This is a genomic window from Noviherbaspirillum cavernae, from assembly GCF_003590875.1.
Taxonomy (GTDB): Bacteria; Pseudomonadota; Gammaproteobacteria; order Burkholderiales; family Burkholderiaceae_D; genus Noviherbaspirillum; species Noviherbaspirillum cavernae.
Genome location: NZ_QYUN01000002.1, coordinates 684768 through 741215 on the forward strand (window position 1 = coordinate 684768; position 56448 = coordinate 741215).

Annotated in this window: 58 protein-coding genes (2 of these 58 running past the window's edge); 30 read left to right on the forward strand and 28 right to left on the reverse strand. The window is 59.6% G+C overall.

What is annotated here, in order from left to right:
- Window positions 1–30 carry the 5' portion of a 4-hydroxy-tetrahydrodipicolinate reductase gene (gene dapB, locus D3870_RS03315; RefSeq protein ID WP_119736646.1) on the reverse strand. The gene continues 777 nt to the left of window position 1, outside the view, so 30 of the gene's 807 nt are visible here — the first part of the coding sequence; the start codon lies at window positions 28–30; its stop codon lies off the left edge, out of view.
- A 21-nt stretch (window positions 31–51) separates the two neighbouring features.
- The gene (locus D3870_RS03320) at window positions 52–618 is read right to left on the reverse strand and encodes an outer membrane protein assembly factor BamE (RefSeq protein WP_242489847.1); all 567 of its coding nucleotides are present in this window, start codon (window positions 616–618) and stop codon (window positions 52–54) included.
- A gap of 125 nt (window positions 619–743) precedes the next feature.
- On the opposite strand from D3870_RS03320, the gene fur reads away from it, so the two are divergent.
- Window positions 744–1175 carry a ferric iron uptake transcriptional regulator gene (fur, locus tag D3870_RS03325; RefSeq protein WP_119736649.1) on the forward strand — a complete coding sequence of 144 codons (432 nt, stop codon included), beginning with the start codon at window positions 744–746 and terminating at the stop codon, window positions 1173–1175.
- Between the two features lie 46 nt (window positions 1176–1221).
- Here the strand turns inward: fur and hrcA are convergent, their stop codons facing one another.
- Both hrcA and D3870_RS03335 read right to left on the reverse strand, forming a co-directional pair.
- Window positions 1222–2241: a heat-inducible transcriptional repressor HrcA gene (hrcA, locus tag D3870_RS03330; protein ID WP_119736651.1), complete on the reverse strand. Its 1020-nt coding sequence runs from the start codon at window positions 2239–2241 to the stop codon at window positions 1222–1224.
- A 37-nt stretch (window positions 2242–2278) separates the two neighbouring features.
- Complete coding sequence (locus tag D3870_RS03335; protein ID WP_119736653.1) at window positions 2279–2983, reverse strand: HAD family hydrolase; 705 nt, start codon at window positions 2981–2983, stop codon at window positions 2279–2281.
- Between the two features lie 71 nt (window positions 2984–3054).
- On the opposite strand from D3870_RS03335, the gene D3870_RS03340 reads away from it, so the two are divergent.
- Genes D3870_RS03340 through hemH form a run of 3 tightly spaced genes read left to right on the forward strand, consistent with a single transcriptional unit; the run spans window position 3055 to window position 6819 of the window.
- On the forward strand, window positions 3055–3972 hold the full coding sequence (locus D3870_RS03340) for an NAD kinase (RefSeq protein ID WP_119736654.1): 918 nt from the start codon (window positions 3055–3057) through the stop codon (window positions 3970–3972).
- Between the two features lie 36 nt (window positions 3973–4008).
- The gene (gene recN / locus D3870_RS03345) at window positions 4009–5655 is read left to right on the forward strand and encodes a DNA repair protein RecN (RefSeq protein ID WP_119736656.1); all 1647 of its coding nucleotides are present in this window, start codon (window positions 4009–4011) and stop codon (window positions 5653–5655) included.
- A 57-nt stretch (window positions 5656–5712) separates the two neighbouring features.
- Window positions 5713–6819, forward strand: coding sequence for a ferrochelatase (gene hemH / locus D3870_RS03350; protein ID WP_119736658.1), 1107 nt, complete (start codon window positions 5713–5715; stop codon window positions 6817–6819).
- Between the two features lie 37 nt (window positions 6820–6856).
- On the opposite strand, the gene D3870_RS03355 is transcribed toward hemH, so the two are convergent.
- Window positions 6857–7687: an alpha/beta hydrolase gene (locus tag D3870_RS03355; protein ID WP_119736660.1), complete on the reverse strand. Its 831-nt coding sequence runs from the start codon at window positions 7685–7687 to the stop codon at window positions 6857–6859.
- A 285-nt stretch (window positions 7688–7972) separates the two neighbouring features.
- On the opposite strand from D3870_RS03355, the gene D3870_RS03360 reads away from it, so the two are divergent.
- The 3 genes from D3870_RS03360 (at window position 7973) to D3870_RS03370 (ending at window position 11742) form a co-directional block, all read left to right on the forward strand.
- On the forward strand, window positions 7973–10084 hold the full coding sequence (locus D3870_RS03360) for an autotransporter family protein (RefSeq protein ID WP_158590366.1): 2112 nt from the start codon (window positions 7973–7975) through the stop codon (window positions 10082–10084).
- A 203-nt stretch (window positions 10085–10287) separates the two neighbouring features.
- Window positions 10288–10755, forward strand: coding sequence for an FAD synthase family protein (locus tag D3870_RS03365; RefSeq protein WP_119741616.1), 468 nt, complete (start codon window positions 10288–10290; stop codon window positions 10753–10755).
- Between the two features lie 6 nt (window positions 10756–10761).
- Window positions 10762–11742 (forward strand): hypothetical protein, encoded by a 981-nt coding sequence (locus tag D3870_RS03370; RefSeq protein WP_119736664.1) that lies wholly within the window; start codon window positions 10762–10764, stop codon window positions 11740–11742.
- Window positions 11743–11764: 22 nt separating this feature from the next.
- On the opposite strand, the gene D3870_RS03375 is transcribed toward D3870_RS03370, so the two are convergent.
- The gene (locus D3870_RS03375) at window positions 11765–12853 is read right to left on the reverse strand and encodes a LicD family protein (RefSeq protein ID WP_119736666.1); all 1089 of its coding nucleotides are present in this window, start codon (window positions 12851–12853) and stop codon (window positions 11765–11767) included.
- Between the two features lie 332 nt (window positions 12854–13185).
- Between D3870_RS03375 and grpE the strand changes: the two genes are divergently transcribed.
- From grpE to can, 5 genes are all read left to right on the forward strand, one after another.
- Window positions 13186–13734, forward strand: coding sequence for a nucleotide exchange factor GrpE (grpE, locus tag D3870_RS03380; protein ID WP_119736668.1), 549 nt, complete (start codon window positions 13186–13188; stop codon window positions 13732–13734).
- A gap of 109 nt (window positions 13735–13843) precedes the next feature.
- A complete protein-coding gene (gene dnaK, locus D3870_RS03385; RefSeq protein WP_119736670.1) occupies window positions 13844–15796 on the forward strand; it encodes a molecular chaperone DnaK in 1953 nt (650 codons plus the stop codon).
- Between the two features lie 102 nt (window positions 15797–15898).
- Window positions 15899–17035, forward strand: a complete 1137-nt coding sequence (gene dnaJ / locus D3870_RS03390) for a molecular chaperone DnaJ (protein WP_119736671.1) — start codon at window positions 15899–15901, stop codon at window positions 17033–17035.
- Window positions 17036–17226: 191 nt separating this feature from the next.
- Window positions 17227–17856 (forward strand): chalcone isomerase family protein, encoded by a 630-nt coding sequence (locus tag D3870_RS03395; protein WP_119736673.1) that lies wholly within the window; start codon window positions 17227–17229, stop codon window positions 17854–17856.
- Between the two features lie 294 nt (window positions 17857–18150).
- Window positions 18151–18822 (forward strand): carbonate dehydratase, encoded by a 672-nt coding sequence (gene can, locus D3870_RS03400; protein ID WP_119736675.1) that lies wholly within the window; start codon window positions 18151–18153, stop codon window positions 18820–18822.
- Window positions 18823–18885: 63 nt separating this feature from the next.
- On the opposite strand, the gene panB is transcribed toward can, so the two are convergent.
- From panB to hda, 7 genes are read right to left on the reverse strand one after another with little or no spacing between them, the layout of a single operon-like run.
- Entirely contained in the window at window positions 18886–19716 is an 831-nt protein-coding gene (gene panB / locus D3870_RS03405) for a 3-methyl-2-oxobutanoate hydroxymethyltransferase (protein ID WP_119736677.1), read from the reverse strand.
- A gap of 2 nt (window positions 19717–19718) precedes the next feature.
- Entirely contained in the window at window positions 19719–20360 is a 642-nt protein-coding gene (locus D3870_RS03410) for a deoxynucleoside kinase (RefSeq protein ID WP_119736679.1), read from the reverse strand.
- A gap of 7 nt (window positions 20361–20367) precedes the next feature.
- Window positions 20368–20715 carry a DMT family protein gene (locus D3870_RS03415; RefSeq protein ID WP_119736680.1) on the reverse strand — a complete coding sequence of 116 codons (348 nt, stop codon included), beginning with the start codon at window positions 20713–20715 and terminating at the stop codon, window positions 20368–20370.
- 8 nt (window positions 20716–20723) lie between these two features.
- Window positions 20724–21209 (reverse strand): 2-amino-4-hydroxy-6-hydroxymethyldihydropteridine diphosphokinase, encoded by a 486-nt coding sequence (gene folK / locus D3870_RS03420; protein ID WP_119736682.1) that lies wholly within the window; start codon window positions 21207–21209, stop codon window positions 20724–20726.
- Window positions 21206–22567 (reverse strand): polynucleotide adenylyltransferase PcnB, encoded by a 1362-nt coding sequence (pcnB, locus tag D3870_RS03425; protein WP_119736684.1) that lies wholly within the window; start codon window positions 22565–22567, stop codon window positions 21206–21208. Before pcnB ends, folK begins: the two co-directional genes overlap by 4 nt.
- On the reverse strand, window positions 22560–23231 hold the full coding sequence (locus D3870_RS03430) for a histidinol-phosphatase (RefSeq protein WP_119736686.1): 672 nt from the start codon (window positions 23229–23231) through the stop codon (window positions 22560–22562). The genes pcnB and D3870_RS03430 overlap by 8 nt, the downstream gene beginning before the upstream one ends.
- Window positions 23228–23914, reverse strand: a complete 687-nt coding sequence (hda, locus tag D3870_RS03435) for a DnaA regulatory inactivator Hda (RefSeq protein ID WP_119741617.1) — start codon at window positions 23912–23914, stop codon at window positions 23228–23230. The genes D3870_RS03430 and hda overlap by 4 nt, the downstream gene beginning before the upstream one ends.
- A 177-nt stretch (window positions 23915–24091) precedes the next feature.
- On the opposite strand from hda, the gene purM reads away from it, so the two are divergent.
- Window positions 24092–25135, forward strand: a complete 1044-nt coding sequence (purM, locus tag D3870_RS03440; RefSeq protein ID WP_119736688.1) for a phosphoribosylformylglycinamidine cyclo-ligase — start codon at window positions 24092–24094, stop codon at window positions 25133–25135.
- Window positions 25136–25206: 71 nt separating this feature from the next.
- Here the strand turns inward: purM and D3870_RS03445 are convergent, their stop codons facing one another.
- The 8 genes from D3870_RS03445 to D3870_RS03480 form a co-directional block, all read right to left on the reverse strand.
- The gene (locus tag D3870_RS03445; protein ID WP_119736690.1) at window positions 25207–26085 is read right to left on the reverse strand and encodes a proteasome-type protease; all 879 of its coding nucleotides are present in this window, start codon (window positions 26083–26085) and stop codon (window positions 25207–25209) included.
- Between the two features lie 105 nt (window positions 26086–26190).
- Window positions 26191–27003: a transglutaminase family protein gene (locus D3870_RS03450; RefSeq protein WP_119741619.1), complete on the reverse strand. Its 813-nt coding sequence runs from the start codon at window positions 27001–27003 to the stop codon at window positions 26191–26193.
- A gap of 5 nt (window positions 27004–27008) precedes the next feature.
- Window positions 27009–27959 (reverse strand): alpha-E domain-containing protein, encoded by a 951-nt coding sequence (locus tag D3870_RS03455; protein ID WP_119736692.1) that lies wholly within the window; start codon window positions 27957–27959, stop codon window positions 27009–27011.
- A 1-nt stretch (window position 27960) separates the two neighbouring features.
- Window positions 27961–29376: a circularly permuted type 2 ATP-grasp protein gene (locus tag D3870_RS03460; protein ID WP_119741621.1), complete on the reverse strand. Its 1416-nt coding sequence runs from the start codon at window positions 29374–29376 to the stop codon at window positions 27961–27963.
- A gap of 116 nt (window positions 29377–29492) precedes the next feature.
- Window positions 29493–31529, reverse strand: coding sequence for a sodium:solute symporter family protein (locus D3870_RS03465; RefSeq protein ID WP_119736694.1), 2037 nt, complete (start codon window positions 31527–31529; stop codon window positions 29493–29495).
- Window positions 31519–31803 carry a DUF4212 domain-containing protein gene (locus D3870_RS03470; protein ID WP_119736696.1) on the reverse strand — a complete coding sequence of 95 codons (285 nt, stop codon included), beginning with the start codon at window positions 31801–31803 and terminating at the stop codon, window positions 31519–31521. The genes D3870_RS03465 and D3870_RS03470 overlap by 11 nt, the downstream gene beginning before the upstream one ends.
- A gap of 1 nt (window position 31804) precedes the next feature.
- On the reverse strand, window positions 31805–33370 hold the full coding sequence (locus D3870_RS03475; RefSeq protein WP_119736698.1) for a sensor histidine kinase: 1566 nt from the start codon (window positions 33368–33370) through the stop codon (window positions 31805–31807).
- Between the two features lie 8 nt (window positions 33371–33378).
- The gene (locus D3870_RS03480) at window positions 33379–34080 is read right to left on the reverse strand and encodes a response regulator (protein WP_119736700.1); all 702 of its coding nucleotides are present in this window, start codon (window positions 34078–34080) and stop codon (window positions 33379–33381) included.
- A 232-nt stretch (window positions 34081–34312) separates the two neighbouring features.
- On the opposite strand from D3870_RS03480, the gene recA reads away from it, so the two are divergent.
- From recA to D3870_RS03515, 7 genes are all read left to right on the forward strand, one after another.
- Window positions 34313–35356, forward strand: coding sequence for a recombinase RecA (gene recA / locus D3870_RS03485; RefSeq protein WP_119736702.1), 1044 nt, complete (start codon window positions 34313–34315; stop codon window positions 35354–35356).
- 90 nt (window positions 35357–35446) lie between these two features.
- Entirely contained in the window at window positions 35447–35902 is a 456-nt protein-coding gene (recX, locus tag D3870_RS03490; RefSeq protein ID WP_119736704.1) for a recombination regulator RecX, read from the forward strand.
- 311 nt (window positions 35903–36213) lie between these two features.
- Window positions 36214–36795: a DUF2889 domain-containing protein gene (locus tag D3870_RS03495; protein WP_119736706.1), complete on the forward strand. Its 582-nt coding sequence runs from the start codon at window positions 36214–36216 to the stop codon at window positions 36793–36795.
- 43 nt (window positions 36796–36838) lie between these two features.
- Complete coding sequence (gene sucC / locus D3870_RS03500; protein WP_119736708.1) at window positions 36839–38005, forward strand: ADP-forming succinate--CoA ligase subunit beta; 1167 nt, start codon at window positions 36839–36841, stop codon at window positions 38003–38005.
- A 17-nt stretch (window positions 38006–38022) separates the two neighbouring features.
- Window positions 38023–38904 (forward strand): succinate--CoA ligase subunit alpha, encoded by an 882-nt coding sequence (sucD, locus tag D3870_RS03505; RefSeq protein WP_119736710.1) that lies wholly within the window; start codon window positions 38023–38025, stop codon window positions 38902–38904.
- Window positions 38905–39007: 103 nt separating this feature from the next.
- Window positions 39008–39733 (forward strand): TerC family protein, encoded by a 726-nt coding sequence (locus D3870_RS03510; protein ID WP_119736711.1) that lies wholly within the window; start codon window positions 39008–39010, stop codon window positions 39731–39733.
- 534 nt (window positions 39734–40267) lie between these two features.
- Window positions 40268–40729, forward strand: coding sequence for a pilin (locus D3870_RS03515; RefSeq protein WP_422879662.1), 462 nt, complete (start codon window positions 40268–40270; stop codon window positions 40727–40729).
- A gap of 114 nt (window positions 40730–40843) precedes the next feature.
- Here D3870_RS03515 and D3870_RS03520 read toward each other — a convergent pair whose 3' ends face one another.
- A complete protein-coding gene (locus D3870_RS03520; RefSeq protein WP_158590367.1) occupies window positions 40844–42529 on the reverse strand; it encodes a tetratricopeptide repeat protein in 1686 nt (561 codons plus the stop codon).
- Between the two features lie 120 nt (window positions 42530–42649).
- Window positions 42650–43177: a cyclic pyranopterin monophosphate synthase MoaC gene (moaC, locus tag D3870_RS03525; protein ID WP_119736715.1), complete on the reverse strand. Its 528-nt coding sequence runs from the start codon at window positions 43175–43177 to the stop codon at window positions 42650–42652.
- A gap of 41 nt (window positions 43178–43218) precedes the next feature.
- Between moaC and D3870_RS03530 the strand changes: the two genes are divergently transcribed.
- Window positions 43219–44787 (forward strand): M48 family metalloprotease, encoded by a 1569-nt coding sequence (locus D3870_RS03530; protein ID WP_119736717.1) that lies wholly within the window; start codon window positions 43219–43221, stop codon window positions 44785–44787.
- A 179-nt stretch (window positions 44788–44966) separates the two neighbouring features.
- Here the strand turns inward: D3870_RS03530 and D3870_RS03535 are convergent, their stop codons facing one another.
- The 5 genes from D3870_RS03535 to D3870_RS03555 form a co-directional block, all read right to left on the reverse strand.
- Complete coding sequence (locus tag D3870_RS03535; protein WP_119736719.1) at window positions 44967–45569, reverse strand: DUF2946 family protein; 603 nt, start codon at window positions 45567–45569, stop codon at window positions 44967–44969.
- Window positions 45562–46536 (reverse strand): YheT family hydrolase, encoded by a 975-nt coding sequence (locus D3870_RS03540; RefSeq protein WP_119736720.1) that lies wholly within the window; start codon window positions 46534–46536, stop codon window positions 45562–45564. The genes D3870_RS03535 and D3870_RS03540 overlap by 8 nt, the downstream gene beginning before the upstream one ends.
- 60 nt (window positions 46537–46596) lie before the next feature.
- Window positions 46597–47028: a YybH family protein gene (locus D3870_RS03545; protein WP_119736722.1), complete on the reverse strand. Its 432-nt coding sequence runs from the start codon at window positions 47026–47028 to the stop codon at window positions 46597–46599.
- A 232-nt stretch (window positions 47029–47260) separates the two neighbouring features.
- Window positions 47261–47473, reverse strand: coding sequence for a zinc-finger domain-containing protein (locus D3870_RS03550; RefSeq protein ID WP_119736724.1), 213 nt, complete (start codon window positions 47471–47473; stop codon window positions 47261–47263).
- A gap of 18 nt (window positions 47474–47491) precedes the next feature.
- Window positions 47492–48412 carry a branched-chain amino acid transaminase gene (locus D3870_RS03555; RefSeq protein ID WP_119736726.1) on the reverse strand — a complete coding sequence of 307 codons (921 nt, stop codon included), beginning with the start codon at window positions 48410–48412 and terminating at the stop codon, window positions 47492–47494.
- 242 nt (window positions 48413–48654) lie between these two features.
- Here D3870_RS03555 and D3870_RS03560 point away from each other — a divergent pair, with 242 nt between their 5' ends.
- The 9 genes from D3870_RS03560 to D3870_RS03600 all read left to right on the forward strand — a co-directional run.
- Window positions 48655–49404: an AzlC family ABC transporter permease gene (locus D3870_RS03560; protein WP_119736728.1), complete on the forward strand. Its 750-nt coding sequence runs from the start codon at window positions 48655–48657 to the stop codon at window positions 49402–49404.
- Window positions 49401–49724: an AzlD domain-containing protein gene (locus D3870_RS03565; protein ID WP_119736730.1), complete on the forward strand. Its 324-nt coding sequence runs from the start codon at window positions 49401–49403 to the stop codon at window positions 49722–49724. Before D3870_RS03560 ends, D3870_RS03565 begins: the two co-directional genes overlap by 4 nt.
- Before the next feature lie 88 nt (window positions 49725–49812).
- The gene (locus D3870_RS03570; RefSeq protein ID WP_119736731.1) at window positions 49813–51003 is read left to right on the forward strand and encodes a phosphoglycerate kinase; all 1191 of its coding nucleotides are present in this window, start codon (window positions 49813–49815) and stop codon (window positions 51001–51003) included.
- 73 nt (window positions 51004–51076) lie between these two features.
- Window positions 51077–52510, forward strand: coding sequence for a pyruvate kinase (gene pyk, locus D3870_RS03575; protein ID WP_119741625.1), 1434 nt, complete (start codon window positions 51077–51079; stop codon window positions 52508–52510).
- A 23-nt stretch (window positions 52511–52533) separates the two neighbouring features.
- A complete protein-coding gene (gene fba, locus D3870_RS03580) occupies window positions 52534–53598 on the forward strand; it encodes a class II fructose-bisphosphate aldolase (protein WP_119736733.1) in 1065 nt (354 codons plus the stop codon).
- A gap of 80 nt (window positions 53599–53678) precedes the next feature.
- Window positions 53679–54575 (forward strand): phosphoribosylaminoimidazolesuccinocarboxamide synthase, encoded by an 897-nt coding sequence (locus D3870_RS03585; RefSeq protein WP_119736734.1) that lies wholly within the window; start codon window positions 53679–53681, stop codon window positions 54573–54575.
- A gap of 1 nt (window position 54576) precedes the next feature.
- The gene (purE, locus tag D3870_RS03590) at window positions 54577–55080 is read left to right on the forward strand and encodes a 5-(carboxyamino)imidazole ribonucleotide mutase (RefSeq protein WP_119736736.1); all 504 of its coding nucleotides are present in this window, start codon (window positions 54577–54579) and stop codon (window positions 55078–55080) included.
- Window positions 55077–56270, forward strand: coding sequence for a 5-(carboxyamino)imidazole ribonucleotide synthase (locus tag D3870_RS03595; protein WP_119736738.1), 1194 nt, complete (start codon window positions 55077–55079; stop codon window positions 56268–56270). Before purE ends, D3870_RS03595 begins: the two co-directional genes overlap by 4 nt.
- 17 nt (window positions 56271–56287) lie before the next feature.
- Window positions 56288–56448, forward strand: partial view of an L-threonylcarbamoyladenylate synthase gene (locus D3870_RS03600; RefSeq protein WP_119736740.1) — the 5' portion only. The gene runs 868 nt beyond the window's last position; 161 of the gene's 1029 nt are visible here — the first part of the coding sequence; the start codon lies at window positions 56288–56290; its stop codon lies beyond the right edge, outside the window.

A 56448-nucleotide genomic window follows, 5' to 3' on the forward strand; every position in this document is an offset into this window, starting at 1 on the left:
GCCTGCGATGGCGATTTTCATGGAATTCATGCGATGCTTTTTCGTGGATGCTTACTTCTTGGTGTTGGCCGTAGACGGTGCGCCGGGCGCAGAGCCTGCGATGTGCGCCAGGTATTCCTGTTCGGTAGGCAGATTGCCACCGTCAATGCGCGTCAGGCGATTGTTCTGAAAGAATGCCGTGACATGGCTGGAAATTACTTCGCCACTTTTCTTTTGCAGACGGAATACGTAATCCCAGCGGTCGGCGTGGAACACATCCGTCAATAATGGCGTGCCCAGCACGAAACGGACTTGTTCGCGCGTCACGCCTTCCGGACGTTGCATGCCTTCGCGCAATTGATCAACCATTTCGCGCGACACGAAATTGCCTTGCTGCACATCAACCCGGTATGGCGCAAATATGCCGAGGAAGCGCCGATAGCCGGTCGGGCCGGTCGTGTGTGTATCGCTTCCCGGCGCAGCCGCGGCAGTGGTTTTTGTCTCTGCGGTCGGTGCTGCTGCAGTCGCCACGCTTGCCGGTTTGGACGCGCTTGCGCCGGCAGCAGCCGGGGCATCGTCCATCAACGGATTTTTCGACGCGCAACCAGCCAGACATGCCACCAGTGCGAGGCAAAGCATGCCAGCCTTCGCTGGTGTGCGATCACTATTGGAGAACGACATTCGCATAGGGAGGTCTCAATTCGTTGAGCAAGTGTGCTAAAACACTATATGATAAAGCAGATAATCCGAATCCGACCATCAACATGCCGAACAATCCTTCCGAGCTGAAAGCCAGCGGCCTGAAAGCGACGCTGCCAAGGCTCAAAATTCTCGAAATTTTTCAGAACAGCCCGGTCCGTCATCTGAGCGCCGAGGATGTGTACAAGATCCTGCTTAACGAAAATCTCGATGTCGGGTTGGCAACCGTGTATCGCGTCTTGACTCAGTTTGAGCAGGCGGGTTTGTTGCATCGCAATCATTTCGAAACAGGCAAGGCGGTGTTCGAGCTGAACGCAGGCTCACATCACGACCATCTGGTGTGTCTCGATTGCGGACGCGTCGAAGAGTTTTTTGATGAGGAAATCGAGAAGCGTCAGCAGAAAATCGCCATGGAACGCGGCTTCGAGATTGCCGAACACGCCTTGGCGCTGTATGGGCATTGCAACAAGGGCAATTGTCCGCATCGCAATCGTTGATGCCCCCTCTCACTCTTGGCGGAATGGTGCAACACCATGCCGTCTGTCAATGACTCAAGGCATTTGATAACAGCTTCGCTGTGATATCAACGATCGGGATCACACGCTCGTAGGCCATGCGGGTGGGGCCGATCACACCCAGCGTGCCGACAATCCTGCCGTTGACTTCGTAGGGGGCGGTGACCACGCTCATGTCATCCATCGGCACCAGCTGCGATTCGCCACCGATGAAGATCTGCACGCCCGTTGCCTTGCTGGAAACGTCAAGCAATTGCATCAGGCTGGTCTTTTGCTCGAACATCTCGAACAGCTTGCGCAAGGACGTCATGTTCGACGACAGATCGCTCACGCTCAACAGATTGCGCTCGCCGGAGATCACGACATCGTCATTGTTCTCCGCCATCACATCGCTGCCCACTTCGACCGCGGCCTGCATCAGCCGCGTCATGTCGTCGCGCAATTGACGCAACTCGTTCTGCAGTCGCATGCGCACTTCGTCAAATGCCATGCCGCCGTAGTGCTGATTGATGTAATTGGCGGCCTGCACCAATTGCGCCGGCGTGTAATCGACGTCGGTCAGCAGCAGGCGATTCTGCACGTCGCCATTGGGCGCGACGATCACCAGCAGAATGCGTTTTTCGGACAGGCGCAGGAATTCGATCTGATGAAACACCGACTCGTGCTTCGGCGTCATCACGACGCCGGCGAACTGCGACAGCGATGACAGCACTTGCGCGGCATTGGAGATGATTTTTTGCGGCGATCCTTTTTGCAGTCGCAACTGTACTTTCGATTCGACCGTTGTTTCATCAATGGTCTGCACGGTGAGCAGCGTATCGACAAACACGCGATAGCCGCGCGGCGTCGGTACCCGTCCCGCCGAGGTGTGCGGACTGGCGACGAAACCCATATCTTCGAGGTCGGCCATGATATTGCGGATCGTGGCCGGCGACAGTTCGAGGCCCGAAATTCTGGAGAGCGCACGCGAGCCTATCGGCTGTCCTTCGGCAATGTACCGTTCGACAAGAGCTTTCAGCAGGGTTTGTGCGCGAATATCGAGTTGCATATCGTTATTCTATGCGAGCTGTCTCGGTCGGTGCCAATCAAATGATGCGTTTGCGTAACCATTCGTCCAATTCGTGGAAGCTCGTGCATACGACGTCCGGCTGTATGTTGTCAGGCAGTTCACGAACTGGTCGCAATGCATAACGATTCATCCATACGGCCTGCAAGCCTGCCTTTTGCGCGCCCTCCACATCGAGCACGGGATCGTCGCCGACATGGACGGCTTCACATGGCAGGATATTCAATGCATCACATGCTGCATGGAAAATTTCTGGAGCCGGTTTCGCGATACCCACATTGCAGGCAGCAACCGACGCCTGAAAATAATGTGCCAGTCCGATCACTTCCAGATCCGCCACCCCGTTCGAAATCGAGCCGAACATGACGCGTCCTCGCAAGCCATCCAGCATCGGCAGCACATCGTCAAACAGCGTCACCGCATTGCGCGCCTCGGAGAAAATCGCCATTGCCCGATCGACCTTTGCCACGTCCTCGTCCACATGGAGGAATGCCTCGGTCAATCCTGCATGCCGCAGCAGGCGCAGGTCGAGATGGAACTGCGGATTCTCCTGCAGCAGCACGCGCCGCCGCTCGCGCAGGCTGTCGATTGTGAAGCGATCCGCGACGCCTGGCGCATGTTGCGTCAGCCAGTCGAACATAACGACTTCCGCACGCTCGATGACCGGAACGATGGGCCATAGCGTGTCATCCAGATCGAAGAAGACTGCCTTGATGCGATGCATGTTTATAAACAGATAATGGGGGTGAATTCCGAACCTGCAAGAGCCAGTCAAATTATGGTCTAATCTGCAGCATGTTGCCTTCCCAGCCAGTCACTGCTTTCCCCGCATTCAATACGGTTGCCATTGTCGGCAAGTATATGGCTGCCGGCATTGCGCAGTCGCTATCCGAAATCGGCGACTTCCTTGCCAAGGCAGGATACCGCGTGGTGTTCGAAGCCGAAACGGCACACAACGTCGGCCTGACCGGCGTGGTGCCGATGACGCCTGCCGAAATCGGCCGTCATGCCGATGTGGCCATCGTCGTCGGGGGCGACGGCACCATGCTCGGCATTGCACGCCAGCTCGCTCCCTATGGCATACCCTTGATCGGCATCAACCAGGGACGGCTCGGTTTCATGACCGACATCTCGCAGGAAGCCGTGATCCCGGTGCTGGAAGAGATGTTGAGCGGCAAGCTCGAATCGGAACAGCGCAGCCTGCTCGAAAGTTCGGTCATCCGCGACGGCGACACCATCTTCCAGGCGCTGGCATTCAACGATGTTGTCGTGTCGCGCGGTTCCACTTCCGGCATGGCGGAACTGCAGGTTGAAGTCGATGGGCGCTTCATGTACAACCAGCGTTCGGACGGTCTGATCGTGGCGACGCCGACGGGTTCCACCGCGTACGCATTGTCCGCCGGCGGCCCCTTGTTGCATCCGAGTCTGTCCGGCATGGTGCTGGTCCCGATTGCGCCGCATGCCTTGTCCAACCGTCCGATCGTCGTGCCTGATTCCAGCGAGATCGTGATCGAGATCATGGGCGGGCGCGATATCAGCGCGAACTTCGACATGCAGTCGCTGGCCAGCCTGCAGCATCACGACCGCATCGTCATCAAGCGTTCGGCGCACGCCATCACCTTTCTGCATCCGCAAGGCTGGAGCTATTACGACACGCTGCGCGAGAAGCTGCACTGGCACGAATATCCGTCCGCGGAAGGACGTTTGAAATAAAATTCACGCACACTGCGTCCAACAAGAAACTCCAACATGCTCCGCACACTTTCCATTCGGGATTTCGTCATCGTCGATGCGATCGAACTTGAATTCGCGCCCGGCTTCACTGTCTTCACCGGCGAAACCGGCGCGGGGAAATCGATCCTGATCGATGCATTGGCGCTCGCACTCGGCGGGCGCGGCGATGCCAGCGTGGTGCGCGAAGGCGCGGGCAAGACGGATATCACTGCCGAGTTTTCCGGCAGCGACGAAGTCGACGCGTGGCTTGAGGTCAATGAATTCAGCAACGAGGAAGGCGGCGTCCTGCTGCGCCGCGTGATCGACAATGCGGGACGTTCCAGGGCATTCGTCAACGGCATCGCGGCGACTGCCGCGCAACTGCGCGAGCTGGGTGAGATGCTGGTCGATATCCACGGCCAGCATGCGCACCAGTCGCTGCTGAAAACCGATGCACAGCGCGTGCTGCTCGACAGCCAGGCCGGTCTGCTGGACGAGGCGAGGGCGGTGGCGGCGGCGTACAAGACCTGGCGCGCGCTGGCGAAGCAGCGCGAGGAATTCGAGATCAATGCAAGGAACGTCTTGCTGGAGCGCGAACGCTTGGAGTGGCAAGTCGGCGAACTGGAGAAACTCGCGGTCAAGCCCGGCGAATGGAGCGAGATCAGCAACGAGCACAGCCGCCTGTCGCATGCCGCGAGCCTGCTCGAAGGCGCGCAGGAAGCCTTGTCCGCCATTTCCGAATCGGACAATCCGATGCTGTCGCAGCTGGCGGCTCTGACGCAGAAGCTCGGCAAGCTGGCCGATATCGACGGCGCGTTGAAGCCGGTGGTGGAAGCGCTGGAGCCGGCCGCCATTCAATTGCAGGAAGCGGTCTATGCGCTCAATGATTATCTGAGCCGGGTCGAGCTCGATCCGGACCGCCTGCATGAAGTCGAGGCAAGGCTGGACGCGATTCACTCGACCGCGCGCAAGTTCCGGGTCGCGCCCGACGATCTGCCGCAGGAATTCGCGACGCTGTCTGCGCAGCTGAAGCAGCTCGCCGATGCCAGCGACCTCGACGCCTTGCGCGCGCAGGAAGACAAGCTGAAGGCTGCTTACATGGGCGCTGCGCAGAAGCTGTCGAAAGCGCGCGCCAAGGCAGCCAAGGCGTTGGGCGATGCGGTTACGGCTGCGATGCAGGACCTGAGCATGGCTGGCGGCCGTTTTGAAATCGCGTTGAATGCGTGCGAACCGGCTGCCTACGGACTGGAGCAGGTGGAGTTCATGGTCGCCGCGCATCCCGGCACCGCGCCGCGGCTGCTGGCGAAAGTGGCGTCGGGTGGTGAACTGGCGCGTATTTCGCTGGCGATTTCCGTGATCGCGTCGAGCGCGACGGCAACGCCGACCCTGATCTTCGACGAAGTGGACAGCGGCATCGGCGGCGGCGTCGCCGAGGTGGTCGGCCGCCTGCTGAAGCGGCTGGGGCAGGATCGCCAGGTGCTGTGCGTGACGCACCTGCCGCAAGTCGCCAGCCAGGCCAATCAGCATTACCAGGTCAGCAAGTCGAGTACCGCAGGCCGGACCGTCTCGTGCATCGAACCGCTCGACGCCAAGGCCCGCGTCGAGGAAGTCGCGCGCATGCTGGGCGGGCTGGAAATCACGGCCACCACCCGCAAGCACGCGCGCGAGTTGCTGGCATCCTGACGCGCCGCTGTCAAGGCGGCCGTCACGACACACAACAAACAATCAGACTGTATTCCCATGCGTTTTCAACCAGAGCCTTCCCACGCCCACGGCAGCATTGCAAAAACAGCCGTGGTGCTGGTCAATCTCGGCACGCCCGATGCGCCAACCGCCCCTGCGGTGCGGCGCTATCTGAAGGAGTTCCTGTCCGATCCACGCGTGGTGGAGATTCCGAAGGCGGCATGGTGGTTCATCCTGAACGGCCTCATCCTGCCGCTGCGTTCGCGCAAGTCGGCTGAAAAATACGCGGCGATCTGGAGCCGGGACGGTTCGCCGCTCAAGGTGCATACGGAAAAGCAGGCGATTCTGCTGCGCGGTTACCTTGGCGAGCGCGGGCACGAAGTCCAGGTGGTGTATGCCATGCGTTATGGCAACCCTTCGCTGCCGCAGGTGCTGGACAAGCTGAAGGCGGATGGCTGCGATCGCATCCTGATTCTGCCGGCCTATCCGCAGTATTCCGGCACGACCACTGCCTCTGTCTATGACGAGGTGTTCAAGCATTACGCCAGGGTGCGCAATGTGCCCGAACTGCGCCTGGTGAAGCATTATCACGACCAGGAAAGCTACATCGACGCCCTGAAAAAGTCAGTGCTTGCTTACTGGGACATGCATGGCCGTCCCGACAAGCTGGTGATGAGTTTTCACGGCGTGCCGAAGCGCACGCTGACCCTGGGCGATCCCTACCATTGCGAGTGCCACAAGACGGCGCGGCTGCTGGCGGCGGCGCTTCAATTGAGTCCCGAGCAGTACGTGGTGACCTTCCAGAGCCGTTTCGGCAAGGCAGAGTGGCTGCAGCCCTACACGGCCCCGACACTGGTGAAGCTGGCGAAGGAGGGCGTGGCAAGGGTGGACGTGCTATGCCCCGGATTTCCCGCCGATTGCCTGGAGACGCTGGAAGAAATCGCGCTGGAAGCCAAGCGCGACTTTCTGACCGCGGGCGGGAAGGAGTTCCACTACATTCCCTGCCTGAATGAATCCCCCTCGTGGATCGCCGCGCTGGCGGAAATCGCCGAGCAGCACATGATCGGCTGGCCGACGATGATGACGCCGCTTGGGCGGGAAGAGGCGAAAAAAGACGCGGAAATCTCCCGCGCGCACGCGGCATCGCTGGGCGCGGCGAACTGATTTCGTCTCAACGCCGCCCGCGCTGGACTGACGGCATTCAGGGAAATGCCTGCGACGACAGCGCCGGCCATTGTCCGGCCCAGCAGCACACGTGTGAAAAATCTTCCACGACACGCATCTCGGGCCGTCGCGCGACCGGGAAGCGGGAAAGATAGGACGCCGTCATGCCGGGCGGGATAGTGGCATCCTTGCCGCCGACGAAGTGAAGCTGCGGGATGTCCTGCAATGATTGCCACGCATCGGCAGCATTGAGCGAGCCCTCCAGCGGCAGTACGCGGTGGAGCCTGGTCCAGGCGGCGTGATCGAGATTGCCCGCCACCGTCACCAGTCGCACCACATCAGAGCGCCTCGCTGCGACCAGCGCCGCCACCGCGCCGCCTCCCGAATAACCTGCCAGAACCAGTTGCTGCGCGTCGAAACGCCGCTTGAGCGCATCGATGGCTTCGTTGCTGGCGTCGATGACTTCCGGTGCGAAACGACGCGCGGTCCAGTAGGGCTCATCGCAACCGCGCCGATCCGCCCCTGCGACGTACTGGCAGGGGCGTGCCAGATACGCAGCATTGCCGCGCGTGTGGCGCAGGGCCAGTTCCAGCGATACCGGTTGCCGCGGCGTAGGATCGTCCGAGGGTTGCGATCGGGTCAGCCACGCCATGCCGTCGCCTTCAATGTAGACGGTCAGGATCTTGTCGCTCCGGATGGCGGCGGGCGCGTAAGCGGCCAGCACAAAATGCTGCGTGGGCAGCGTCAGTCTTTGCCAGCCCTCGGCGGACGCCAGCGTATCGGCATGATGCCGACGCGTTTCGGGAGAAATGGTCGCGCAGGAGGTGAGGCCAAGCGCCAGCAGCAGAGGCAGGATTGATTTCCACATGGCAAGATTGTACGCGGGTCGATTCATTAAACAAGGGCGATTTTCCTTGTCTGTTGGCGATCATGGAATAGAGGGGAAATGAGTAAGATTCAGTGGCAATCTTTCTGCAAAGAAACATCAAGAACTCATTGATGTACCGTTCCATACTGCTTCAGGAATCACATGAATCGCGCTACTCGCACCATCAATCACAACGCCCACTCAGCCTCACTCATCCTCACAGGAAAACAAGCAACAGAGCACGTATCGCCTTCGCCTCTGAAGGCAACTACCGCAGCCGTTCTCATGGCAGTCGGTGCCATGGCGTTCATGTCGGGGACGGCGAGCGCTGCCGGTTGTAGTAATACCGGCCCCAACGTCATTAACGGCTCAATGCCAACCACGTGCGTGCTGGGTTCCGGCAGCAGCCTCGATGTTCCGGTGCCTGGCGGTCTCATCGATGGGGGCGAGGGCGCTGGCGTGCTTGTCCAGCCTCTTAGTTCCATTCCTGCAGTGAGTTTCATCACCAATAGCGGGACGATCACCGGTTCCACCGGCATCCAGATCAATGCCAATGGCGTCGTCGGCACCATCACCAACAACGCCACAGGCATCATCCGGGGTTCGTCCTTCGCCATCAACAATCTCGGCACCGTCACCTCCAGCATCCTTAACCATGGCTTGATTGATGGCGCGGTTGCGCTGAACGGAGCCGAGCTTCAGCTGCATGGCGGCAGTGCGCGCGTCACCGGCCCTGTGACCGGCAATGCGCAATCGGAGGTGTTTGTCGCCGTCGGTGCCAACTTCAGCACCGAGAATACGTTCAACGTCGGCACCGTTATCGTCAACCATGATGCGAAGCTGAACATGGCGCACGACATCACCGCCGCGAATGCCTTTGTCAACGCGGGTACGGTGTCGGTTGCCGCCGGCAACACCGTGACGGTTAACGGAAATTACTCGCATGCGCCTGATGGCGTGTTTGAAACCGGCCTCTCCGGCGCCAGCACGTATGGCAAGCTGGTTGTCACCGGCTCCGCCAATCTCGTTGCAAGCAGCAAGATCAATGTCAACGTGGTGGGTGCGCCTGCGCTGGTCGCCGGCACCAGCGTGCAGCCGGGCGTGATTACCGCCGGCACGCTGCTCACCGAGCCGGCGATTGCCGTCACCGACAACAGCGCGCTGTTCGACTTCATCGCCACCAGGAACGGCAATGCGATCGACTTGTGCGTTGCGGCGGCGGGTAGCGCCACCTGTGTCGCATCAAACCCCGGCCCTGGCCAAACACCCAGCACCACCGTCGTCAGCAGCGTGACCGGCGCGCAAAATACGCCGGGACTGGGTGCCGCCCGTGTGTTCGACAGCCTGATCGCGCAGGGCACAGGCGCGCCGGCAGCGATGGTCCCGGTCATCACCGCGCTCGGCACGCTGCCGACCGAGCAGGCCGTGTCGGACGCGGTCAGCCAGACCCTGCCGCTGATGACAGCCGGCATGGCGCAGGTCAATTCGTCGTCGATGCAGTCCACCAACCGCGTGATCCAGGCGCGCCAGGAAGCCAACAAGGGTCTGTCGTCCGGCGACGAGTTCATCGGCGACCGCCAGATGTGGTTCAAGCCGGTCGGCTCGTGGGCGCGGCAAGACGATCGCAACAACGTCAGCGGCTACAAGGCCGACACCTATGGCATGGTGTTCGGCGTGGATCACGTCGTCTCCAATCAGGTGCGCGTCGGCGGTGCGTTCTCCTACATGAACAGCAAGGTCGACGACAACAGCGGCCTGCAGAACGCCAAGGTCGACGGCTACCGCCTGATCGGCTACGGCAGCTACAGTCTCGATGCGCGCACCGACCTCAGCTTCCAGGCCGATGTCGGCACCAACCGCAACAAGGGGACCCGCACGATCAGCTTCGGCGGCCTGAATGAAGTCGCGCACTCGAACTACAGCAGCTGGAATGCGCACGTGGGCGCGGGCGTGGGCCGCACGCTGGATGTCGGCGCCAAAACCGCGTTCACGCCGTCGGCGCGGATCGACTACACCTACATGCGTGACGGGGCGTATACCGAGACCGGCGCCAACGCGCTGAACCTGGATGTGGCGAAGAACTCGAGCAAGGAGCTGCTGCTGTCGGTGGACGGCAAGCTGAGTCACGCCTTGAGCTCCACCACCACGCTCAGCGCCAACCTTGGCACCGCCTACGACGCCCTGTCGAATGGCTCGGCGATCACGGCAGCCTACGTTGGCGGCGGCGGCCAGTTCACCACGCGGGGACTGGATCTGCCGCGCTGGCTGGTGCGCGGCGGGCTGGGCATGACGGTCATGGGCGGCAAGGCGATGGAAATCACCGCGCGCTATGACGTCGAGGCGCGCGAAAGCTTTGCCAACCACACGGCCTCGGTCAAGCTGCGCATGCCGTTCTGATCCGCACGTTTCCTTGTTGCAGGAAAGGGCGCATACTTGCGCCCTTTTTTTCTGTCGAATCAGGAACTGTTGGAAGCACAATCTGTCTGCTTTGCGGCAGAAATCGGAAGTGGTGGAAGCATCCGCATGGATGCGTATCAAGTCATGTTAAAGAGTTGTCATTGTTTGAGCGCGCGGCGCCTGACCGAGTGGAGTGTCCCGGAATGCTGAATGATCGCGGCGAGTCGCCGTCATTGCCGGCGCGCGGGCTGGCGGTGGGCGTGTTCGACCTGTTCCACGTCGGCCATCTGCGCTATCTGCAGTTTATTCGCGCGCGTTGCCGCACCCTTGTGGTTGCCGTGACAAGCGATGCCATCGTGCTCGAGAAAAAGCAGCGGCCGACCGCCGTGTCTGAAGCGCATCGCATCGAGATCGTGCGCGGCCTGGGCTGGGTGGACGAGGTGCTGCCGCAACCCGCAAGCCTGGACGATGCCGATGCGGCCGAGCGCTGGCTGACGGCGTTGTCGATTGACCATGTATTCATCGGCGATGACTGGCGCGGCAGTGCGCGCTGGCGGACGCTGGAGCCGCGTCTGAGCGCATTGGGGATCGGACTGAGCTGGACGCCGCGCACGATGGAAGTGTCGACGACCGCGTTGCGCCAGCATATTCAGCATGGATGCAAGGAGTAGGGTGCGATGGTCTCTGCGGGACTGAACGGACTGGGCCGCTTCGGCCTGCATCTGTTGCGGCGCTGGCTGGACAAGCCGGATTCGCCGGTGCGCATTGTCGCCATCAACGATGCCTACCGTTCGCTGGAGGCGGCGGTCGAACTGCTGACCGGCGATCCCAAGGTGTCGTTCGCAGACTGCGAAGTGGCGGCGGACGGCGGGATGCTGGTCATTGCGCGGCGCGGGCAGGCGGACGTGCGGATCGCGTATGCGCACGGTCCGGCGGCGCAGGCCGGGTGGCGCGGTCAGCCGGAATGGTGGCTGGAGTGCTCCGGCCGCCATCCGGCGGCACATGAGTGCCGTCAGTTCGTGCAGGGCCGGACCCGGCGCGTGATCGTTTCGGCAACCTGCCGGGATGCCGATCAAACACTCGTCTTCGGCTACAACCAGGACAGTCTGGACCGTGCCGCGCAGGTCGTTTCCTACGGCTCCTGCACGGTCAATGCCTTTGTGCCGCTGGCGGACTGGATGCATCGGCATTGCGGCGTTGTCGATGCCGAGGTCGGCGTGATCCATAACGTCCCCCGCCACCGGCTGGCGGACCACCCGCATCCGGAGCGCCGCGCATGCACGCTGGAGGACATGGGCCCGCGCCTGCTGCCCTTCCTCGCGGCCGACCGGTTTCGCGTGGACTATGTGCTGATTCCCTATGCGGGCGTGTCGCTGATCGACTTCCGCTTCCGGCTGGCCCATCCGCCGTCGGAGTCCGCCTTGCTCGACATGCTTGCCGGCGCCTGTGGTTCCGGCGAGCTCGCGGGGCTCTATCACATGGCCGACGAGGACCGTGGTCCGCAGTACTGGAACATGAGTCCGGAATCCGCCATTCTGCTGCGGCCGCGCGCAAGACTCGTCGGCGACCGGCTGTTTCTGCCGGCGGTCTTCGATAATGAAAATTCCGCCACGCGTTATCTGGACCTGCTCGAGTTTCTCTCCCTGCGCGACTTCTGACCTGTCCCCCGCAATTCCGGCTTCACGCGGAACGGGAGTCGGGGCCGAGACTGGCCAAATGCGATTCAAGCGTGTGCGCCGCTTGCAACATGAGCGCATCGTCCGGCGTGTGGCGCTCCAGCACCAGCCGCGTCAGGCGCAGCGCCTTTTCCCAATAGCCATTCAGCCACGCATTGGTGATGCGCGAATAGGCATACCACTGCGTGAGCGAAGAGAATCCCGTGAGATTGCAGGCGCCGATGATGGTGTCAAACGCGGGATCGGGAACGCGCCATGCCTTGCCGTAAATCGTTTCCAGCCAGTGTTCCGGATTCTGCAATTGCCAGACGCTGCCGGCCGGACCGGCATGCAGCTCCAGCTGCAGCGGTCCGGGGAAACGCGTCACGCGCTGCCATGCGGGCGGCGTGCCATGGTTGATCCAGAACCCGCCCAGCAGGTTCGGGCCACCGCTTTCTGCCGCCAGACCGCACAAGTCGAGGACCACATCCGTCTCGCCATGACAATACGTTGCCATGTTGTCGATCCTGAAAAGCGGCTGCGGCCGGCGCCAGCCGTGGCGCAGCAGAATGTCGTGCGCCTTGGGAATGTCTTCGAGCAGCAATCCGAGATCGATGTCCTTGTCAAAGGGAAGCAGCCGCTGCTCCCGCACCAGCCCGAGCAGCGTGCCGGCGTGGGCAAATGCGCGCACGCCGCCGGCGGCAAGTTGCGCCAGCGTCTCCCAGAGCAGTGCCTCGATGCGTGGATGGGCCAGTTTGTGCGAAACCGGCTGCGGCTGGTGGACACGCGGCGCGCGCAACAGGGCCTCGACCGCTTGGCGCATGGCAAGCACGCCTTCCTCGACCTGCATCTGGTGCAGGCAGGCCGTGCCCAGATAGAACAGCCAGTACGGGCGCAGCGCAGCGTGGACATCCTGCGCGGCGAGCAGGCTTTGGCAGACATGTTGCACCGCGCCAGGCTGTCCCAGCTCCAAGCCGAGATGACACCATGTGCGAATGTCGGCAGGCGCAAGAATCCCGCCTTGCTGAAGACGCCGGGTAAGCGCCTGAAACCTTGCCGCGTCCGGATTCCCGGCCTTGTGCGATTCAGAGCCGGGCGAAGATGGTTGTGACATGCATGTACTTTGGTGAATGCGAAGCGGAAGTGTAGCGGGGTCGAACACATCGGGCCAGTTGCGCCATGTTTCCCGAGTGGATGGAGTCCTTGTTTCATCAAGGAAAACTTGTTTCTTTGTTGCTAGAATGTCGCGCCTGCCCGGAGCCGGCATGGCGGGTCGAGGCGATATGGACTGGCCGCTCCCCGCGTTCGCAATGACATTGCGACCAGTTTCGGGCCGCAATGGGGAACCCTCTCAAGGAGGCAAATAATGCCCCTTGAAAAAATACGGGAAAGCCCCATTTAGCTGATTATTCGATTTAAGTCATTGATTGTTGGAGGTTTTTCGGAATGCAAGACCAGGAAAAGACGCAAGATCAGACGGAACAGACCGTGTCATCGCAGAACGGCAAGGCGGCAGAAGAAGCTGTGCAAACGGCGGCAGAACCTTCGCTGGAGCAAAAACTTGCGGCTGCGGAAGCGAAAGCCTCCGAATTGCACGATTCTTTCCTGAGGGCAAAAGCAGAAGCGGATAATATTCGCCGTCGCGCGCAGGAAGATATTGCAAAGGCGCACAAGTTTGCGATCGAGAGCTTTGCCGAGGCGCTGGTGCCGGTCAAGGACAGCCTTGAAATGGCCCTGAAACTCGACACGCCGTCGGTGGACTCCTTGAAAGAGGGCGTCGAAATGACGCTGAAGCAGCTGACAACGGCGTTCGAGCGCAACCGGCTGGTCGAGATCAATCCCGTGCCCGGTGAAAAACTCGATCCGATGAGGCACCAGGCCATTTCCATGGTACCCGCCGAGCAGGGCAGCAACACCGTCGTCAGCGTGCTCCAGAAGGGCTACATGATCGCCGATCGGCTGCTGCGTCCTGCTCTGGTGACGGTGGCGCAATGAGTGCGAAATAGGACGACACAGGGCGACATCTTCAAACGCTTGAAACAAGCGTTTTGTTCCATACATACAACTCAACAAAACTCTGGATATTCAATAAAGGAACACGATTATGGGCAAGATCATTGGCATCGACCTGGGTACCACCAACTCCTGCGTCGCCATCATGGAAGGCGGCCAGCCGAAGGTGATTGAAAACTCAGAAGGCGCGCGCACCACGCCTTCCGTCGTCGCCTATCAGGAAGACGGCGAGATTCTGGTCGGCGCGCCGGCCAAGCGCCAGGCGGTCACCAACCCGAAAAATACGCTCTACGCGGTCAAGCGTCTGATCGGTCGCAAATTCACCGAAAACGAAGTTCAGAAGGACATCAACCTGATGCCCTACGAGATCGTCAAGGCCGATAACGGCGACGCCTGGGTGCAGGTGCGCGACAAGAAGCTCGCGGCGCAGCAGGTTTCTGCAGAAACCCTGCGCAAGATGAAGAAGACCGCCGAAGACTATCTCGGCGAGGAAGTGACCGAAGCCGTGATCACCGTGCCGGCCTACTTCAACGACGCACAGCGTCAGGCGACCAAGGACGCCGGCCGCATTGCGGGTCTGGACGTCAAGCGCATCATCAACGAACCGACCGCGGCGGCGCTCGCATTCGGCCTCGACAAGAGCGGCAAGGGCGACCGCAAGATCGCCGTGTATGACCTGGGCGGCGGCACCTTCGATATCTCCATCATCGAAATCGCCGATGTCGACGGCGAAATGCAGTTCGAAGTGCTGTCCACCAACGGCGACACCTTCCTCGGCGGCGAAGACTTCGACCAGCGCATCATCGATTACATCATCGACGAATTCAAGAAGATCAACGGCCTCGACCTGTCGAAGGATGCGATTGCCCTGCAGCGTATCAAGGCTTCGGCCGAACGCGCGAAGATCGAACTGTCGTCCTCGCAGCAGACCGAAATCAACGAGCCGTACATTGCGATGGCCAATGGCGCGCCGGTGCACCTGAACATGAAGATCACCCGCGCCAAGCTGGAGTCGCTGGTGGAGGAACTGGTTGCGCGCACCATCGAACCGTGCCGCATCGCGATCAAGGATGCCGGCGTCAAGGTGTCCGATATCCAGGACGTGATTCTGGTCGGCGGCATGACCCGCATGCCGAAGGTGCAGGAGAAGGTGAAGGAATTCTTCGGCAAGGAACCGCGCAAGGACGTCAACCCGGACGAAGCGGTTGCTGTCGGCGCGGCGATCCAGGGTTCGGTCCTGTCGGGCGAACGCAAGGACTTGCTGCTGCTGGACGTGACTCCGCTCTCGCTCGGCATCGAGACGCTGGGCGGCGTGATGACCAAGATGATCCAGAAAAACACCACGATCCCGACCAAGTTCAGCCAGGTGTTTTCGACTGCGGACGACAACCAGCCTGCGGTGACGATCAAGGTATTCCAGGGCGAGCGCGAAATCGCGACCGGCAACAAGCTGCTCGGCGAATTCAACCTCGAAGGCATCCCGCCCGCACCACGCGGCGTGCCGCAGGTTGAAGTGACCTTCGATATCGACGCCAACGGCATCCTGCACGTCGGCGCGAAGGACAAGGCGTCCGGCAAGGAAAACAAGATCACCATCAAGGCCAACTCGGGCCTGACGGAAGACGAAATCCAGAAGATGGTGAAGGACGCCGAACTCTACGCCGACGAAGACCGCAAGCTGAAGGAGCTGGCCGACGCCCGCAACCAGGGCGACGCGCTGGTGCACTCCACCAGGAAGTCGCTGACCGAATACGGCGACAAGCTGGACGCGGGCGAGAAGGACAAGATCGAAGCGGCGATCAAGGACCTCGAAGAAACCCTGAAGGGCAACGACAAGGACGCGATCGACGCCAAGGTTGCTGCGCTGTCGACCGCCGCGCAGAAACTCGGCGAGAAGATGTATGCCGACATGCAGGCGCAACAGCAGGCTGCGGCTGGTGCTGCCGGCGCGGCTGGCGCAGCAGGCGGTGCGGAAGCGTCTGGCTCCAAGCCGAGAGAAGACGATGTCGTGGATGCCGACTTCAAGGAAGTGAAAGACAAGTAACGTATCCGGGCGCGGTTTCCGCCGCGCCGCCTCGCCGGGTCGCAGTGATCGTTGCACGATCCTCGGCTCGGCGTTTTTGCTTAGACGAGAAGGTGCCTCAAGATGGCAAAGCGTGATTATTACGAGATATTGGGTGTAGCGAAAAACGCCGCGGAAGACGAGATCAAGAAGGCGTACCGCAAGCTCGCGATGAAATACCATCCGGACCGCAATCCGGACAGCAAGGGGGCGGAAGAGAAGTTCAAGGAGGCGAAGGAAGCCTACGAAATGCTGTCCGACCAGCAGAAGCGCGATGCCTACGATCGCTACGGGCACGCTGGCGTGGATCCGAACATGGGGGCCGGCTTTGGCGGCGGCGCGGGTGGCTACGGCGGCTTTTCCGATGCCTTCGGCGACATCTTCGGCGACATCTTCGGCGGCGGCAATCGCGGCGGACGCGGTGCAGGACCGCAGGTCTATCGCGGCGCGGACCTGCGCTACAACCTCGAAATCTCGCTGGAGCAGGCCGCGCACGGTTTCGATACCACCATTCGCGTACCGTCGTGGGATGAGTGCGACACCTGCCACGGTTCCGGCGCCAAACCCGGCACTTCGCCGACGACCTGCGGCACCTGCGGCGGCCAGGGCCAGGTGCGCATGCAGCAGGGCTTTTTCAGCATTCAGCAGACCTGCCCGAAATGTCACGGCGCGGGCAAGGTCAATCCCAGCCCCTGCACGGCGTGCAGTGGCGCGGGGCGCATCAAGCGCAACAAGACGCTGGAAGTCAAGATTCCGGCCGGCATCGACGACGGCATGCGGATCCGCTCGTCCGGCAACGGCGAACCGGGCATGAATGGCGGCCCGCCGGGCGACTTGTACGTTGAAATCCGCATCAAGCAGCATCCGGTGTTCCAGCGCGACGGCGACGATCTGCATTGCGAAATCCCGGTGTCGTTCGCCAAGGCGGCGCTGGGTGGCGAAGTGGAAGTGCCGACCTTGAACGGCAAGGCGTCCTTCACGCTGCCGGAGGGGACGCAGTCGGGCAAGACCTTCCGCTTGCGCAGCAAGGGTGTCAAGGGCGTGCGTTCAGGCTATGCCGGCGACCTGTTCTGCCACGTGGTGGTGGAAACACCCGTCAAATTGACCGAACGGCAGAAGGAACTGCTGCAGGAATTCGAAAAGCTGACGACCGCAGGCGGTTCTAAGCACAGCCCGCACAGCAAGTCATGGAAGGACAAGGTCAAGGAGTTTTTCGAATAGCCGGCAGAAAAGCGAAAAGACTGCGCCGGATGCTGCATCGATGACGAACCGCCGCCCCTTGGGGCGGCGGTTTTTTTTCATGCGCACGATATTTCATTTAGAGCTAAAGCTCTATTTTTTGCCCCGATAATAAAACGGCCGTTCGTTTCATTCAGGCAACGGCAAATAACATAACCAATAACGGAGACAACATGAACTTTCACAATCGCGTTGTGCGAACTCTTGCCATATTGAGCGCTGCAACAGTCTTCGGCAATCTTGCAGTCCCGGCGAGCGCAGCGGAAGTTGCGGGCATCAAGCTGGACGACACGGTCCGTGTCGCGAACCAGGACCTGAAGCTGAACGGTGCAGGTATTCGCCACAAACTCGTCTTCAAAGTGTATGTCGCGGGTTTGTACCTGCCGGAAAGAAAAACGACGGTACCCGACGTGCTTGCGGTTTCGGGGGCCAGGCGGGTGACCATCGTGATGATGCGCGAGGTCGGCAATGAAGAATTCGGACGCGGCTTCATGTCCGGCATTCAGCAAAATATCGATCGCGCCGAGAAAGCGAAATTCGTTTCGCAATTGATGAAGTTCGGCGAAGTATTCGCGGCCATTCCGGAATTGAAAAAAGGCGATGTGCTGACGGTCGACTGGATTCCCGGCACCGGCACACTGATCCACCTCAACGGCAGGAAAGTGACCGATGCGCTGCCGGACTTGGCCTTTTACAACGCGATATTGCGGATCTGGCTGGGCGAGAAGCCGATCGACAGCCAGCTCAAATCCTTCATGCTGGGCGACAAGCCCGGCGATGCGCCGCGCAGCGGCAATTCATGACATTTGGCATGCGCACATCGGGCAGCTTCGCTTGCTGCTGCCTGATGTGTATCGAGTTTCCCCCTTCACTTTCAGGCCGCAAGAACGCTTCTCCATGGAATGCGGTTCGCGCATTCTTCTTGCATCAACATCCACCTGCAGCCTATCCCATCGTCAATTAGCATTGACCGATCCGGCCCTGCGGGAACGCATTTATTCTTTGAATAACACGCGTTTTCTATAAAATGTGAACTGAGCTTCTTTCCCGGCCACCGCTGTCGGGATCCCGCATTTACCCCTTTACCTTCCTAATTTATGACGGATCAAATCAAAGACGAACACATGCTCGAGCATTTGTTCCGCAACAACCGCGAGTGGGCTGCGTCCATCGTGGCGGAAAATCCCGAGTTCTTCAAAAAGCTGGCCTTGCAGCAGGCGCCGGAATATCTGTGGATCGGCTGCTCCGACAGCCGAGTACCTGCCAATGAGTTGCTCGGCCTGCTGCCGGGCGATGTATTCGTGCATCGCAATATTGCCAACGTCATCGTGCACAGCGATCTCAACTGCCTGTCTGTGCTGCAATTCGCGATTGATGTGCTGGGCGTCAAGCATGTGATCGTCTGCGGCCATTACGGCTGCTCGGGCGTGCATGCCGCGATGACCGGCCGCCGCATCGGTCTGGCCGATAACTGGCTGCGCCATGTGCAGGACGTGCACCAGAAGCATGGCCGCTATCTGGGCGAGGCGCTGCCCGAGCGCGACCGGCTGAACCGGCTGTGCGAACTGAATGCGATGGAGCAGGTGGTCAACGTTTGTCAGACCACCATCGTGCAGGATGCTTGGGAGCGCGGCCAGTCACTGACCGTGCATAGCTGGATCTATGGAATTCACGACGGCTTGCTGCGCGACCTGGGATTATCGATCAGCAGCGCAGAGCAGTTGACCACCAAGCTGCAAAGCAGCCTGATGCGTTACGAAGAGAGTTGATGCATCGGAATGAGCGGCGGGCGACCGCACGGCTCATTCCGAATGCAGGTCAGGCCGGCATTTTCAGAAACAATGCTCCGCTGCCGGAAAGGACTTGTCCTTCACGGCAGCGACATAGGCGCGCACCGCAGCCTCGATGCTCGTCTGGCCGTCCATGAAGTCTTTCACGAAGCGTGCCTTGCGGCCGGGAAACACGCCGAGCATGTCATGCATGACCAGCACCTGGCCGGAGCAGTCCGGACCCGCGCCGATACCGATGGTCGGTATGGCCAGCAGCTCTGTCACTTCCTTGCCCAAGGCAGAGGGAATCGCTTCCAGCACGAGCAGCGAAGCGCCCGCTGCCTGCAGCATGAGCGCATCGCGCTTCAATTGCTCTGCCGCTTCGATGGTCTTGCCCTGCACCTTGTAGCCGCCGAACTGGTGTACCGATTGCGGGGTCAGGCCCAGATGGGCGCACACCGGTATCGCGCGCTCGGTCAGGAAACGAACCGTTTCCTCCAGCCACGCTCCGCCTTCAAGCTTGACCATCTGCGCACCGGCCTGCATCAATTGCACCGCGTGCTTGAATGCAGTTTCCGGCGTCGCATAGCTGCCGAAGGGCATGTCAGCGATCAGGAACGCCGTCTGGTTGCCGCGCACGACGCTGGCCGTGTGGTACGCCACGTCCGTGATCGATACCGGCAGGGTCGAGGTGTGGCCCTGGCTGACCATGCCCAGCGAATCGCCGACCAGGAGCACCTCAACGCCGCAGCGATCCATCAGTGCCGCAAAGCTGGCGTCGTAGCACGTCAGCATCGCGATCTTTTCGCCCGCCTGACGCATCGCCAGCATGGCGGGAACGGTCACCGCCTTGCGGCGGCCGGCGGCTTCCTTGTCTTGCAGATATCCGGACATAGTCATTCCCCACGATTGAAAAATTCCTTTTTGCCGCGCATGTTGGCAATGCGAGTCAGCAAAAGGTCGAAGTCCTCGGGACGTTCGATCGGATTCAGGTGCTCGGTGTTGATGATCAATAGCGGCGCGGCGTCGTAATGATAAAAGAATCGGCTGTAACTTTCACAAAGCCGGTACAGGTAGATTTCGGAGATGCCCGATTCCATTGAAATGCTGCGCTTCCTGATGCGTTCGACGAGCGTTTCCGGTTGCGCCTGCAGGTAGATGACGAGCTCGGGCACCGGTGCCTGGGGGCGGAGGTGGTTGTAGAGCTGCTGATACAGGTTCAGTTCGTCGTCGTCGAGCGTCAGGCGCGCAAAGATCGGGTCCTTGTCCAGCAGGAAGTCCGACACGATGCGCGTGTTGAACAGGTCGATCTGCGCCAGGTCGCGCAACTGGTTCATCCGCTGGAACAGGAAAAACATTTGCGTCGGCAATGCGTGGCGCGGGCCGTCGCGGTAGAACTTTTCGAGAAAGGGATTTTCCTGCGGCTGTTCGAACAAGGTCTGCGCATTGAGATGCTCCGCCAGCTTGCGTGCCAGCGAGGTCTTGCCTGCGCCGATAGGACCTTCGACGACGATGTACCGGTATTTGTCGATGCTCATCGCAGTTTCAAGTCCTGAAGATGAAATAGACGGCGCCGACCAGGCACAGGCCCGCCCAGACGTAGTCGAGCTTGAACGGCTGGTTCATGTAGAGCATCGCGAACGGCACGAATACCGAGAGCGTGATGACCTCCTGCATGATCTTGAGTTGCGCCAGACTGAATTCGGTGTAGCCGATGCGGTTGGCCGGCACCTGCAACAGATATTCAAACAGCGCGATCGACCAGCTGATGATGGCGGCAATCCACCACGGCTTGCCGGCGAGATTTTTCAGGTGGCCGTACCACGCGATCGTCATGAATACATTCGACAGCAACAGCAGCCCGGCGGTCTGGGTGAAGACGGGAATCTGCATGAGTGGTTTCAGAGTTTCTGAATGGCTTGCGCGGCGATGCCGGGGATGAATTCATGCGCCGCGCCCATGCCGGGGATGGCGATGAACGGATCGATCTGCAGCAGCGGGATCAGCGCGAATGCGCGCTGCGTCAGGCGCGGATGCGGCACGTTGAGCACGTCCGTGAGGATTGTCTGCTGACCGTAGAGCAGGATGTCGAGATCCAGGGTGCGCGGCGCGTTCAGGTAGGGGCGTTCGCGTCCGAACTCCAGTTCGAGCGCCTGCAGTTCCTGCAGCAATTGATCCGGCGGCAGCCGCGTCTCGATGCGCGCGACTGCATTGATGTAATCGTCGCCATCCGCATCGACAGGCGCGGTGCGGAACAGACTGGATTGCCCCGTGAGTTTGGTGTCTTTCAGCTTGTCGAGCCGCAGCATTGCACGTTGCACGTTGCCGCGTGCATCGCCGAGATTTGCGCCGATACCGATGTATGCGGCAGCGCCGGCTGCACTCATGCGGTGTCTCCGCCGGCGTGCTCCTGCTTCGGTTTGTTGCGACGGCGGCGGCGTTTCTTCGGCGGCTGCGCTTCGTCAGAAGCCTTCGGTTTTTTCGCCAGCAGCGTCTCGCGGCCGGGGCTGTCGGCGGCCATGAAGTCGGTCCACCAGTCGCCGATCTCCTGGTCGATTTCACCGGAGGCGCAACGCAGCAGAAGGAAGTCGTAGCCGGCGCGCAGGCGCACATGCTCCAGCATCTTGTATGGCGACTTGCCAACGCGGCGCTCGAAGCGCGGCTGCATCGCCCAGATGTCGCGCATGTCGGATGCGATCTTGCGTTGCAGCGCGAGTTTTTCGGTCTGCGTGTCGAGCACGTCGTCGGCCGCCAGATGCAGCGCCGGAATCGGATATTCGCCGGCTGCCTGATAGGCATTCCATTTTTCCACGACCTGGTGCCACAGCAGCGAAGCAAACAGGAAACCGGGCGACACCGGCTTGCCGTGCCGGATGCGCTCATCGGTGTTGTTCAATGCCAGCGTGACAAATTTTTCCCCCAGTGGCTGCTCCAGCACGACGTCGAGCAGGGGCAGCAAACCGTGATGCAGGCCTTCGGTGCGCAATTGCTGCAGGCAGGCCATCGCGTGACCGCTCATCAGGAGCTTGAGCATCTCATCGAACACGCGGGCGGCCGGCACGTTGTTGACGAGCGGCGCCATGACATGGATCGGCGAGCGCGTGGCCGGATCGATGGTGAAATCGAGCTTGGCGGCGAATCGCACCACGCGCAGCAGCCGCACCGGATCCTCGCGATAGCGCGCTTCCGGCACGCCGATCATGCGCAAGGTCTTGTTGCGGATGTCGGCCACGCCGTCGTGGTAGTCGAGTACCGTTTGCGAGGCCGGATCGTAGTACATCGCGTTGATGGTGAAGTCGCGCCGCGCCGCATCCTCGTGCTGTTCGCCAAAGGTGTTGTCGCGCAGCACGCGGCCGTGCTCGTCCTTGGGCGCGCTGTCCGCCGAGGCGCCGCGGAAGGTCGTGACTTCGATGATTTCCTGACCGAACATGACATGGACGATCTGGAAGCGCTTGCCGATGATGAAGGCGCGCCGGAACAGGCGCTTGACCTGTTCCGGCGTGGCGTTGGTGGCCACATCAAAGTCCTTCGGCTTCACGCCGAGCAGCAGGTCGCGCACTGCGCCGCCCACGACGAAAGCCTTGAAGCCGGCTTCCTGCAGGGTTTGCGTCACGCGCACGGCGTTCGACGACAGCAGCTGCGGATTGATGGCGTGATCCTTCGGGCCGAGGATCACCGGGCTGGCATGGCCATCCGTCTGGTTCTTTTTGACGCCAAGGATGCGCCGGATAAACTTTTTAATCATTGAATAGATTCAGAATGCGCCAGCCATGCGCTTGTGCATGCGCTTTCAAACGAGCATTGGGGTTGGTTGCGACAGGATGCGTGACGACCGACAGCAAGGGAATGTCGTTCTGCGAGTCGCTGTAAAAATAACTGTTCGCGAAGCTGCCCAGCGTCTTGCCCATCGATGCGAGCCATTCGTTGGCGTGAATGACTTTTCCCGGCCCCGAGGTGGGAATGCCTTTCAGCTTGCCGGTGATTTCGCCATTCGCGTCGAGTTCGGGCTCGGCGGCGATCAGCTTGCTCACGCCGAATGCCTTGGCGATCGGTGCCGTGACAAAGCGGTTGGTCGCCGTGATGATGGCGACCAGATCATCCGCATCCTGATGACGCTTGACCAGATCCGTCGCGATGGGCTGCACGGCGGGCAGAATCACTTCTTCCATGAATTGCGCGTGCCATGCATCGAGTTGCGCACGCGGGAACTGCGCCAATGTGCCGAGCGCAAACTCGAGGTATTCCACCGCGTCGAGCGTGCCGGCCTGATATTGCGTGAAGAATTCCGTGTTGCGCTTTGCGAATGCATCGGCATCCACAGCGCCGATTCGGACCAGAAACTGTCCCCACTCGAAATCGGAATCGAGCGGTATCAAGGTATGGTCAAGGTCAAACAGGGCAATGTTCATTGTTCTTTCGTCTCGCCTTCAAGCTGCAGCAGATTGCGCAGCAGGGGCAGGGTAATGGGCCGTTGGGTTTCCAGCGAATACCGGTCCAGAGCGTCCAGCATGGCCGACAAGGATTGCATGTCGCGGCGGAAATGGGTGATCAGGTAGGGTAACACGCCCGGTGACAGCACGATTCCGCGCGCATGTGCGGCATGATTCAATGCTGCAATTTTGGCATCGTCGGTCAAGCCGTGCAGCTGATAGATCAGGCCCCAGCCGAAGCGGGTGCGCAAATCCTCGCGCAATGCCAGCGTGGCGGGAGCCGTGGCACCTGCCGCGACCAGCAAGCCGCCGTTTTCCCGTACCTGATTGAAGAGAGCGAACGCGGCGATCTGTGCCTCCGGCGAGAGCCTTTCGCAGTCATCCAGTAGATACAGCCGGATGTGCGGCGTGAACACATAGGCATCGGGATCCGGGTTGGCAGGAATGTAACGTGCATCGTCGGCTGCGGCCAGCGCATGCAGCAGATGGGACTTGCCGACGCCGGACTCGCCCCACAGATAGACAAAGCGTTCCTGCGGCATCACGCTGCTGCGCTGCGCGTACTGATGCAGCAGATGCAGCAACTCTTCATTCTGTCCGGTCACGAAGGTGTCGAGGGTCTGCGGCTTTTCCGCGCCCAGATCGAGCAGCATTTGCCTCATGGTGATGTATGCAAATTGCCAAAAGAACATGGCGGGCTGGATACGCGGCGCGGAATGAACAGCGTTTGCTCCGGATCGAAAGAAAATGGCATGAAACGAGAGGGCAGATGGATCGGTTTGTTAAAATAGCGGTTTGCTTTCGCCTCAACCGTCTATTTTACCGCCTCTCTTAATCACATCATGAGTTCTTCTAACGTATCCCTTTCCTACCGCGACGCCGGCGTCGATATCGAAGCTGGGGATGCCCTGGTCGAAGCGATCAAGCCGTTTGCCAAACGCACCATGCGTGAAGGCGTGCTGGGCGGAATCGGCGGCTTCGGCGCGCTGTTTGAAATCGGCAAAAAGTACAAGGAACCGGTGCTGGTATCCGGTACGGATGGCGTTGGCACGAAGCTGAAACTGGCGTTTCACCTGAACAAGCATGACACCGTCGGCATCGACCTCGTTGCCATGAGCGTCAACGACATTCTGGTGCAAGGCGCGGAGCCGCTGTTCTTCCTCGACTACTTCGCCTGCGGCAAGCTGGACGTGCCGTCCGCGACCGATGTCATCAAGGGCATCGCGAAGGGCTGCGAACTCTCCGGCTGCGCCCTGATCGGCGGCGAAACGGCGGAAATGCCGAGCATGTACCCGGACGGCGAATACGATCTCGCAGGCTTTGCGGTCGGCGCGGTCGAAAAATCGAAAATCATCGACGGCAGCAAGATCGTGCCGGGTGACGTGGTGCTGGGCCTTGCGTCATCGGGCGCGCATTCGAATGGCTATTCGCTGGTGCGCAAGATCATCTCCGTGGCCCAACCCGACCTGAACGCCGACTTCCACGGCCGCCGTCTTGCCGATGTGCTGCTGGAACCGACGCACATCTACGTCAAGCCGCTGCTGGCATTGATGGACACGCTGGAAGTCAAGGGCATGGCCCACATTACCGGCGGTGGCCTGGTCGAGAACGTGCCGCGCGTGTTGCGCGACAACCTGACCGCCGTGCTTCATCGCGATGCATGGACGATGCCGCCGCTGTTTACCTGGCTGCAGCAGCATGGCGGCGTGGCGGATGCGGAAATGCACCGCGTCTTCAACTGCGGCATCGGCATGGTGGTCATCGTGTCCAGGGAAAACGCAGATGCGGCCATCGCGCAATTGAAGGCCGCCGGCGAAACGGTGACGCGCATCGGTGAAATTCGTGAACGTCAGAACGGGGAAGCGCAGACCATCGTGGTTTGATTGCTTGCTTCGGATGGCAAAACGGCTGCGGGAATCTCGCAGCCGTTTTTGTTTTCAGGGCCGGATCTACATCATGGCTGACGCATCCCGCCGACTTGTTCCGTCAATGTCTGCAGCGGTGCCGGATGCGCATCGGTGACCGTGATGTCGGCCGGCGGCGGTATGCGCATCGGATGGCTGTTCGCATTGGTGGTCGACAAGGCGATCGCGGCGGAATCCGGCGCGGCGTTCCATACCGGATCGGCGATGCCTGCGAAGATGCTTTTCAACTGCTGGCCCCAAGTCGTGCGAATCATCTGGAAGTACTGGTTCTTTTCGTCGATGGTGACAAAACGGCTGACAGCCAGCGAGTCGGCTTCGTAGATCAGCAGATCGAGCGGCAGCCCGACCGAAATGTTGGAGCGTAGCGTCGAATCCATCGAGATCAGCGCGCATTTGGCGGCTTCGTTCAACGGTGTTGCGGGCGTGACGATGCGGTCGATGATCGGTTTTCCATACTTCGCCTCGCCGATCTGGAAGTAGGTGTTTTCGTTGTGCGATTCGATGAAGTTGCCGGCTGCGTAGATCTGGAACAGCCGGCTGCGTTCGCCCTTGATCTGGCCGCCGAAAATGATGTTGACGTTGAAATCGATGCCGAATTTTTTCAGTTCCTCGGCATCGCGCTGATGAACCGTGCGCACCGCTTCGCCCACGATCCGCGCGGCTTCGTACATCGAGGATGCGGTCCAGATGCTTTTGCCGCTGCTGCTTGCTTGTTCCGCAATGATCTGGCGAACCGATTGTGAAATGGAAAGATTTCCCGCAGTCATCAGCACCATCATTCGATCGCCCGGATTCTCGAAGACGGTCATCTTGCGGAAGGTGCCAACTTGATCGACGCCGGCGTTGGTCCGTGAATCGGACAGGAAAACCAGCCCTGCATCAAGGCGCATGGCGACACAATAAGTCATGGTTGCTGAAGTGAATGCAAAAGCCGGATTTTACAGGAAGCAGTATTGCTGCTTTTCATCGATATTCCCCATGGCGCAAACATGTGCACAACCTCGGGCAAGCGCTCAACTCATTGCCTGAGATGAGGATACCTGCACGTTGACGCTCAGGGATTCCGTGCCGCCGCCATGGCGCACACCGCGCACCGGTGCCGCGGAATCGTAGTCGCGTCCGATGGCAAGCCGGCAATGCGACTCGTCCGCGTAGCGTGCGTGGGTTACATCGATGCTGACCCATCCCGAAAAATCCGATTCTTCGACCCAGACATCGACCCATGCGTGGCTCGCCGCATGCGAGGTGTCGCCGGGATCGATATAGCCGGAAACGTAGCGCACCGGGATGTTGTGCGCATGACAGCAGGCGAGGAACAGATGCGCATGATCCTGGCAGACTCCCTGACCCAGGTGCAGCGCGTCGCTGGCCGTCGTGGTGACTTCGGTCGCGCCGCTTTGATACGCGACGTTGTCGCGGATTGCCTCGGCCAGCGTCAATAACGCGTGGCTGCGCGTATCGTGATGCAAGTGTCTGGCGGCGAATTCGTGCACCGCACGACTTGGCACGGTCAGTCTGGTCGGCACGGTGAAGACGAGCGGAGAAAAGATTTCCTTTCCCGCCAATCGTCCGCGATCCAGTGCGCTAACCTCGACCACCCCTTCCGCCGCGATGCGCACTTCGTCATGCAGGCCCGTGATTGTCAGCATATGACTGACGTTGTCGAACGCATCAATGAATTGATGCTGATTGCCGACGGTGGCAATGCGCCATGACAATACGTGCTGTTGCGGCTCGATGCGCGGCGACACGCGCAGCTGCTGAATGGTGTAGCTCAATGGCGCGGTGTAGCGATATACCGTTTCGTGACGAATCGAAAGCTGCATGGTTTTCACGCGACCAAAGGAACCAGGAAGTCGCGACTGACGCGATTGCCCAGTTCGAAAATGCGTTCCAGAAACTGCGTCAGGTAATCGTGCAAGCCATTGCTCAGAATCTCTTCGATGGTGCCGAATCTGAGTTCGGCATGCAGTTTCCCGGCGAAGCGTTCGGTATCGGACGACAGATCATTGCGAACTTGTTTCAGATTGGCGACAACTTCCTCCATGCAGGCAAGCAGGGAACGCGGCATGTCTCCGCGCAGCATCAACAACTCGACGACGCGTTCCGGCGTGATCACGTCGCGGTATACCTTGCGATAAATCTCGAAACCCGAGACCGAACGCAGCACGGCGGCCCAATAGTAGTAATCCAGTTCCGGTTCGGCAGCCATCTCTTTGCCAAGTTCCGTGCCATGGAACTTCACATCCAGAATGCGCGCGGTGTTGTCGGCGCGTTCGAGAAAGGTGCCGAGGCGAATGAAATGGAAGGCTTCGTCGCGCAGCATGGTGTCGATGGTGACGCCGCGCGACATGTGCGAGCGGTATTTCACCCATTCGAAGAAGCGGCTGGGATCCTGTTCCAGCGAATGTCCCTTGAGCCGATTCTTGATGTCCAGCCAAGTCGTGTTGTGCGCTTCCCAGACTTCCGTGGTCAGGGTGCCGCGCACGGCACGGGCATTCTCGCGCGCCTGCGTCAGGCAGGAGACGATCGACGATGGATTGTCGGGGTCGCGCACCATGAAGTCGATCACGTCCCTTGCCGTCAGCAGGCCGTGCTTGTGATCGAACAGCGAGAGCAATTCCGAAATGCCCAGCATCGCGCGCCAGCCTTGTTCCGCCGCATGCGCCGATTGCGGCAGCAGGGCGGTTTGCACGTTGACGTCGAGCATGCGTGCGGTGTTTTCGGCGCGTTCGGTGTAGCGGGCCATCCAGTACAGATGATCGGCAGTGCGACTGAGCATATTATTTCTCCAATACCCAAGTGTCCTTGGTACCGCCACCCTGAGACGAATTGACCACCAGCGAGCCTTCCGTCAACGCCACGCGCGTCAGGCCGCCGGGTACCATCGAAACGGTTTTGCCGGAAAGCACGAAAGGCCGCAAGTCGATATGGCGCGGTGCGATGCCCGCCTCGACATAGGTGGGGCAGGCCGACAAGGCGAGCGTCGGCTGCGCGATGTAGCCGTCGGGTTTGGCAAGCAGCCGCTGCCGGAAGCTCTCGATTTCATCCTTCGTCGCAGCCGGGCCGATCAGCATGCCGTAGCCGCCCGCACCGTGCACTTCCTTGACCACGAGTTCCGGCAGGTGCGCCAGCGTGTATTCGAGGTCTTCCTTGCGGCGGCATACCCAGGTCGGCACGTTGTTGAGTATCGGCTGCTCCGACAGATAGAAGCGGATCATGTCCGGCACGTAGGGATAGATCGACTTGTCGTCCGCGACGCCGGTGCCGATCGCATTGGCCAGCGTGACACGGCCGGCGCGGTAGACGGACAGCAGGCCCGGCACACCCAGCGAAGAGTCCGGACGAAACGCCAGCGGATCGAGAAAGTCGTCATCGATGCGCCGGTAGATCACGTCGACGCGCTTCGGCCCGCGCGTGGTGCGCATGTACACCGCATTGTCGTTGACGAACAGGTCCTTGCCCTCGACCAGTTCGATGCCCATTTGCTGTGCGAGAAATGCGTGCTCGAAGTACGCGGAGTTGTACATGCCCGGCGTCATCACCACCACGGTCGGATCGGTCACGCCCATCGGTGCGACCGAACGGAGATTGTCGAGCAGCATGTCCGGATAATGCGCGACCGGCGCGATCTTGTAGCGCGCAAAGAGTTCGGGGAACAGCCGCATCATCATCTTGCGGTTTTCGAGCATGTAGGACACGCCGGATGGGACGCGCAGGTTGTCTTCCAGCACATAGAACTCGCCCTGACCGGCCCGCACGATATCGATGCCGGCGATGTGGGCATAGATATCCGAGGCGACGGTGATGCCCTGCATCTCCGGGCGGTATTGCGCGTTCTTGAAAATCTGTTCCGCCGGCACGACACCGGCCTTCACGATGTTCTGCTCATGGTAGATGTCGTGAATGAACATGTTCAGCGCCTTCACCCGCTGCACGAGGCCGGCCTCCAGTTGCGCCCACTCCGCAGCGGGAATGATGCGGGAAATGATGTCGAACGGGATCAGACGTTCGGTGCCCGCATCGCTGCCGTACACGGCGAACGTGATGCCGACGCGGCGGAAGATCAGGTCGGCTTCCATCCGCTTGCGCGCGATCGTTTCGGGCGATTGTTCGGACAGCCACGCTTCGAACTCGCGATAGTGTTCGCGCACGAACGTCGCTCCATCCGAGTACATCTCATCGAAAAAATTGGACATGGCGTTGTTCCGTCGTTGGTGTGAGGCGTTGATGTGGCGTATCAAGAAGCATGCCAAAGCATGTCTGACGGCAAGCTCCATGCATTGTCATGCCGTCGGATATTCCGTCTGCCGCGCTACGGCGCGCGTATATGATCCACCAGCGCATGGCAGCGCGCGTCCGGTGCCGGCGTCAGCAGGCTGACCACCACCATCGCCAGCATGCCCGCCGGTACGCCGAACACGCCGGCCGACACCGGCGCGATGTTGAACCACTGCCCGCTTGCCGATCCGCCGAGCGTCGGATGCGTATGCACCATGTAATACAGGCAGACCACGAGCCCCGTGATCATGCCGGCAATTGCACCTTGTTGATTCGCGCGTTTCCAGAAAATGCCCAATACCAGTGCAGGGAACAGGATGGACGAGGCGAGCGAAAACGCCGTTCCCACCATGGACAGGATGTTGCCGGGTTTGAGCGAGGCGGCGTAGGCCGCCACCATTGCGACCACCAGCAGCAGCAGTTTCGAAATCGTGACCCGTTTCTGCGAGGACGCCGCCGGGTTGATAACCTTGTAGTACGTGTCATGCGACAGTGCGTTGGAGATTGCCAGCAGCAGACCGTCCGCGGTGGAGAGCGCGGCCGCCAGTCCGCCGGCCGCAACCAGTCCGGAAATCACGTATGGCAGTCCGGCGATTTCCGGCGTCGCCAGCACGACCATGTCGCCGTCGAGCACGATCTCCGCGAGTTGCACGATGCCGTCTCTGTTGATGTCGGTGATGCTGACCAGCGGATGGACCTTGTCGATGCTCGCCCAGTACGCGACCCACGACGGCAGCTTCGAGAAATCCATCCCGACCAGCGATGTGTAGATATCGTATTTCACCATGACGGCCAGCGCCGGGATGGAGGTATAGATCAACATGATGAAGAACAGGGTCCAGAAAACCGACAACCGCGTTTCATGCACCGACGGCGTGGTATAGAAGCGCGCCAGGATGTGCGGCAGCGCGGCGGTCCCCATCATCAGGCACAGGATCAGCGCGAGAAAATTGTTGCGCTTGATGTCGGATGCGGCCTCGTCCTTGCCGGGAAACGGCGTCGTGTGCGCAACGATCGGTTCGGTGTGCGCGAGATTGGCGGCTCTGGCCTCGGTCCATCTGCGTCGGGCTTCTTCCGCATCCTTGGGATAGTTCGAGAGTTCGCGTGCTGCCGCCTTGATTTCGATGAGCGAGGAGTTGCTTTTCCTCAGCTTGTCGAGATGACGCTGCGCTTCGACCCGGCCCTGTCCCCATGATGCGGGCAGGGCCTTCAGCTTCGCTTCGTATTCCTCGGCGCGGCGCTTGAAAACCGCGCGCACCTCCTGTTCTTTCGGATCGGCGTTGAGCGCCTGTTCCCTGTCGCTCAACTTGCTCAAGACCGATCCGTATGCCACCTGCGGAACAGGCACATTCGTGTGTTTCATCGACAGCCAGACGACCGGGATCAGGTAGGCGATCAGGATGATGATGTACTGCGCGATCTGGGTCCATGTGATGGCGCGCATTCCGCCAAGGAAGGAACACACCAGAATGCTTGCAAGCCCGAGGAAGATGCCGACGGAAAAATCGATGCCGGTAAAGCGCGAAGTGATCAGGCCCACGCCGTAGATTTGCGCGACCACGTAAGTGAAGGAAATGATGATCGTTGCCAGCGCCGCGAAAATGCGCACCACATTGCCGCCGTAGCGCCCCACGTAGCGGGCCGCGAGAAAATCCGGAATGGTGTACTGGCCGAACTTGCGCAGGTACGGCGCGATCAGCAAAGCCGCCAGGCAGTAGCCGCCGGTCCATCCCATGATGTAGGCAAGGCCGTCGAAACCGTACAGATACAAGCCGCCCGCAAGGCTGATGAAACTCGCCGCCGAGATCCAGTCCGCCGCCGTCGCCATGCCATTGAAAATGGCGGGGACGCGCCGCCCCGCGACATAGTATTCCGACACGTCGGAAGTGCGGCTGATGATGCCGATGCCGGCATACAGGACGATGGTCGAGAAGATGAAGATGTAGCCGATCCAGACGCGCGGGAATCCCTCCTTCTCCAGAATCGCAATGGACAGCAGAAAGAGGATGAAACCCATCGTGTAGCAGGCGTAATAGCGCCACAGCTGTTGCGCAAATGCCCTATTTGCCATCGGCGTCCTCGCCTTCAAGCAGGCGGTCGAGCTTCGACATGCGCCATGTGTACAAGCCGATGATCGCGATATAGACAAGGATGATGCCCTGGGCCGCCATGTAGTAGGAGAACGACCAGCCGAACAGTTGGATGCCGGATAGTGCGCGCGCGTACCAGGCGACGCCGAACGTCACGACGAACCAGACGCACAGCAGGATGGAGGTAAGACGTCGGGTGCGCTTCCAGTGCTGGACGCGGTCGAGTTTGATGGTTTTTCCGGATTCCAGGCGCATATCAACCGATGTCATCGATGAAGGCGTGACGTTGCTCCATGTGCAGCGTCACGCGGAACAGACTGCCGGGCAGTTTCGGATCGTGGCTGCGCGGATTGCTGAAGATGTCGACCTCCGCGCCATGCTGCTGCGCGATCTCGCGCACGATGGACAGGCCGAGGCCGCTGCCTTCGACATTGCTGCCGAGGATGCGGTAGAACCGTTCGAATACATGCGCGCGCTCGGCAGGCGAAATTCCCGGTCCGGTATCTTCGACCTCCAGTATTGCGAGGCCTTCGTTTTCGTTGGCGCGCACCCTGACCGTGACGCTGCCGCCGGACGGCGTATACCGCAAGGCATTGTCGATCAGGTTGCTCAGGAGTTCGCGCAGCATGATGGCATTGCCGAACAGCATGATCGGATGTCCAGGCTGCTCGAAACCGAGGTCGATCCGATGGGTGAAGGAGGCTTGCACCCAATCCTGCACCACATCGCGCGCGATCGCGGACAGCTCGATCCGCACGAAGGGATTGGACTGCGGCGTCTGGTTTTCCGCACGCGCCAGCGCGAGCAACTGGTTGACCAGGCGCGTCGCCGATTCCGAACTCTTGGACAGCTGTTCGAGCGAGCGATGGATCTCATGCTGATTGGTTTCGCGCAGCGCCAGTTCCGATTGCATGCGCATGCCCGCCAGCGGCGTCTTCATTTGATGGGCGGCGTCGGCGATGAAGCGCTTCTGCAACTGAATGGTCTGCGACAGCCGTTCCAGCATGTCGTTGAGCGAACGCACGAGCGGCGAGATTTCCTCGGGTACCTGGCCGGAATCGATCGGACTCAAGTCATCCGGCCGCCGTTCGCGGATGCGCTGCTGCAGTTCCGTCAGCGGCGACAGTCCGCGCGTCAAGGCAAACCACACCAGCGTCAGGGCAATCGGCAGGATGATGAATTGCGGCAGGATCACCCCCTTGATGATTTCATTGGCCAGTTGCACCCGCTTGTCCAGCGTTTCCCCGACCTGGACGAGCGCCAGATTCTGCTCCATCGCCTGATGCGCGCTGTGCGACGGTCGCAAATCGACATAGACATACGCAATCCGCACGTCGGTTCCCCGCATCGACTCGTTGCGAAACTGCACCGATCCCGGGTATGCCTTTTCCTCTTCGGTGGGCGGGGGCGGCACGTCGCGATCGCCGTCGATATACTCGCCGCGCGGCCCGCTGATCTGGAAATAGACATTGTCCACATCATCGGCGCGCAAGATGTCGCGCGACGAACTCCCCAGCGGCGCGACCACCTTGCCGTTGACTTCCTTCACCTGCTGCGCGAGTACCGTGACATTGTCGTCGAGCGCACGGTCGAAAGGATGATTGGCGATCGATTTCGCCACAAGGTAAGTGATCGCAATGCTCATCGGCCACAGCAGCAGCAACGGTACCAGCATCCAGTCGAGGATTTCGCCGAACAGCGAGCGTTGAATGCGCTCCTGGGGCTGGGTCGCGATCGGCTCGGCCGACGCGGATCGCGCAGTCGATTCAGGCGCAGGAGGGGCGGAGGGAGCGCCCGCATCCATGTGATGTGGATCGCTCATGGTTCGGTTCAATTCGTGGAAGGGGTGCCGTGTGCATTCGCATCCGAATACCTTTCCAGGCAATAGCCCAGACCGCGCACGGTCGCGATGCGCACGCCATCGACCTCGATCTTCTTGCGCAGCCGATGCACATACACCTCGATGGCATTGTTGCTGACTTCCTCGCCCCACTCGCACAAGTGATCCACCAGCTGTTCCTTGGAAACCAGACGCCCGGTGCGCTGCAACAGCACTTCCAGCAATCCCAGCTCGCGTGCGGAAAGTTCCAGCATCTGATCATGCATGTACGCAATGCGGCCGACCTGATCGTAAGAGAGCGGGCCGTGCTTGATTGCGGTCGGCCCGCCGCCGACGCCGCGCCGCGTCAGCGCCCTGACGCGCGCCTCCAGCTCGGACAAGGCAAACGGCTTGGCCATGTAGTCGTCCGCGCCGAGGTCAAGTCCTTTCACCCGCTGTTCGATCGAATCCACCGCGGTCAGGATCAGCACCGGCAAGTGCGAGTTGCGGGCGCGCAGGCGGCGCAGCACCTCAAGCCCCGGCATCTTGGGCAGCCCCAGATCCAGGATCAGCAAATCGAAATCCTGCGTCGACAGCGCCGAATCGGCTTCCACGCCATTCTTCACACAATCGATCGCGTAGCCGGATTGACGCAAGGAACGGGTCAGTCCGTCGGCCAGAACGCTATCGTCTTCGGCAAGCAAAATACGCATGTTGGTACACGGCAAATCAGGTTCAAGGGGCCGAAGGAGTTTCCCAATGGCGGCAAACAGTCAATTTACTACTCTGTCTGCATATTAATAAACTTTTTTCATTAGTTGAAAAACAGCGCTTGCATAAATCACTGGTTTTTTATACAGTACTGACTATGGCGTCGATTTGACGTTCAGCAGTTTGAAAATCAGTTCCACAGATCCTTTCATCCAACCGCCGAAAGAACACACCATGGACGACAAGAAATCCGCACTCAATCCGGACAAGAGCAAGGCGCTCGCTGCCGCACTGGCACAGATCGAAAAGCAGTTTGGCAAGGGTTCCGTGATGCGCATGGCCGACGGTGCCGTGGCAGAAGAAGTGCAGGTCGTTTCGACCGGTTCGCTCGGTCTGGACATCGCCTTGGGTGTTGGCGGACTGCCGCGCGGACGCGTCGTCGAAATTTACGGACCGGAATCGTCGGGCAAGACCACCCTGACGCTGCAAGCGATTGCCGAAATGCAAAAGCTCGGTGGTACCTGCGCCTTCATCGATGCCGAGCATGCGCTTGACACCGTGTACGCGCAAAAACTCGGCGTCAACCTGTCAGATCTGCTGATTTCGCAACCGGACACCGGCGAACAGGCGCTGGAAATCACCGATGCGCTGGTGCGCTCGGGCAGTGTTGACATGGTTGTCATCGACTCGGTCGCCGCCTTGACGCCGCGCGCCGAAATCGAAGGCGACATGGGCGATTCCCTGCCAGGTCTGCAAGCCCGCCTGATGTCACAGGCACTGCGCAAGCTCACCGGCAGCATCAATCGCACCAACACACTGGTCATCTTCATCAACCAGATCCGCATGAAAATCGGCGTCATGTTCGGCAACCCGGAAACGACTACCGGCGGCAACGCGTTGAAATTCTATGCATCCGTCCGCCTCGATATCCGCCGTACCGGCTCCATCAAGTCCGGCGACGAGGTGATCGGCAACGAAACCAAGGTCAAGGTTGTCAAAAACAAGGTCGCCCCGCCGTTCAAGGAAGCGCATTTCGACATCCTTTATGGAGAAGGTACATCGCGCGAAGGCGAGATTCTCGACCTCGGTTCGGATGCGAAAATCGTCGAAAAATCCGGCGCGTGGTACAGCTACAACGGCGAGCGTGTCGGCCAAGGCAAGGACAACGCCCGCAACTACCTGAAAGAGCATCCGGAACTTGCACGCGAAATCGAAAACAAGGTGCGCGCATCGCTCGGTGTGCGCGAACTGGCTCCGCTTGCCAAGGAAGAAGAGTGACCTTCTGAACACATTCCAGAAAATGCGGACGTACTGATTCGTGCTGTACCGATTACTTCACGTGAGAAGGGCTCGTGCTTTCAGAACACCATGGCAAAAATGCAAATGAGTCTGAAGGCGCGAGCCCTGAAGTATTTGTCATCCCGCGAACACAGTCGCCTGGAACTCGCGCGCAAGCTCTCACTTTATGCGCAAGAGCGCGACGATGTGGAGTCCTTGCTCGACTGGCTGGAAAATTCGAGGTTTTTGTCCGAGTCCCGCTTTTCGGAATCGATGGTGAATCGTCGCGCTGCCCGATTCGGCAACAGCCGGATCATGTCCGAACTGCAGAGTCACGGTATCGACTCCGACGTGCTGGAAGGCATCAAGGCAGACCTGAGCCAGACTGAAGTCGCGCGAGCGCGCGAAGTCTGGGATAGAAAATTCGGCCATCCTCCCGAGGACGCTTCAGAGCGAGCCAGGCAGATGCGGTTTCTCCAGCAGCGCGGGTTTTCAATGAGCGCAATTCGAGCCGCGATACGTGAAATCGGTCACGCTGACGAATAGCGATTCGATTTTCTTTTTCACTCTCGTCAGGATGACGTGCCTCTTGCGTCGATGCCATTCAAGCCTTCGAATTGGATTTGCCCCCGCGCATGCGATTTTTCTTCAGGCAACAAACTTGTCCGGTCGTATGTTTTTTTGATGCGACACTATTTATTGTCAGCCACGCAAAAATTTCAAGACGACTATCCAATCTTGAGCTGTGCTACACTTCCGGGGTTTTTTGCAGCGCCGCATGAGCGGCTGTTGTCGTAGAAGCTGCGGCAGCGACACGCAATGCGGCATTATCTTGCCAGTTCTACTGGCACCTCATCATGCCCTTATCTCCGTCGATTTCCCGCCGTGCGCTCAAGCACACACGCGCCATTCACGTCGAAGCATTCGTGCGCGACGATGGATTGTGGGATATCGACGCTCATATCACCGACATCAAAACCCGCGCTGCAAACCTCGCTTCCGGCGTTCGACCGGCCGGTACTCCGGTGCACGATCTCTGGCTGCGTTTGACAATCGACCTCGAGTTGACCATTGTGGATGCCGAAGCCGTCTCGGATGCAGTTCCCTATCCGGATTATTGCGACACGATCGGCCCGGCCTACCGGAGGCTGATCGGCTTGAACCTGTTGAAGGGTTTTCGCAATGGCGTCAAGGAACGATTGTCCGGAATTCAGGGATGCACGCATTTGACCGAACTATTGCAAGTGTTGCCGACTGCTGCCATACAAGCATTCGCCGGTGATGTGCTCGATACGCGTGACGGTGCGGGTGCCGACGAGCAAACTCATAAACCATTTCAACTCGACCGTTGCCATGCCTTGCGCTCGGACGGCGCTGCGGTTGCGAAGTATTACCCCCGCTGGGCGATCAATGCCCAGCCCAAAGTCCAATCCACTTGATTAACCTTTATTTTTTTCAATAAGCGTCTGAAGGGAAGCTCGCATGAAAATCCATGAGTATCAGGGCAAAGAAATCCTCCGCAAGTTCGGAGTGACGGTTCCGCGCGGCATTCCGTGCCTTTCCGTTGAAGAAGCGGTCAAGGCGGCCGAAACCCTTGGCGGTCCGGTATGGGTCGTCAAGGCGCAAATCCACGCCGGTGGCCGTGGCAAGGGCGGCGGCGTGAAAGTCGCCAAGTCGCTCGACCAGGTCAAGGAATACGCCGACGCCATCATGGGTATGCAGCTGGTCACGCACCAGACCGGCCCGGAAGGCCAGAAGGTACGCCGCCTGCTGATCGAAGAAGGCGCGGACATCAAGAAGGAACTGTACGTCTCGATGGTGACCGATCGCGTCAGCCAGCGCGTCGTGCTGATGGCCTCCAGCGAAGGCGGCATGGACATCGAAGAAGTCGCGGAAAAGCACCCGGAGCTGATTCACAATGTCGTAATTGATCCGGCCACCGGCCTGACCGACGCCGACGCTGATGCAGTTGCAGCCAAGATCGGCGTGCCGGCCGCCTCCATCGCTGACGCCCGCAAGCAATTGCAAGGCTTGTACAAAGCCTACTGGGAAACAGACTGCTCGCTGGCCGAAATCAACCCGCTGATCCTGACTGGCGACGGCAAGGTGATCGCGCTCGACGCCAAGTTCAACTTCGACTCCAACGCGCTGTACCGTCATCCTGAAATCGTCGCGATGCGCGATCTGGACGAAGAAGATCCGGCCGAAGTCGAAGCCTCCAAGTTCGACCTCGCCTACATCTCCCTCGACGGCAACATCGGCTGCCTGGTGAACGGTGCCGGTCTGGCGATGGCCACGATGGATACCATCAAGCTGTTCGGCGGCGAACCTGCCAACTTCCTCGACGTCGGCGGCGGCGCCACCACCGAGAAAGTGACCGAAGCCTTCAAGCTCATGCTGCGCAACCCCGGCCTGAAAGCCATCCTGGTCAACATCTTCGGCGGCATCATGCGTTGCGACGTCATCGCCGAAGGCGTGATCGCCGCATCCAAGGCCGTGTCCCTGAGCGTGCCGCTGGTCGTGCGCATGAAAGGCACCAACGAAGACCTCGGCAAGAAGATGCTGGCCGATTCCGGCCTGCCGATCATCTCGGCTGACACGATGGAAGAAGCTGCGCAAAAGGTCGTCGCTGCGGCCAACGCTAAATAATCGCACGAGGAAGAAATATGTCGATCCTGATCAATAAAGACACCAAAGTCATTACACAAGGCATCACCGGCAAGACCGGGCAATTCCATACTCGCGGCTGCCGCGATTACGCCAATGGCAAGAACGCCTTCGTCGCAGGCGTGAATCCGAAGAAGGCGGGCGAGGATTTCGAAGGCATCCCGATTTTCGCGAATGTCAAGGAAGCGAAAGACCAGACCGGCGCAACCGTCTCGGTTATCTATGTACCGCCGGCAGGCGCTGCTGCAGCGATCTGGGAAGCCGTCGAAGCCGAACTCGATCTGGCGATCTGCATCACCGAAGGCATTCCCGTGCGCGACATGCTGGAACTGAAGGACCGCATGGCCAAATCCGGCAGCAAGACCCTGCTGCTCGGACCGAACTGCCCGGGCCTGATCACGCCGGACGAAATCAAGATCGGCATCATGCCCGGCCACATCCACAAGAAGGGCCGCATCGGCGTTGTCTCGCGCTCCGGTACGCTGACTTATGAAGCCGTCGGTCAATTGACCGCACTCGGCCTGGGCCAGTCCTCCGCAGTCGGTATCGGCGGCGACCCGATCAACGGCCTGAAGCACATCGACGTCATGAAGATGTTCAACGACGATCCGGAAACGGACGCGGTCATCATGATCGGCGAAATCGGCGGTCCCGACGAAGCAAACGCAGCACGCTGGATCAAGGACAACATGAAGAAGCCCGTGATCGGCTTCATCGCCGGCGTCACGGCGCCTCCGGGCAAGCGCATGGGCCACGCCGGTGCGTTGATTTCCGGTGGCGAAGACACGGCACAAGCCAAGCTCGACATCATGGAAGCCTGCGGCATCAAAGTGACCAAGAATCCGTCGGAAATGGGGCGTCTGCTGAAGTCCGTGCTGTAATGGCCGTGACAATGAAGTAAAGCCCTGGTACGTACTAGGCACAACTTGCGGGGAGCTTTGGCTCCCCGTATTATTTCGCGCAACACTTTTTCTGGGCACTTGCATGGACTTTTTACTGAATCTGAATTGGGTCGCGATTGGCCAAATCATCCTGATCGACATTTTGCTGGGCGGCGATAACGCGATCGTCATCGCGCTTGCATGCCGCAACCTGCCTGCGAACCTGCGCACCAAGGGCATTCTGTGGGGAACCTTCGGCGCGATCGCCATCCGTATCGTGCTGATCGCCTTCGCCGTCACCTTGCTGCAAGTGCCTTACCTGAAAATCGTCGGCGGCCTGCTGCTGCTATGGATCGGCATCAAATTGCTGGCCGAAAATGACGATGAACACGGCGATATCCAGGCAAGCGACCGGCTCCTGACCGCGATCAAAACCATTGTCGTTGCCGACCTTGTCATGAGTGTCGACAACGTCATTGCAGTGGCAAGCGCAGCCGAACAAGCCGGCGAGCACCAGCTGGCGCTCGTGATCTTCGGCATCATGGTCAGCATCCCGATCATCATCTGGGGCAGCACCATCGTTCTGAAGCTGATGGAACGCTTCCCGATCATCATTACCTTCGGTGCCGGCTTGCTGGGTTATCTGGCGGGCGGAATGATCGTGTCGGATACAGCGGTCGCACCGTGGATCGCGGCCAACTGGCCGGGGCTGGATTTCCTGATACCGGGCACGGCGGTGCATGTGAATATCCCGAGCATCATCGGTGCCGTCATCGTGGTAGCGACGGGATTCGTGCTCACAAGGAAGCAGGCGCGCGCCGAATCCTGATCTGTTCAAAGCCCTCGCGCGGACTTGCTGCCCAAGGCAGTCGGCATTACATGCTCTCGTCCGCGCGTGCAGACATGGAAGATCCGTTCAGGCCTCCCCGGCAAGGATAACAATAGGGATTGGCGCTCTCGCAAGCAGAGGATGCGGGAGCGTTCTGCCCAAGAGGTGGATCGTCATCCACACCAACCTTCACGACGGAATCCATTCATCGCACCAATGTTGATGGTTTTTTCGGCAACATTCTTGCCATCGCAGCTAAAGCCAATTGAGCGGTTCCGAATTCCGAGGCTTTCTCGGAAGGATTGCGAATCGGGCGCGACAATTTTTGCCGTGCATTGCACGTCAATGGCAAACAAGGACTGCAAGCTGACAAAAATTGTTAGTAGATGGCAAAAATTGTTAAAGCCAGCTTAATGCCGGGTGGCAAATCGTCCTGAAAGCTGAATTTCCTGTTGGCATGCCGTTTGCTGAATGGAGTGCAATGGCAGATTCGCTGCCTGATTCCAAAGGGAGAGCAAAATGAGGTCGATGAAAATGATTCAACGTGCGCAGCGCGGTTTTACCTTGATTGAATTGATGATCGTGGTGGCGATCATTGGTATCCTGGCGGCGGTAGCGATCCCGCAATACCAAGACTACGTGGTCAGGGCCAAGCTTTCTAAAGTGGCGACTGCGGTAGATCCCGTGAAATTGGCTGTCGCCCAAATGATGCAGGAAAACGGTGGTGCGATGCAAAGTGGTTTTGCTGCGGACAGCTGGGGTTCGCTTGGGTTGGCCGCTTCCGGCCCAACGCTTACCAATGAGGTTGTGAGCTACAACGTAAGTACCGCTGGTGTGATTACTGCGGTACTGCAAAACATCAAGGCTACAGTGATTGATTCCAAAAATATCACTTGGACCCCAAACATCACCGCTGGTGGCACCGCAATCACTTGGACGGTCGGATCGACCAGCACTGAGGCGGTTGTGACCAATGCTATCGGCAAATGGCATTAAAATAGCTCGTCGGTGCCTCTCGTGAAAATCTGACGGGAGAGCTGATTCATGAACAACGCCCGCATGCGCGGGCGTTGTTCATTGGGGCGGACGTTTGCACCACCAGCTACGTCCTTAACCCTTCGTGATCGGGCATTTCACAGAGTTGGAGGTCGGTTTATGTGTCAGAAGTGCCTGATCTTCTTCTTTTAGCTTCATGGCCGCGACGGCGATACCAAGTTCATGGCTCTTTGCATAGGCATTTCGAGCTTCCCAAGCGCAGCCAAAATGCTCAAATACCATGCCCCGCGCAAAGTGCGCATAAGCAAATTTTCCATCTACGGTAATTGCTTGATCGAATTCCGCCTGTGCTTTGGTAAATTCATGCAAGGAGTAGTAGGCAATCCCACGTTGATAATAGATTTGTGGGGCATTGGGATAACGAGAAATAGCCTCCGTGAAGTCAGCAATCGCTTCCCTATATTTCTTTTCTTTCACATATTGCACGCCTCGCATATAGAAGATTCGAGCCGAACCTACAACAGATTTGGATTCCAATTTTGCTGCGGCATCGGTCCAGGCTGTGCTTTCAGTAGCGAGGCTTGATAAACGTTCTTGGGCTAGGCACGCACTTCCTAACAACAAAGGTGCCGATAGTGCAACGACCCACCTTAACCTAAGGTAAGAAAGCACTGCTACAACCATAAAAAGATAGCCAGGTGCCCAAAGGTAGCTGCGATACAGGGCAAACGGTTCCTGAAATCTGACAGTAACAAGCTCCGTGAAAAACAGCAGCCAACAGTAAAGAAGTCCGCACCCGAAGAGCGCTGCTGGGCCGCGCTTTCGAATAAGGTAAGCGGCGACAAATGGACAGATCGCGAAAATGGCGGCTTTCGGAATTGTGAACCATGTATGCCAGAGTCGAGTAAAGTCAACTCTCATATCAATCGACATCGAGCGAACATCAGGCAGAATCCAATAGCCCAGATAATCAAAGAAGAATCCGGCCTGTAGAGTGACACTGACTAGCCACTTGCCTAGTGGCGTTTCAAGCAGTGGTATGCCTTGGATCTGGTTCAGCAAAATTCCAACGTATGGTTCATATGTGCTAGCAACAACCGACTTTGCCGAGATTACTACGGTAATAGCTGCGGGGATGCAAAGCAGTAGATAAAGTCCAACACGCCTTGCGCTCGATTGGAGACGGGGGCTATATAAAGCGGCAAATGGAATCACCGCGAATAGAAGCATTACAGCATGCTCTTTTGAAAAGACCGCTAGTGAATAGAACAGCGCGGCCGTGATGACGTCAACAGTTCGATTCTTGGAAAATGCACGACAATAAAACCAAAGCGATAGCAGCGAAAAAAGCGTCGCGAACAGGATGGTGCGTTGAACCAGATATCCAGCCCCATAAACTGCGACAGGATGAATCGCAAACCAAAGGGATCCGACCAAAGCAAGGCCCGCAGATTTCTTTTCGCTTGCGGCGCTTGATTCCGAATTCTTTAATGCTTGGCTGACAAGTTCATGAATAAGCGCAAAGAGCATTCCAGCGCAAAGGATGTGAATGACTAAGCTGATCGTTCTATGCGCTTCGATCTGACCAAATTCAACCTGGACAATGCCCAGAGTGAAGTACGGGAAGGTCCGTGGTCGTAAATCAAAAAGCTTTTGAGCATAGTCGTATACCTGAAGGGCGGAGAACATCCCATGATCATCAAATACCAGTTGATTACTCAGATGTGGTACATAAAGCATGCTTGCAGCCACTACAATGATAAGAAGGCCAAACGCATGCCATAAATGTCGGTTGATCATGGGTGCAAGCAATCCATTTTGTTGTGAATTATGGGGTTGTACTGCTTTGTGGCTTTGGTGTGAAACGCAATCCATGGCGACTTGCCGTGCAGGCCAAAGATCGAGTCGGAACTTCTACAATTAAGAGGCATTTTTCGTAGAAGTCCAGTTTCCCGACCTGCCTCCGTGTTTTTCCAAGATCGAGATATCAGACATTACCATCCCCCGATCCACCGCCTTGCACATATCATAGATAGTCAGCAATCCAATTTGCACAGCTGCCAGCGCCTCCATTTCCACGCCCGTTTTCCCGAACGTTTCGACTTGCGCAGTGCAGGTGACGGCACTTTTTTCCGGATCGGTCTGGAAGTCAATAATGACTCGGGTGAGCGCCAACGGATGACAAAGCGGAATCAAATCGCTCGTCCGCTTCGCCCCCATGATCGCCGCCACGCGCGCAATCCCCAGCACATCCCCCTTCTTTGCCGTACCGGACTGAATGATCGCGAGCGTTTCCGGCTTCATGCGGATCGTGCCGGTGGCGATGGCGATGCGATGGGTTTCCTTTTTGCTACCGACATCGACCATGTGCGCCTGGCCCGTTTCGTCGAAATGCGTCAGTCCGGGTTGTGTCGAATCTGTAGCGCTGCTGTCTTTCTTTGTGTCCATGGGTAACAAAATATCGAGGCTGTTGAACGATTCAGGTGTGCATGTATCATAGCACCGTGAAATCCGCATCCATTTCCCTCTATCCACTTGTCAAGTCTCGATCACTGCCTCGGTTGCTGATTACGGCGGCGGTCGCTGTGGCTTGCGCGGTGCCACCCTCGCTGGTGCCGTCATTGAGTGCGGCGCAGAATCTGCCGAGCCTCGGTGACACCGAGCGCGAGGAGCTTTCGCCCGTGATGGAGCGCAAGCTGGGTGAGCAGATCATGCGGGACATCCGGCGTGATCGCGATTATCTCGATGATGCGCCATTGACGGAATACCTGAATAATTTCGGCGCGACCTTGCTGGCTGTGCGTCCCGAGGCGCGGGGTGAGGCTGGGTACGACTTCTTTTTCTTCGGGGTGCGCGACCCGATGCTGAATGCGTTCGCCCTGCCGGGCGGTTTCATCGGCGTGCATTCGGCCTTGATCCTGGCAGCGCAGAGCGAGTCCGAACTGGCCTCGGTGATGGCGCATGAAATCGGTCACGTGGCGCAGCGGCATATTGCGCGCATGCTGGGCAATCAGCGGCAGGATACGCTGATCCCGCTGGCGGCGGTGGTGCTGGCGGCGCTGGCGGCGCGCTCCAGTCCGGATGCATCAGCGGCGCTGTTGCTGGGCGGGCAAGGTGTGGCGCTTCAGCGGCAGCTCAATTTCAGCCGCGATGCCGAGCGCGAGGCGGATCGCGTCGGCCTGCAGATATTGAACGAAGCGGGCTTTGATTCGGCGGGGATGATCACCTTTTTTGGCCGGGTGCAGAACGCCAGTCGCGCTTACAACGATACCGCACCGGCCTATTTGCGCTCGCATCCCTTGACCACGGAGCGTATCGCGGATATTCAGGCGCGAACGCGCGGGCAGCGTTACAAGCAGCGTGCGGACAGTCTGGATTTTCATTTGATTCGGGCGCGGCTGCGCGTGCTGCAGGATTCTTCGCCGCATGGCTTGCGCGATGCGGCGATCGCCTTTGACAGTCAGCTGGCGCTGAAAAACAGGATGCAGACGAGCGCGGCGAAGTACGGGCTGGCTTTCATCGCGTTGAGGCAGGGCGAGTATCCGAAAGCGCAGGCCTTGCTCCAGGAGGCCAATGCGGCAGCGCAAGGTCTGGCGTCGGCGCCGAAGAGTGCGGTACTGGCGAATCTTGCGATTGATCTCAGGCTGGCCGCGAATCAGCCGGCGGAGGCGTTGAAGGAAGCGGAGGCGGCGCGCACGCAGTTCCCGCTTTCGCGCGGCATTGCATGGCAATACGCGGATGCGTTGATCGCCGCCGGCCGCCATGACGATGCGGTGCGATATCTGCGTGACCAGGCGCAGCTGTATCGGCAGGAACCGCAGTTGCAGGACCGATTGGCGAAAGCGTACGCTGCGCAAGGCAAGCAGGCCTTGCAGCATATGGCACTGGCGGAATCCTACGCATTGTCAGGAGGCATGCTGGCCGCGCTTGATCAACTGAGGATTGCGCGTGGTGCGCCGGATGCATCGTTTTACGATCAGGCGGTGATCGACGCACGCGAGCGCGAATTGCAGGCGCGCTGGCGGGAGGAGATGCAGGAAGGGCAGAAGGGGCGCTAGGCTGCGCAGTGCCTGATACGGTCCTGGTTTTCATGCGAACGGCGCTCCGAGGTCGGAGCTGCGAGCGTCGGTGCCGCGTCACGCGTGAGATTCCTCACATTCGTTCGGAATGACAGAGGGAGCGCATCCCTCTGTCATAAAGCGAGCGCATATCCGCCGAAGTTCATTTGACGATTGTCCTAATCGCCGTCAGCGTGCGGTGTCTGCCTGAAGCCGAAATGTGCGGCGATGCTGCTGTGGGCGATGCGCTGCAGAGGCAATTTTCTGTCATTGTGATCGAGCGTCGGCGATGCGGCATCGTCCGGGCGGTCCAGCCATTCCAGCAGTCTTTCGTCATCGGCAGGTTTGCCGTCAATGCGCAAACGCGCAATGCATTGCGCCATGTCGCGGTCATCGACCAATGCGATTTTTTCACCGGCTTGCAGCAGCAATTGGCCTTCTTCGGTCATCCATGCGATTTCGATTTCCGCCAGCGGTTCGCCCGTGTGCAGCACGAAGCCGTGAACCGGATCGGTGTGCGCGATGTAGGGCGTCGCTTCGAGATTGATGTAGACCCGCTGCGGGCCGTTCTGGAAATACCAGCGCCCCGCGTCGTCATGCGTGTAATTGCGATTGATGAATCCTTGCAGCGCCGCATTGTTGATCCGGTCGCCCGGCAGGTGCAAGGCCTGCGCCCGTTCATCCCGCATGCGCCAGCCGCCGCGCGCATCGAGCGCGAGCCAGCCGTAGCAGTGCGGCACGTTCGGCCACTTGGCCATTGCCTGCCTGACGATGTCATCCATGCCTGATTGCCTCGGGTTGTGCGCCATCGAGAAACTGCTGGATGCGCAGCGGCAGCCAATTGATCCGGCCCGGCATCGAGCCGACGGCGAAGCCGACGTGGCCGCCATGTTCAGGATACTCCAGCGTGACGAAGCGCGATGCTTCGCGCGGTAAGTGCTGCGCCGGCAGGAACGGGTCGTTCCGCGCGTTCAATACCAGCGTCGGCACCATGATGTCGGGCAGCACATGCTTTGCGCTGGCCCGATTCCAGTAATCATCCGTGTCGCGATAGCCATGCAGCGGGGCGGTCACGATGTTGTCGAATTCATAGAGGTTGCGTGCGCACAGCATCGTGTCGCGATCGAACAGCCTGGGGAACTGCGTGAGTTTTTGCAGGCATTTCGGCTTGAGGGTTTGCAAAAACACGCGTGTATAGATCCGGTTGAGGCCGCGCGACAATGCGGCACCGCCGGCTGCCAGGTCGAGCGGTGCGGAGATGGCGCATGCGGCATCGACGATCCGGGCTTCGTGCTGCGATTCGCCCAGCCAGCGCAGCAAGGCGTTGCCGCCCAGCGAGACGCCGGCTGCGTAAAACCTTGCCGGTGAACGCGCTTTGTGTTCCGCGGCAAGCCGGCGAATGATCCAGTTCAATTCCGCTGCATCGCCCGAATGATAGAAGCGCGGCGCATGATTGAGCTCGCCGGAGCAGCCGCGAAAATGCGGCACCGCGCCCGACCAGCCGAGCGATGCGATGTGTGCCATCAAGGCACGCGCATAGTGGCTGTCGGAGGAGCCTTCCAGTCCGTGAAAGAGCACGATGAACGGCTGATCCGGTTTGCCGTCGACGAAATCGATATCGATGAAGTCGCCATCCGGCGTGTTCCAGCGTTCGCGCCGATAGGCAACATGCGGTTTGGTGATGCAGGTTGCCGGAAAAATCGTTTGCAAGTGGCCGCCGGGCAGCCAGCGTGGGGCAGCGTACTTCATCGGTTCAATACAGGTTGCAGGATGCGATTCTCGGTGATGCAGGGAGAAAAGGGTTCAGAGTCAATGCAGCAATGTTGCCATGGGTGTATCGCGGGGAGCTTCGCCCGATACGATCGAGGCATGGTGCGTCACGATGCGCCATCCCAACGGGGTTTTCATGTAGACGTTGGTTGCCAGGATGTGGATGTCCCGCTGGCTGGAGGCGGCGCGATCGACTTCCTCGATGATGCAGTGCACGGCAGTCATCATGTTGTGCGTCGCATGCAACTGCACCGGGCGGATATGGATGCCGCCCTGTTCGAAAATCTGTTCCCATGCCGCGCGTATCGACGCATGCCCGACCAGTCGTGGTGCGCCGGGATGAATGCAGACAATCACTTCCTCATCCGCCCAAAGACTCATCAGGGCATCGATATCCGCACGACTGATTGCATCGTAGAACGCTGCCTCGGTGTCTTCTGCTGTCTCAAGCGGCTTGGCGGGGATTGGCATGGTATGCGAACTTTCTTTCCATTCGGCATATTCACAAACGGAGCTGGTTGGATGGGTTCAGCCGCACAGTATAGGTCAATGCCTTTGACGCATGCGCTTGTGCTGCCGAGGGGGAGGGAGAGGAATCCCGATCATGTCCGGCTGCATTGATGCAGGATTCCTCATGGTGCCAGGAAGGCAGGCTTGAACGCCGAAAGTCCGGTGAACAATCCGACAGCTTTTCTGATTACGGTCAGTGCCCCTTCACCGCAGCACCGGGCTTCAACTGATAGACCGTTCCGCAGTACGGGCATTTCCCCTGGCCGTGATCATCAAGGTCGAGATACACGCGGGGATGCGACGACCAGATCGGCATCGATGGATTCGGGCAATACGCCGGCAGGTCCTTGCCGTCCAGCTCAACTGCGTTATCTACTGCGCTTGCTTGTTGTGTTGTGTTGTTCATGTAGGGTTCCGGATCGGGTTAAACCAGTGTCAGCCAGTGCTGATATTGCGGGGCCTTGCCAGCGACCACATCGAAAAAGAGCGATTGCAGTTTCTCGGTGATCGGGCCGCGCTTGCCTTCGCCGATCTGGCGGTTGTCCAGTTCACGGATCGGCGTGATTTCGGCTGCGGTGCCGGTGAAGAAGGCTTCGTCGCAGCAATACATTTCATCGCGCGTGATGCGCTTTTCGATGACGTCGATGCCGAGGTCGCGCGCCATGGTCAGCACCGCATCGCGCGTGATGCCGTCGAGGCAGGACGCGAGGTCGGGCGTGTAGATCTTGCCGTTCTTGACGATGAAGACGTTCTCGCCGGAACCTTCCGATACATAGCCTTCGGTGTCGAGCAGCAGCGCTTCGTCGTAGCCGTCGGCCAGCGCTTCCTGGTTGGCGAGGATGGAGTTGATGTAATAGCCGGAAGCCTTGGCCCGCACCAGCGAGACGTTGACGTGATGGCGCGTGAAGGAGGAGGTCTTGACGCGGATGCCGCGTGACAGGCCTTCTTCGCCGAGATACGCGCCCCATGGCCACGCCGCGATCGCCACGTGGATGGTGTTGCCCTTGGCGGAGATGCCGAGCTTTTCCGAGCCGATCCAGACCAGCGGGCGCAGGTAGCAGGACTCCAGCTTGTTGACGCGCACGACTTCGCGCTGCGCTTCCATCACGGTCTCCATGTCGAACGGAATTTTCAGCTGGAAGATCTTGGCCGAATTGAACAGGCGTTGCGTATGTTCCTTCAGGCGGAAAATCGCCGTGCCCTGCGGCGTCTTGTAGGCGCGCACGCCTTCGAATACACCCATGCCGTAGTGCAGCGAATGTGTCAGCACATGGATCGTGGCATCGCGCCAGTCGATCAGTTCGCCGTCTTTCCAAATTTTCCCGTCGCGGTCGGCCATGGACATATCGAAGTCTCCCAAAACATTGCAAAGCATCGATTTTAGCGGATTCAGGCAGCCTCGAAAATTCGCCGGTAGAATATGTCGCACGGAAATTGCCGTTGTCCGCACAGCAGGATCAACTGACGAAATCTTCCGCATCCATTCCGCATCCAACCACGCTCGGACTCCCTTGCCACACCATCGCATCCACGGTGAATCGAAGTCGGCATCTGCAATGCATCCCGGGACGCTCATATTCTTGATAAATGAATAATACGCAAGCGACAACATCCGGTGCCGGTCTGCGGGACGTCGAGAAACAGGCATATCGCGAAGCTTTCAAACTGGCCTGGCCGACCATGCCGGGCGTCGCTGCCTGGGGCATGGTCACAGGCATGGCGATGGTGAAATCCGGCATGACCATCTGGCAGGCGCTGGGCATGACCTTCACCGTTTTCGCCGGCTCGGCGCAACTGGCATCGATCCCCCTGATCGCGGCCAATGTGCCGATCTGGGTCGTGTTCGTCACCGCGATGGTGGTGAATCTGCGCTTCGTGATTTTTTCCGCCGCACTTGCGCCGCATTTCGCACATCTGCCGTGGTACAGACGCGTCTGGTACGGCTATTTCAACGCCGACATCATGATGGGGTTGTTCCCGCGTCGCTTCCCGGCCTCCACCATCCACCAGACCGAGGGCAAGATCGGCTTCTTCGGTGGCATCGGATATTCGAACTGGATCGCATGGCAGATCGGGGCGGTGGCCGGCATTCTGCTCGCCAGCCAGATTCCGCAATCCTGGGGCATCGGTTTTGCCGGCACGCTTGCACTGCTGGGTGTGATGATCCCGCTCATCATCAATTCCGCAGCCCTGGTCGGCGTTGTGGTTGCCAGTATTGTGGCCATCGCGGCGATCGGCCTTCCCTATCGGCTGGGACTGCTGCTGGCGGTCATCCTTGGAATGGCGGCAGCCATGATGGTCGAAACAGCAATGGAAAAGAAGAAGGACAAGACATGAATGCGGTCGATACCTGGATCACCATCGGCTGGTTGACCGTTGCCACATTCCTCACGCGCAGCTCGTTTTTCCTGTTGGGTAATGCTGCCAAGCTGCCGCCCAGAATCCAGCATGCGCTGCGCTATGCGCCAGCGGCGGCGATGGCGGCAATTGTGGTGCCGGATCTGTTGATGAACGGCGAAGTGCTTGATCTGACATGGGCAAACCCGAAGCTGCTGGCGGCGATCGGCGCGACCGTGTTCTTTTTGACTACGCGCCGCTTGCTGGAAACGATCGTGGTCGGAATGGCGCTTTTTACCGCGATTCGCCTCATGCTCTGATCCCCGGCGTGCCTCAAAACGGTTTTTCCGGCTGCGGCGGTGCGTTAAAATAGCGGTCTTTCCTCTCTTTTAATACTTGTCCGCCAGCATGCAATTCAATCGACTGAGTGACCTGATCGCCCGCAATCAACTTCAAGGCAAACGCGTTTTCATCCGAGCCGATCTCAACGTCCCGCAGGACGCCGCCGGCAATATCACTGAAGACACCCGTATCCGCGCATCCGTGCCCGCCATCCAGCAGGCATTGAAGGCTGGCGCCGCCGTCATGGTCACCTCGCACCTGGGACGCCCGACCGAAGGCGAATTCAAGCCGGAAGATTCGCTCGCGCCCATCGCCAAGCGCCTGTCCGAGCTGCTTGGTCAGCCGGTGGAATTGAAGCAGAACTGGGTCGACGGCGTCGACGTCGCACCGGGCCAGGTCGTGTTGCTGGAAAACTGCCGCGTCAACAAGGGTGAAAAAAAGAACAGCGACGAACTCGCGCAGAAGATGGCCAGACTGTGCGACGTGTACGTCAACGACGCATTCGGCACCGCGCATCGTGCGGAAGCGACCACGCATGGCATCGCGAAGTTTGCGCCGGTAGCAGCGGCCGGCCCCTTGCTGGCTGCGGAACTCGATGCGCTCGGCAAGGCGCTCGGTCAGCCGGCGCGTCCGCTGGTGGCGATTGTCGCCGGTTCCAAGGTGTCGACCAAACTGACCATCCTGAAATCGCTCGCCGACAAGGTCGATAACCTGATCGTTGGCGGCGGTATTGCCAACACCTTCATGCTCGCGGCCGGATTGAAAATCGGCAAATCGCTGGCCGAAGCCGACTTGGTGAACGACGCCAAGGCGATCATCGACATGTTGGCGAAACGCGGCGCATCGGTGCCGATCCCGGTCGATGTGGTGTGCGCCAAGGAGTTTTCGCCGACCGCCACCGCGACCGTCAAGGACGTGGAGGATGTGGCCGACGACGACATGATTCTGGATATCGGTCCGAAAACCGCCGCGCAACTCGCGCAACAGATCGGCCAGGCCGGCACCATCGTCTGGAACGGCCCGGTCGGCGTGTTCGAGTTCGACCAGTTCGGCGAAGGCACCAAAACGCTGGCGATGGCGATCGCAAGCTCCAAGGGATTCTCGATTGCCGGCGGCGGCGATACGCTGGCGGCAATCGCCAAATACAACATCGCGGACAAGATCGGTTATATCTCGACCGGCGGTGGTGCTTTCCTGGAATTCCTCGAAGGCAAGACTCTGCCGGCGGTGGAGATTCTGCAGCAGCGCGCCGCTTGAACGATCCGGTCGCAAGCTCACGTTCGAATATTGCGGACTGGTCTTCTCCAGTCCGCACGAAGGGTTTTTCATGATGCATAGAGCTACCAAAATCGTTGCCACCATCGGTCCCGCGTCAAGCGATCCGGAGATGCTTGTCCGCATGATCGCGGCCGGCGTCGATGTGGTGCGATTGAATTTTTCGCATGGCAAGGCCCAGGATCACATCGATCGTGCCAATCTCGTGCGTCAGGCCGCTGCCGCCTGCGGCCGCGAAGTCGCGATCATGGCGGACCTGCAGGGTCCGAAAATCCGCATCGGCAAGTTCGAGAACGGCAAGATCAACCTCGAGCGCGACAGCAAGTTCATCCTCGATGCCAACTGCGAACTGGGCAACAACGCGCAAGTCGGCCTCGACTACAAGGACCTGCCGCGCGACATCAGGGCCGGCGATGTCCTGCTGCTCAATGACGGCTTGATCGTGCTGGTGGTGGACCATGTCAGCGGCAGCGCGATTCACACAACCGTCAGAATCGGCGGCGAGCTGTCCAACAACAAGGGCATCAATCGCCTGGGCGGCGGCTTGTCGGCGCCCGCATTGACCGCCAAGGACATGGAAGACATCAAGACGGCGATGAGTTTTCAGGCCGACTATATCGCCGTGTCGTTCCCGAAAAGCGCGACCGACATGATGATGGCGCGGCAACTGGCGAATATCGCGGGCGAAGCGCACAAGCACAAGCCGCAGATGATCGCCAAGATCGAGCGCGCGGAAGCGATTCCATTGCTGCAGGAAATCCTGGACGCCTCCGATGGCATCATGGTCGCACGCGGCGACTTGGCAGTCGAAGTCGGCAATGCGGCGGTGCCTGCCTTGCAAAAGCGCATGATCAAGATGGCGCGCGCTTCCAACAAGCTGACGATCACTGCGACCCAGATGATGGAGTCGATGATCGTCAATGCCGTGCCGACGCGTGCCGAAGTATCGGATGTCGCCAATGCGGTGCTGGATGGCACCGATGCGGTGATGACCTCGGCCGAAACGGCGTCCGGCAAGTACCCGGTTGAGACGGTGGAAGCCATGGCCGCCATCTGCCTCGAGGCGGAAAAATCCGATGTGGTCAAGCTTGATGCGGATTTCCTGCAGGCTACGTTTACCCGCATCGATCAGTCGATTGCGTATGGGGCGTTGTTCACTGCCTACCATTTGCGCGTCAAGGCGATTGTCGCGCTGACCGAATCGGGTTCGACCGCGCTCTGGATGAGCCGCCACAACATCGACATGCCGATTTACGCGCTGACGCCGATTCTGGGGACGCAACGCAAGGCGGCCTTGTTCCGCAATGTCCGGACCTTCGAGCTGGCGCATTCGATCGACCGCGAAGCGGTGCTGAAGGCCGCGCAGGATTTGCTTCTCGCCAAGGGCGTCGTGCAAAAAGGTGACATGATAGTCGTCACATGGGGCGAACCCATGGGCCAGGTTGGCGGCACGAATGCCCTGAAGATCATGAAGATCGGCGAATACTAATTTTATTGTTTTGGAGAATTTATATGCCTCTCGTTTCCATGCGTCAATTGCTGGACCACGCTGCTGAAAACGGCTACGGTCTGCCGGCGTTCAACGTCAACAACCTGGAACAGGTGACCGCGATCATGCAAGCCGCCGATGAAGTCGGCGCGCCCGTGATCATGCAAGCCTCGGCTGGCGCCCGCAAATACGCCGGCGAAGCCTTCCTGCGCCACCTGATCGAAGCGGCGGTCGAAGCCTATCCGCACATTCCGGTCGTCATGCACCAGGACCACGGCCAGTCGCCGGCGGTCTGCATGGCGGCGATCAAGTCCGGCTTCACCTCGGTGATGATGGATGGCTCGCTGATGGAAGACGGCAAATCGGTCGCCAGCTATGAATACAACGTCGACGTGTCGCGCGAGGTGGTGAAGTTTTCGCACTCGATCGGCGTCACGGTCGAGGCCGAACTCGGCGTGCTGGGTTCGCTCGAAACAATGATGGGAGACAAGGAAGACGGCCACGGCGCGGATGGCAAGATGACCCGCGAGCAATTGCTGACCGACGTCAACCAGGCTGCCGATTTCGTCAAGCTGACCCAGTGCGACGCGCTGGCCATCGCGATCGGCACCTCGCACGGCGCCTACAAGTTCTCGCGCAAACCGACCGGCGACATTCTCGCCATCCAGCGCATCAAGGAAATCCACGCACGCATTCCGAACACACATCTGGTGATGCACGGTTCGTCGTCGGTACCGCAGGAATTGCTGGCCGAGATTCGCGAATTCGGCGGTGACATGAAGGAAACCTATGGCGTGCCGGTCGAGGAAATCCAGGAAGGCATCAAGCACGGTGTACGCAAGATCAACATCGATACCGATATTCGTTTGGCAATGACCGGCGCAATCCGTCGCTTCTTCGTCGAAAACCCGACGAAGTTCGACCCGCGCGAATACCTGAAGCCGGCACGCGAAGCTGCCAAGGGCGTGGTCAAATCGCGCTTCCTGGCATTCGGCTGCGAAGGTCAGGCAGGCAAGATCAAGCTGATTTCGCTGGAAAAGATGGCCGAAAAGTACAAAAAGGGCGAACTGGCTCAGATCGTGCAGTAAAATTATGCAGTAGGGCTTCAGGCCAACCAACCGACCGGCGGCGTGTAAAACACCCGCCGGTTTAGCTTTCTGGAAACAACATGAACAGTCTGTACCAATCCTCCATCACTTCATTACCTCTTCTCGGCCGTGGCAAAGTGCGCGACAACTACGCGGTTGGCGATGACAAGATTCTGATCGTGACCTCGGACCGCCTCTCGGCTTTCGACGTCGTGATGAATGAACCGATTCCCGGCAAGGGCAGGGTGCTGAACCAGATGTCGGACTTCTGGTTCGAAAAGCTGAAGGACATCGTGCCGAACCACCTGACCGGCATCGCGCCGGAAAGCGTCGTGCGCGCGGAGGAGACGGATCAGGTGCGTGGCCGTGCAGTGGTTGCCAAGCGTCTGCAGCCGATCCTGGTGGAGGCCGTGGTGCGCGGCTACATCATCGGCTCCGGCTGGAAGGACTATCAAGCCAATGGTTCCATCTGCGGCATCGCCTTGCCGTCCGGCCTGCGTCAGGCCGACAAGCTGGCCGAGCCGATCTTCACGCCGGCGGCCAAGGCCGATCTTGGCGAGCATGACGAGAACATCAGCTTTGCCGAAATGGAAAAGCGCATCGGCAAGGAACTGGCTGCGAAGATTCGCGAGATCAGCATCGAGCTGTACAAGACTGCTGCCGATTATGCGGCGACGCGCGGCATCATCATCGCCGACACCAAGTTCGAATTCGGCCTCGACGAGCAGGGCACGCTGCATCTGATGGATGAAGTGCTGACCGCCGATTCGTCGCGTTTCTGGCCGGCCGATTCCTATGCGCCCGGTATCTCGCCGCCGTCGTTCGACAAGCAGTTCGTGCGCGATTATCTTGAAACCATCACGGAATGGAAGAAGACACCGCCGGCACCGACCCTGCCTGCCGACGTGATCGAAAAGACCGGCGCGAAGTACCGCGAGGCGCTGGAGCGCCTGACCGGCGAAACCCTGAAGGACTGACATGACGGCATCGGGTTCGAATGCGCCGCTGGTCGGCGTGGTAATGGGTTCCTCTTCGGATTGGGAAGTGATGCAGCATGCGGTGGCGATGCTGAAGGATTTCGGTGTTGCGCACGAAGCGCAGGTGATTTCGGCGCACCGCATGCCGGACCAGATGTTCGCCTATGCGGAATCTGCGAGGCAGCGCGGTCTGCGCGCCATCATCGCAGGTGCCGGCGGCGCTGCGCATCTGCCCGGAATGCTGGCCGCCAAGACCATCGTCCCCGTGCTCGGCGTGCCCGTTCCATCGAAATATCTGCGCGGCGAAGACTCGCTGCTGTCCATCGTGCAGATGCCCAAGGGCATCCCGGTATCGACCTTCGCCATCGGTGAAGCCGGTGCCGCCAATGCCGCATTGACAGCAATCGCGATTCTCGCGACCACCGACGATGCGCTGGCCGCCAAGCTGCAGGAATTCCGCGCGAAGCAGACACAGGCCGCGCTTGCAATGACTTTACCCGCATGAACGACAAGCTTCACTCCTTCATTCCATCCGCATCACCTCCTGCCTGGCTGGGCGTCATGGGCGGCGGCCAGCTGGGCCGCATGTTCGTGCATGCCGCGCAGGCGATGGGCTTCAAGGTCGCGGTCCTCGAACCGGCGCGCGACTGCCCGGCCGGCCATGCTTCCGATCATCTGCTGTCTGCCGGTTATACCGACAACGACGCGCTGACGGAACTCGCGGCGCAATGCGTCGCGGTCACGACCGAATTCGAAAACGTGCCGGCGCAGAGTCTCGCATTTCTGGCCGAGCGCGCCTTCGTTGCGCCGTCCGCCGCGTGTGTGTCGATTGCGCAGAATCGCGTCGAGGAAAAACGCTTTTTCACCGAATGCGCGAAGGTGTCCGGTGTGTCGCCCGCGCCCTACCAGCTCATTGAATCGACGGCCGATGTCGATGCGATTCCCGATGAGTTGTTGCCCGGCATCCTGAAAACCGTACGCATGGGTTACGACGGCAAGGGCCAGGTCCGGGTACGCACCCGCGACGAGGCGCGCGCTGCATTCGCCGGCATGAACGGCGTCGCCTGCGTGCTTGAAAAGATGCTGCCGCTGGCGTATGAAATCTCGGTGCTGACGGCGCGCGGCGCGGATGGCGAATCCGTCGTGTATCCGATTGCAGAAAACGTGCATCGCGACGGCATCCTGTTCACCACCACGGTGCCGGGGCCGAACGTCGCCGACGATTGCGCGCACAAGGCGCAGGCTGCCGCACTGGAAATCATTGCCGATCTGGGCTACGTCGGCGTGCTGTGCATCGAGTTCTTCGTGCTGCAGGACGGTTCGCTGGTCGTCAATGAAATGGCGCCGCGCCCCCACAACAGTGGCCACTACACCATCGATGCCTGTGTCACCAGCCAGTTCGCACAGCAGGTGCGCGCCATGGCACGGCTGCCGCTGGGCGACGTGCGCCAGCATTCGCCTGCGGTGATGCTCAACATCCTCGGCGATATCTGGTTCGAAGGCGACAGCGAGCAGGCGCGCGAACCGGCGTGGGACGAGGTGCTGGTGCTGCCCGGTGCGAATCTTCACCTGTACGGCAAGGACGATGCGCGGCGCGGCCGCAAGATGGGGCACGTGACCTTCATTGCACCGACCATGGATGAGGCGCTGGGGAATTTGCGCGCGGCCTGCGGCATGCTCGGCATCGCGATCTAAGCCGCCGGAACAACGACATGGCTGATGTGACTCTGGATCTGCCCGCCATTCGCGCGGCGGCGCGCAAGCTGGAAGCGGGCGAACTGGTCGCCTTCCCGACCGAGACCGTGTACGGACTCGGTGCAGACGCGGAAAATCCGGAAGCCGTCGCGAAGATCTACACGGCCAAGGGCCGTCC

Bases quoted from the DNA above. Each gene is read 5' to 3' on its own strand.
- D3870_RS03320 (WP_242489847.1), bottom strand. From the start codon at position 618: ATGCTTTGCCTCGCACTGGTGGCATGTCTGGCTGGTTGCGCGTCGAAA.
- fur (WP_119736649.1), top strand. From the start codon at position 744: ATGCCGAACAATCCTTCCGAGCTGAAAGCCAGCGGCCTGAAAGCGACG.
- hrcA (WP_119736651.1), bottom strand. From the start codon at position 2,241: ATGCAACTCGATATTCGCGCACAAACCCTGCTGAAAGCTCTTGTCGAA.
- D3870_RS03335 (WP_119736653.1), bottom strand. From the start codon at position 2,983: ATGCATCGCATCAAGGCAGTCTTCTTCGATCTGGATGACACGCTATGG.
- D3870_RS03340 (WP_119736654.1), top strand. From the start codon at position 3,055: ATGTTGCCTTCCCAGCCAGTCACTGCTTTCCCCGCATTCAATACGGTT.
- recN (WP_119736656.1), top strand. From the start codon at position 4,009: ATGCTCCGCACACTTTCCATTCGGGATTTCGTCATCGTCGATGCGATC.
- hemH (WP_119736658.1), top strand. From the start codon at position 5,713: ATGCGTTTTCAACCAGAGCCTTCCCACGCCCACGGCAGCATTGCAAAA.
- D3870_RS03355 (WP_119736660.1), bottom strand. From the start codon at position 7,687: ATGTGGAAATCAATCCTGCCTCTGCTGCTGGCGCTTGGCCTCACCTCC.
- D3870_RS03360 (WP_158590366.1), top strand. From the start codon at position 7,973: ATGGCAGTCGGTGCCATGGCGTTCATGTCGGGGACGGCGAGCGCTGCC.
- D3870_RS03365 (WP_119741616.1), top strand. From the start codon at position 10,288: ATGCTGAATGATCGCGGCGAGTCGCCGTCATTGCCGGCGCGCGGGCTG.
- D3870_RS03370 (WP_119736664.1), top strand. From the start codon at position 10,762: ATGGTCTCTGCGGGACTGAACGGACTGGGCCGCTTCGGCCTGCATCTG.
- D3870_RS03375 (WP_119736666.1), bottom strand. From the start codon at position 12,853: ATGTCACAACCATCTTCGCCCGGCTCTGAATCGCACAAGGCCGGGAAT.
- grpE (WP_119736668.1), top strand. From the start codon at position 13,186: ATGCAAGACCAGGAAAAGACGCAAGATCAGACGGAACAGACCGTGTCA.
- dnaK (WP_119736670.1), top strand. From the start codon at position 13,844: ATGGGCAAGATCATTGGCATCGACCTGGGTACCACCAACTCCTGCGTC.
- dnaJ (WP_119736671.1), top strand. From the start codon at position 15,899: ATGGCAAAGCGTGATTATTACGAGATATTGGGTGTAGCGAAAAACGCC.
- D3870_RS03395 (WP_119736673.1), top strand. From the start codon at position 17,227: ATGAACTTTCACAATCGCGTTGTGCGAACTCTTGCCATATTGAGCGCT.
- can (WP_119736675.1), top strand. From the start codon at position 18,151: ATGACGGATCAAATCAAAGACGAACACATGCTCGAGCATTTGTTCCGC.
- panB (WP_119736677.1), bottom strand. From the start codon at position 19,716: ATGTCCGGATATCTGCAAGACAAGGAAGCCGCCGGCCGCCGCAAGGCG.
- D3870_RS03410 (WP_119736679.1), bottom strand. From the start codon at position 20,360: ATGAGCATCGACAAATACCGGTACATCGTCGTCGAAGGTCCTATCGGC.
- D3870_RS03415 (WP_119736680.1), bottom strand. From the start codon at position 20,715: ATGCAGATTCCCGTCTTCACCCAGACCGCCGGGCTGCTGTTGCTGTCG.
- folK (WP_119736682.1), bottom strand. From the start codon at position 21,209: ATGAGTGCAGCCGGCGCTGCCGCATACATCGGTATCGGCGCAAATCTC.
- pcnB (WP_119736684.1), bottom strand. From the start codon at position 22,567: ATGATTAAAAAGTTTATCCGGCGCATCCTTGGCGTCAAAAAGAACCAG.
- D3870_RS03430 (WP_119736686.1), bottom strand. From the start codon at position 23,231: ATGAACATTGCCCTGTTTGACCTTGACCATACCTTGATACCGCTCGAT.
- hda (WP_119741617.1), bottom strand. From the start codon at position 23,914: ATGAGGCAAATGCTGCTCGATCTGGGCGCGGAAAAGCCGCAGACCCTC.
- D3870_RS03445 (WP_119736690.1), bottom strand. From the start codon at position 26,085: ATGACTTATTGTGTCGCCATGCGCCTTGATGCAGGGCTGGTTTTCCTG.
- D3870_RS03450 (WP_119741619.1), bottom strand. From the start codon at position 27,003: ATGCAGCTTTCGATTCGTCACGAAACGGTATATCGCTACACCGCGCCA.
- D3870_RS03455 (WP_119736692.1), bottom strand. From the start codon at position 27,959: ATGCTCAGTCGCACTGCCGATCATCTGTACTGGATGGCCCGCTACACC.
- D3870_RS03460 (WP_119741621.1), bottom strand. From the start codon at position 29,376: ATGTCCAATTTTTTCGATGAGATGTACTCGGATGGAGCGACGTTCGTG.
- D3870_RS03465 (WP_119736694.1), bottom strand. From the start codon at position 31,529: ATGGCAAATAGGGCATTTGCGCAACAGCTGTGGCGCTATTACGCCTGC.
- D3870_RS03470 (WP_119736696.1), bottom strand. From the start codon at position 31,803: ATGCGCCTGGAATCCGGAAAAACCATCAAACTCGACCGCGTCCAGCAC.
- D3870_RS03475 (WP_119736698.1), bottom strand. From the start codon at position 33,370: ATGAGCGATCCACATCACATGGATGCGGGCGCTCCCTCCGCCCCTCCT.
- D3870_RS03480 (WP_119736700.1), bottom strand. From the start codon at position 34,080: ATGCGTATTTTGCTTGCCGAAGACGATAGCGTTCTGGCCGACGGACTG.
- recA (WP_119736702.1), top strand. From the start codon at position 34,313: ATGGACGACAAGAAATCCGCACTCAATCCGGACAAGAGCAAGGCGCTC.
- recX (WP_119736704.1), top strand. From the start codon at position 35,447: ATGGCAAAAATGCAAATGAGTCTGAAGGCGCGAGCCCTGAAGTATTTG.
- D3870_RS03495 (WP_119736706.1), top strand. From the start codon at position 36,214: ATGCCCTTATCTCCGTCGATTTCCCGCCGTGCGCTCAAGCACACACGC.
- sucC (WP_119736708.1), top strand. From the start codon at position 36,839: ATGAAAATCCATGAGTATCAGGGCAAAGAAATCCTCCGCAAGTTCGGA.
- sucD (WP_119736710.1), top strand. From the start codon at position 38,023: ATGTCGATCCTGATCAATAAAGACACCAAAGTCATTACACAAGGCATC.
- D3870_RS03510 (WP_119736711.1), top strand. From the start codon at position 39,008: ATGGACTTTTTACTGAATCTGAATTGGGTCGCGATTGGCCAAATCATC.
- D3870_RS03515 (WP_422879662.1), top strand. From the start codon at position 40,268: ATGATTCAACGTGCGCAGCGCGGTTTTACCTTGATTGAATTGATGATC.
- D3870_RS03520 (WP_158590367.1), bottom strand. From the start codon at position 42,529: ATGATCAACCGACATTTATGGCATGCGTTTGGCCTTCTTATCATTGTA.
- moaC (WP_119736715.1), bottom strand. From the start codon at position 43,177: ATGGACACAAAGAAAGACAGCAGCGCTACAGATTCGACACAACCCGGA.
- D3870_RS03530 (WP_119736717.1), top strand. From the start codon at position 43,219: ATGTATCATAGCACCGTGAAATCCGCATCCATTTCCCTCTATCCACTT.
- D3870_RS03535 (WP_119736719.1), bottom strand. From the start codon at position 45,569: ATGGATGACATCGTCAGGCAGGCAATGGCCAAGTGGCCGAACGTGCCG.
- D3870_RS03540 (WP_119736720.1), bottom strand. From the start codon at position 46,536: ATGAAGTACGCTGCCCCACGCTGGCTGCCCGGCGGCCACTTGCAAACG.
- D3870_RS03545 (WP_119736722.1), bottom strand. From the start codon at position 47,028: ATGCCAATCCCCGCCAAGCCGCTTGAGACAGCAGAAGACACCGAGGCA.
- D3870_RS03550 (WP_119736724.1), bottom strand. From the start codon at position 47,473: ATGAACAACACAACACAACAAGCAAGCGCAGTAGATAACGCAGTTGAG.
- D3870_RS03555 (WP_119736726.1), bottom strand. From the start codon at position 48,412: ATGTCCATGGCCGACCGCGACGGGAAAATTTGGAAAGACGGCGAACTG.
- D3870_RS03560 (WP_119736728.1), top strand. From the start codon at position 48,655: ATGAATAATACGCAAGCGACAACATCCGGTGCCGGTCTGCGGGACGTC.
- D3870_RS03565 (WP_119736730.1), top strand. From the start codon at position 49,401: ATGAATGCGGTCGATACCTGGATCACCATCGGCTGGTTGACCGTTGCC.
- D3870_RS03570 (WP_119736731.1), top strand. From the start codon at position 49,813: ATGCAATTCAATCGACTGAGTGACCTGATCGCCCGCAATCAACTTCAA.
- pyk (WP_119741625.1), top strand. From the start codon at position 51,077: ATGCATAGAGCTACCAAAATCGTTGCCACCATCGGTCCCGCGTCAAGC.
- fba (WP_119736733.1), top strand. From the start codon at position 52,534: ATGCCTCTCGTTTCCATGCGTCAATTGCTGGACCACGCTGCTGAAAAC.
- D3870_RS03585 (WP_119736734.1), top strand. From the start codon at position 53,679: ATGAACAGTCTGTACCAATCCTCCATCACTTCATTACCTCTTCTCGGC.
- purE (WP_119736736.1), top strand. From the start codon at position 54,577: ATGACGGCATCGGGTTCGAATGCGCCGCTGGTCGGCGTGGTAATGGGT.
- D3870_RS03595 (WP_119736738.1), top strand. From the start codon at position 55,077: ATGAACGACAAGCTTCACTCCTTCATTCCATCCGCATCACCTCCTGCC.